At 44.3% G+C, this 57,671-nt stretch carries 48 protein-coding genes and 8 tRNA genes; 17 read left to right on the forward strand and 39 right to left on the reverse strand.

Going from position 1 to position 57,671, the window contains the following annotated elements; genetic code table 11:
- Positions 1-57: 57 nt before the first annotated feature.
- On the forward strand, positions 58-1,359 hold the full coding sequence (locus GW12_RS03050) for an MFS transporter (protein ID WP_034583241.1): 1,302 nt from the start codon (positions 58-60) through the stop codon (positions 1,357-1,359).
- Between the two features lie 59 nt (positions 1,360-1,418).
- On the opposite strand, the gene GW12_RS03055 is transcribed toward GW12_RS03050, so the two are convergent.
- From GW12_RS03055 to GW12_RS03065, 3 genes are all read right to left on the reverse strand, one after another.
- Positions 1,419-1,916 (reverse strand): DUF2505 family protein, encoded by a 498-nt coding sequence (locus GW12_RS03055; protein ID WP_034583243.1) that lies wholly within the window; start codon positions 1,914-1,916, stop codon positions 1,419-1,421.
- A gap of 145 nt (positions 1,917-2,061) precedes the next feature.
- Positions 2,062-2,334 (reverse strand): hypothetical protein, encoded by a 273-nt coding sequence (locus GW12_RS03060; RefSeq protein WP_034583246.1) that lies wholly within the window; start codon positions 2,332-2,334, stop codon positions 2,062-2,064.
- Between the two features lie 131 nt (positions 2,335-2,465).
- Entirely contained in the window at positions 2,466-2,951 is a 486-nt protein-coding gene (locus GW12_RS03065; protein ID WP_034583249.1) for a hypothetical protein, read from the reverse strand.
- Positions 2,952-3,366: 415 nt separating this feature from the next.
- On the opposite strand from GW12_RS03065, the gene GW12_RS03070 reads away from it, so the two are divergent.
- On the forward strand, positions 3,367-3,819 hold the full coding sequence (locus tag GW12_RS03070; RefSeq protein ID WP_034583364.1) for a GNAT family N-acetyltransferase: 453 nt from the start codon (positions 3,367-3,369) through the stop codon (positions 3,817-3,819).
- 197 nt (positions 3,820-4,016) lie between these two features.
- Here the strand turns inward: GW12_RS03070 and GW12_RS03075 are convergent, their stop codons facing one another.
- The 4 genes from GW12_RS03075 to GW12_RS03090 form a co-directional block, all read right to left on the reverse strand.
- On the reverse strand, positions 4,017-4,355 hold the full coding sequence (locus GW12_RS03075; protein ID WP_034583251.1) for an FKBP-type peptidyl-prolyl cis-trans isomerase: 339 nt from the start codon (positions 4,353-4,355) through the stop codon (positions 4,017-4,019).
- Between the two features lie 88 nt (positions 4,356-4,443).
- Positions 4,444-5,067 (reverse strand): MgtC/SapB family protein, encoded by a 624-nt coding sequence (locus GW12_RS03080; protein ID WP_034583253.1) that lies wholly within the window; start codon positions 5,065-5,067, stop codon positions 4,444-4,446.
- Positions 5,068-5,155: 88 nt separating this feature from the next.
- The gene (locus tag GW12_RS03085; protein ID WP_034583254.1) at positions 5,156-5,686 is read right to left on the reverse strand and encodes a YaeQ family protein; all 531 of its coding nucleotides are present in this window, start codon (positions 5,684-5,686) and stop codon (positions 5,156-5,158) included.
- Positions 5,687-5,766: 80 nt separating this feature from the next.
- On the reverse strand, positions 5,767-6,789 hold the full coding sequence (locus GW12_RS03090; protein ID WP_034583257.1) for a GTP-binding protein: 1,023 nt from the start codon (positions 6,787-6,789) through the stop codon (positions 5,767-5,769).
- A gap of 396 nt (positions 6,790-7,185) precedes the next feature.
- Here GW12_RS03090 and GW12_RS03095 point away from each other — a divergent pair, with 396 nt between their 5' ends.
- A complete protein-coding gene (locus GW12_RS03095) occupies positions 7,186-7,425 on the forward strand; it encodes a hypothetical protein (protein ID WP_034583259.1) in 240 nt (79 codons plus the stop codon).
- Between the two features lie 366 nt (positions 7,426-7,791).
- Positions 7,792-9,396 (forward strand): bifunctional 3-(3-hydroxy-phenyl)propionate/3-hydroxycinnamic acid hydroxylase, encoded by a 1,605-nt coding sequence (locus GW12_RS03100; protein WP_034583262.1) that lies wholly within the window; start codon positions 7,792-7,794, stop codon positions 9,394-9,396.
- 52 nt (positions 9,397-9,448) lie between these two features.
- On the opposite strand, the gene GW12_RS03105 is transcribed toward GW12_RS03100, so the two are convergent.
- The 7 genes from GW12_RS03105 to GW12_RS03130 all read right to left on the reverse strand — a co-directional run bounded on the left by GW12_RS03105 (position 9,449) and on the right by GW12_RS03130 (position 15,346).
- On the reverse strand, positions 9,449-10,063 hold the full coding sequence (locus tag GW12_RS03105; RefSeq protein ID WP_034583366.1) for a glutathione S-transferase family protein: 615 nt from the start codon (positions 10,061-10,063) through the stop codon (positions 9,449-9,451).
- A 132-nt stretch (positions 10,064-10,195) separates the two neighbouring features.
- The gene (locus GW12_RS03110) at positions 10,196-11,089 is read right to left on the reverse strand and encodes a LysR substrate-binding domain-containing protein (RefSeq protein WP_034583265.1); all 894 of its coding nucleotides are present in this window, start codon (positions 11,087-11,089) and stop codon (positions 10,196-10,198) included.
- 11 nt (positions 11,090-11,100) lie between these two features.
- Complete coding sequence (locus tag GW12_RS03115; protein ID WP_034583268.1) at positions 11,101-12,288, reverse strand: MFS transporter; 1,188 nt, start codon at positions 12,286-12,288, stop codon at positions 11,101-11,103.
- Between the two features lie 26 nt (positions 12,289-12,314).
- Entirely contained in the window at positions 12,315-12,884 is a 570-nt protein-coding gene (locus tag GW12_RS03120; protein ID WP_034583270.1) for a TetR/AcrR family transcriptional regulator, read from the reverse strand.
- A gap of 125 nt (positions 12,885-13,009) precedes the next feature.
- Positions 13,010-13,531 carry an acyl-CoA thioesterase gene (locus GW12_RS03125; RefSeq protein WP_034583369.1) on the reverse strand — a complete coding sequence of 174 codons (522 nt, stop codon included), beginning with the start codon at positions 13,529-13,531 and terminating at the stop codon, positions 13,010-13,012.
- Positions 13,532-13,819: 288 nt separating this feature from the next.
- The gene (locus GW12_RS15835) at positions 13,820-13,996 is read right to left on the reverse strand and encodes a hypothetical protein (RefSeq protein ID WP_171077654.1); all 177 of its coding nucleotides are present in this window, start codon (positions 13,994-13,996) and stop codon (positions 13,820-13,822) included.
- A gap of 348 nt (positions 13,997-14,344) precedes the next feature.
- Positions 14,345-15,346 carry a patatin-like phospholipase family protein gene (locus GW12_RS03130; RefSeq protein WP_034583272.1) on the reverse strand — a complete coding sequence of 334 codons (1,002 nt, stop codon included), beginning with the start codon at positions 15,344-15,346 and terminating at the stop codon, positions 14,345-14,347.
- A 120-nt stretch (positions 15,347-15,466) separates the two neighbouring features.
- Here GW12_RS03130 and chrA point away from each other — a divergent pair, with 120 nt between their 5' ends.
- Entirely contained in the window at positions 15,467-16,675 is a 1,209-nt protein-coding gene (gene chrA / locus GW12_RS03135) for a chromate efflux transporter (RefSeq protein WP_034583275.1), read from the forward strand.
- Positions 16,676-16,737: 62 nt separating this feature from the next.
- Here chrA and GW12_RS03140 read toward each other — a convergent pair whose 3' ends face one another.
- Positions 16,738-18,219 (reverse strand): sodium:alanine symporter family protein, encoded by a 1,482-nt coding sequence (locus GW12_RS03140; protein WP_034583277.1) that lies wholly within the window; start codon positions 18,217-18,219, stop codon positions 16,738-16,740.
- 52 nt (positions 18,220-18,271) lie between these two features.
- Positions 18,272-19,510 carry a sodium/glutamate symporter gene (gene gltS / locus GW12_RS03145; RefSeq protein ID WP_034583280.1) on the reverse strand — a complete coding sequence of 413 codons (1,239 nt, stop codon included), beginning with the start codon at positions 19,508-19,510 and terminating at the stop codon, positions 18,272-18,274.
- 876 nt (positions 19,511-20,386) lie between these two features.
- Between gltS and GW12_RS03155 the strand changes: the two genes are divergently transcribed.
- Positions 20,387-21,097 carry a nitroreductase gene (locus tag GW12_RS03155; RefSeq protein WP_034583284.1) on the forward strand — a complete coding sequence of 237 codons (711 nt, stop codon included), beginning with the start codon at positions 20,387-20,389 and terminating at the stop codon, positions 21,095-21,097.
- A 38-nt stretch (positions 21,098-21,135) separates the two neighbouring features.
- Here the strand turns inward: GW12_RS03155 and GW12_RS03160 are convergent, their stop codons facing one another.
- Positions 21,136-22,344, reverse strand: a complete 1,209-nt coding sequence (locus GW12_RS03160) for a multidrug effflux MFS transporter (RefSeq protein WP_034583287.1) — start codon at positions 22,342-22,344, stop codon at positions 21,136-21,138.
- A 151-nt stretch (positions 22,345-22,495) separates the two neighbouring features.
- On the opposite strand from GW12_RS03160, the gene yccS reads away from it, so the two are divergent.
- The 4 genes from yccS to GW12_RS03180 all read left to right on the forward strand — a co-directional run bounded on the left by yccS (position 22,496) and on the right by GW12_RS03180 (position 29,076).
- Positions 22,496-24,670 carry a YccS family putative transporter gene (gene yccS, locus GW12_RS03165; protein WP_034583290.1) on the forward strand — a complete coding sequence of 725 codons (2,175 nt, stop codon included), beginning with the start codon at positions 22,496-22,498 and terminating at the stop codon, positions 24,668-24,670.
- Between the two features lie 85 nt (positions 24,671-24,755).
- On the forward strand, positions 24,756-25,316 hold the full coding sequence (locus GW12_RS03170; RefSeq protein ID WP_034583292.1) for an SdpI family protein: 561 nt from the start codon (positions 24,756-24,758) through the stop codon (positions 25,314-25,316).
- Between the two features lie 179 nt (positions 25,317-25,495).
- Positions 25,496-28,189 carry a sulfite reductase flavoprotein subunit alpha gene (locus GW12_RS03175; RefSeq protein WP_034583295.1) on the forward strand — a complete coding sequence of 898 codons (2,694 nt, stop codon included), beginning with the start codon at positions 25,496-25,498 and terminating at the stop codon, positions 28,187-28,189.
- A 104-nt stretch (positions 28,190-28,293) separates the two neighbouring features.
- Positions 28,294-29,076: a YdcF family protein gene (locus GW12_RS03180; protein ID WP_034583297.1), complete on the forward strand. Its 783-nt coding sequence runs from the start codon at positions 28,294-28,296 to the stop codon at positions 29,074-29,076.
- 17 nt (positions 29,077-29,093) lie between these two features.
- Here GW12_RS03180 and GW12_RS03185 read toward each other — a convergent pair whose 3' ends face one another.
- From GW12_RS03185 to GW12_RS03235, 11 genes are all read right to left on the reverse strand, one after another.
- Complete coding sequence (locus GW12_RS03185; RefSeq protein WP_034583299.1) at positions 29,094-29,555, reverse strand: DUF2750 domain-containing protein; 462 nt, start codon at positions 29,553-29,555, stop codon at positions 29,094-29,096.
- A 73-nt stretch (positions 29,556-29,628) separates the two neighbouring features.
- A tRNA-Val gene (locus GW12_RS03190) sits at positions 29,629-29,704 on the reverse strand.
- 86 nt (positions 29,705-29,790) lie between these two features.
- A tRNA-Asp gene (locus tag GW12_RS03195) sits at positions 29,791-29,867 on the reverse strand.
- A gap of 23 nt (positions 29,868-29,890) precedes the next feature.
- Positions 29,891-29,966 (reverse strand) — tRNA-Val (locus tag GW12_RS03200).
- Between the two features lie 31 nt (positions 29,967-29,997).
- A tRNA-Asp gene (locus GW12_RS03205) sits at positions 29,998-30,074 on the reverse strand.
- 13 nt (positions 30,075-30,087) lie between these two features.
- Positions 30,088-30,163: transfer RNA gene (locus GW12_RS03210), tRNA-Val, on the reverse strand.
- 21 nt (positions 30,164-30,184) lie between these two features.
- Positions 30,185-30,261, reverse strand: a tRNA-Asp gene (locus GW12_RS03215).
- A 49-nt stretch (positions 30,262-30,310) separates the two neighbouring features.
- A tRNA-Asp gene (locus tag GW12_RS03220) sits at positions 30,311-30,387 on the reverse strand.
- 30 nt (positions 30,388-30,417) lie between these two features.
- Positions 30,418-30,493, reverse strand: a tRNA-Val gene (locus tag GW12_RS03225).
- Positions 30,494-30,998: 505 nt separating this feature from the next.
- Complete coding sequence (gene elsL, locus GW12_RS03230) at positions 30,999-31,505, reverse strand: cell wall-recycling L,D-carboxypeptidase ElsL (RefSeq protein ID WP_034583302.1); 507 nt, start codon at positions 31,503-31,505, stop codon at positions 30,999-31,001.
- A gap of 3 nt (positions 31,506-31,508) precedes the next feature.
- On the reverse strand, positions 31,509-31,907 hold the full coding sequence (locus GW12_RS03235; protein ID WP_034583304.1) for a YbaN family protein: 399 nt from the start codon (positions 31,905-31,907) through the stop codon (positions 31,509-31,511).
- A gap of 88 nt (positions 31,908-31,995) precedes the next feature.
- On the opposite strand from GW12_RS03235, the gene GW12_RS03240 reads away from it, so the two are divergent.
- The 3 genes from GW12_RS03240 (at position 31,996) to dapE (ending at position 34,390) form a co-directional block, all read left to right on the forward strand.
- Entirely contained in the window at positions 31,996-32,844 is an 849-nt protein-coding gene (locus GW12_RS03240) for a DUF1853 family protein (RefSeq protein ID WP_034583307.1), read from the forward strand.
- A 136-nt stretch (positions 32,845-32,980) separates the two neighbouring features.
- Positions 32,981-33,130, forward strand: coding sequence for an entericidin A/B family lipoprotein (locus tag GW12_RS03245; RefSeq protein ID WP_034583309.1), 150 nt, complete (start codon positions 32,981-32,983; stop codon positions 33,128-33,130).
- Between the two features lie 123 nt (positions 33,131-33,253).
- On the forward strand, positions 33,254-34,390 hold the full coding sequence (gene dapE, locus GW12_RS03250; RefSeq protein WP_034583312.1) for a succinyl-diaminopimelate desuccinylase: 1,137 nt from the start codon (positions 33,254-33,256) through the stop codon (positions 34,388-34,390).
- A 51-nt stretch (positions 34,391-34,441) separates the two neighbouring features.
- Here the strand turns inward: dapE and GW12_RS03255 are convergent, their stop codons facing one another.
- The 6 genes from GW12_RS03255 to pilG form a co-directional block, all read right to left on the reverse strand.
- Positions 34,442-34,915 carry a hypothetical protein gene (locus tag GW12_RS03255; RefSeq protein ID WP_034583315.1) on the reverse strand — a complete coding sequence of 158 codons (474 nt, stop codon included), beginning with the start codon at positions 34,913-34,915 and terminating at the stop codon, positions 34,442-34,444.
- Positions 34,916-34,918: 3 nt separating this feature from the next.
- On the reverse strand, positions 34,919-39,415 hold the full coding sequence (locus tag GW12_RS03260) for an Hpt domain-containing protein (RefSeq protein ID WP_034583318.1): 4,497 nt from the start codon (positions 39,413-39,415) through the stop codon (positions 34,919-34,921).
- A gap of 165 nt (positions 39,416-39,580) precedes the next feature.
- On the reverse strand, positions 39,581-41,653 hold the full coding sequence (locus GW12_RS03265) for a methyl-accepting chemotaxis protein (protein WP_034583321.1): 2,073 nt from the start codon (positions 41,651-41,653) through the stop codon (positions 39,581-39,583).
- Positions 41,654-41,698: 45 nt separating this feature from the next.
- A complete protein-coding gene (locus tag GW12_RS03270; RefSeq protein ID WP_034583323.1) occupies positions 41,699-42,235 on the reverse strand; it encodes a chemotaxis protein CheW in 537 nt (178 codons plus the stop codon).
- Positions 42,236-42,241: 6 nt separating this feature from the next.
- Positions 42,242-42,610 carry a response regulator gene (locus tag GW12_RS03275; protein WP_034583325.1) on the reverse strand — a complete coding sequence of 123 codons (369 nt, stop codon included), beginning with the start codon at positions 42,608-42,610 and terminating at the stop codon, positions 42,242-42,244.
- A gap of 30 nt (positions 42,611-42,640) precedes the next feature.
- The gene (pilG, locus tag GW12_RS03280) at positions 42,641-43,024 is read right to left on the reverse strand and encodes a twitching motility response regulator PilG (protein WP_034583327.1); all 384 of its coding nucleotides are present in this window, start codon (positions 43,022-43,024) and stop codon (positions 42,641-42,643) included.
- 319 nt (positions 43,025-43,343) lie between these two features.
- Here pilG and GW12_RS03285 point away from each other — a divergent pair, with 319 nt between their 5' ends.
- The 4 genes from GW12_RS03285 to GW12_RS03300 all read left to right on the forward strand — a co-directional run bounded on the left by GW12_RS03285 (position 43,344) and on the right by GW12_RS03300 (position 50,126).
- Positions 43,344-44,000, forward strand: coding sequence for a hypothetical protein (locus GW12_RS03285; RefSeq protein ID WP_034583329.1), 657 nt, complete (start codon positions 43,344-43,346; stop codon positions 43,998-44,000).
- A 51-nt stretch (positions 44,001-44,051) separates the two neighbouring features.
- Positions 44,052-45,185, forward strand: coding sequence for an efflux RND transporter periplasmic adaptor subunit (locus GW12_RS03290; protein ID WP_034583331.1), 1,134 nt, complete (start codon positions 44,052-44,054; stop codon positions 45,183-45,185).
- A 20-nt stretch (positions 45,186-45,205) separates the two neighbouring features.
- Positions 45,206-48,313, forward strand: a complete 3,108-nt coding sequence (locus tag GW12_RS03295; protein WP_034583333.1) for an efflux RND transporter permease subunit — start codon at positions 45,206-45,208, stop codon at positions 48,311-48,313.
- Positions 48,314-48,407: 94 nt separating this feature from the next.
- The gene (locus tag GW12_RS03300) at positions 48,408-50,126 is read left to right on the forward strand and encodes a proline--tRNA ligase (RefSeq protein WP_034583335.1); all 1,719 of its coding nucleotides are present in this window, start codon (positions 48,408-48,410) and stop codon (positions 50,124-50,126) included.
- A 52-nt stretch (positions 50,127-50,178) separates the two neighbouring features.
- On the opposite strand, the gene GW12_RS03305 is transcribed toward GW12_RS03300, so the two are convergent.
- From GW12_RS03305 to dcd, 5 genes are all read right to left on the reverse strand, one after another.
- Positions 50,179-51,561 carry a hypothetical protein gene (locus tag GW12_RS03305; RefSeq protein WP_034583336.1) on the reverse strand — a complete coding sequence of 461 codons (1,383 nt, stop codon included), beginning with the start codon at positions 51,559-51,561 and terminating at the stop codon, positions 50,179-50,181.
- A gap of 19 nt (positions 51,562-51,580) precedes the next feature.
- Positions 51,581-53,932 (reverse strand): DUF6160 family protein, encoded by a 2,352-nt coding sequence (locus GW12_RS03310; RefSeq protein ID WP_034583339.1) that lies wholly within the window; start codon positions 53,930-53,932, stop codon positions 51,581-51,583.
- Positions 53,933-53,969: 37 nt separating this feature from the next.
- Complete coding sequence (locus tag GW12_RS03315) at positions 53,970-54,692, reverse strand: hypothetical protein (protein WP_034583342.1); 723 nt, start codon at positions 54,690-54,692, stop codon at positions 53,970-53,972.
- Between the two features lie 12 nt (positions 54,693-54,704).
- Complete coding sequence (locus tag GW12_RS03320) at positions 54,705-56,579, reverse strand: hypothetical protein (protein ID WP_034583371.1); 1,875 nt, start codon at positions 56,577-56,579, stop codon at positions 54,705-54,707.
- A gap of 234 nt (positions 56,580-56,813) precedes the next feature.
- Complete coding sequence (gene dcd, locus GW12_RS03325) at positions 56,814-57,383, reverse strand: dCTP deaminase (RefSeq protein WP_034583345.1); 570 nt, start codon at positions 57,381-57,383, stop codon at positions 56,814-56,816.
- Between the last annotated feature and the right edge of the window lie 288 nt (positions 57,384-57,671).

The raw sequence follows: 57,671 nt of genomic DNA on the forward strand, positions 1-57,671 counted from the left end.
TGGGATTTGAATCTGCGAAATCAATCATATACCAACTCTATAGATAAGGTTTTCAGCATGGATGGACATCCACGCCTAACACGGGCAGACAAACGTACACTTGGGCTTTCTTCACTCGGTGGTGCACTAGAATTTTATGATTTCGTCATCTACGTGTTTTACGCCAAACTGATTTCAGAACTATTTTTCCCAAGTGGCTTAAGTCCCTTTTGGGCGATGCTGAATACCTACGGGATTTTCGCTGCCGGTTATTTCTTCCGTCCACTCGGTGGTGTAGTGATGGCCCATTTTGGTGACCTAATTGGACGTAAGCGCCTGTTCAGCCTATCCATTCTGCTGATGGCTTTACCGACCCTGATGATCGGTGTGATGCCGACCTTTGAAAGTATTGGCTATGCCGCACCGCTGTTACTGCTATTAATGCGTGTGGTTCAAGGTATTGCGATTGGTGGTGAAATTCCAGCAGCCTGGACTTTCGTTTCCGAGCATGTCCCGGAACGTCGGATCGGGATTGCCAATGGTGTGCTCACCGCAGGTCTGTCGCTGGGCATTCTGCTGGGTTCGCTGATGTCACTGTTTATTTCCCTGCAATTCTCCGAAACTGAAATCAAGGATTGGGCGTGGCGTATTCCGTTCGTATTGGGCGGGATTTTCGGTTTTGTCGCACTATATCTACGTAGTTACCTGAAAGAAACGCCAGTGTTTAAGGCTATGCAGGCGAAGAAAGAACTAGCCAAAGACCTGCCGGTAAAACAGGTTCTGGCACAGCACAAAACTGGTGTCGCGATTGGCATGCTGTTTACCTGGTTCCTGACCGGCTGTGTCGTGGTACTGATTCTGGCGATGCCAAACCTGCTGGTGGGTGCCTTTGGTTTTGAACGTGCCGATGCTTTCAAGATGCAAAGTGCGGCAATCGTGATGCAAATGACTGGTTGTATCCTGGCTGGTATCTTGGCTGACCGCTTTGGTGCAGGCCGTGTCATTCTGTTTGGTTCAATCGTGGTGGCAGCAATGGCTGCGATTTTCTATAACAGCCTGGGACATGTGGCACCATCGACCGTGTTTATGCTGTATATGCTGCTGGGCTTAAGCTCTGGTACTGTTGGCATGGTATCTTACAGCATGGTAAAAATGTTCCCGGCTCAGATCCGCTTTACGGGTATTTCTTTCTCTTACAACCTGGCGTATGCGATTGCTGGCGGGATTACCCTGCCACTGGTGCAGTGGCTCAGCCTGTATAGCAATATCGGCGCAATGTACTATGTCTGGACAGTCTGTCTGGTGACCCTGTTTACTGCATTTGTCTATACCAGCAAGTTTGAAAAAGTTCCGGAACCGGTCAAGGTTGTTACAGAATAAGAATGCAAAAAGAGCCCAAATCGGGCTCTTTTGTTTTGGATGATGAATAAGAATTCAACTTAAGCAGTCAGGCTTTTACGGATTTCATCTTCAATAATGCCAATTTCGATCTGGCTGAATTTACGGATTTCACCTTCTGCATGTTTTTCCAGCATGCCGCCAATGAGTGGTACTTTCACTTTCACCGTCCAGTCCAGCTGAAACTCGATCTGACGATCATCGCCTTTCACTACACGCTGGCACTTTGCTTCGATCGGCAGATTGGCACCGAGTTCTACTGTAGAAGTGAGTTGGTCTAAATTGCTGATGTCGGTACGATGCAAGCGGAACGCATCTTTCAGCATTTTCTTGGCGATCTCTGGAATATTTACATCCAGGTTATAAGCGCGTTTTAGGGTATAGATTTCACCCTGCTTTTCAGAAACCAAGATTTCCATATTTTGTGCCGGAATGCGGCGACAGACTGCTTCATGCATATTGATGTCATTGGCTAGACGCTTGAACTCATCAATGGATACACCCTGGATGTTTGCGTTGACAGTAAATTGATGTGCCATTCTTTTTTCCTTTTATTGTTGGCGTTTACTTTCGGCTTAGTAAATAAGCCAGGATCAATAAGAAATGTGATTATACAAGCAACATTAAACTGATTTCTCGACCCCATGTCATTATTCTGTTTATAAAGATTTCCAGGCGAAAGAGTCAATCCACTATTTTTAAATGGACTTCGGTTTGAATTCCCTTATTAATGATCAGCTTGGCATTGGCATAACAAATGACAGCTTCAAACTGTTCCGCACCATCGTCCAGCCCGGAGGTATACCACTCGGTGCCCTGCGGAAACTCATCCAGCCATGAAGATTTATAAAAGTCAGAAACGGAATCGAACTGCAGATAGTGCTCAGGATGAGTTTCGATTTGACGCGCTAACTGGATAAAACGCTCCAACTGTGCCTGACGGAAGTCAATTAACATGATCTTCACCCTTTATTGATCATCACAAATCTCCAGCTAGTTTAGCGATCTATCCAGATCAAGGGAAAGTTCGGATCAAATTTATAAAAGTTAAGAGTAAGTGATTGATCAAATAAAATAGAGAAACTGACTTAAGCACAATCCGCCTGTTTCACATCTAAACGGTATTCACGTTTATGTTCCTGCCCATGACGGTCGACATGGGTATAGAAAATGCCGTAACGCCCGACATAATATTCCAGCGACTGATCGTAAAAATTCCAATAAATCGACCACTCACCCAAATCCATTTTCCGGATTAGGGTATTGGTTTGCATCGGCATTTTACTCAGCCATTTCTGTTGTAGCTGTTCAGCCTGCTGACGATCCATCAATTGTACCGGCGCCTTGAAAAACAGTTGTGCCACGTCATCAAACAGCTGCAGTTCATAGGCATCCACCAAAATTTCCCGTGGCTGACGCTGTTCAGGATTTGCCTGCTCAAACGCATCCTGCTGAGATTTGAATTTTTTATGCCAATGCTGCAGCTGATCTCGAGCCTTATCCATTTTAAAGAACACGATCCACGCGGCATAAATAGCAATTAAAAAACAGATAAAAAGCAATAATTTGACCATAATCTGGGCCTCTTATCCTGAGTTATTTTTATTGTAAATCAACTGAAAGACAAATGAATATTCACTGATCCATTTACAAACCTTAACATAGGGGTGAATAAACAACCAATTTAAGTCATTTCAAGATATTTCAAGTTATTCTTAAATGATTGCTACAAGCTACCCGATTCAGCTTTGGTTTTTTATTTAAAAATGGGACGTCTAATGAGTCCATATATAAATGATCAAGCCTTTCTTCACAATCCTGCCTGTCTGACAATCTGGAAAAGTCTCACAAAGGTTTTACAGAAGTACCGCAGAATCACTATAGATGAGCAAAAACCGGTCATAACAATACAATCTCGGTCTTTTATTCATTGTTCACCTATTGCTAAATAAAAAATCCAGATTATTAAGTTTATTTTTACTATAGATGATGATTCGTGAAGGAAAAGTTCAGGATATTCCGCAAATCTTGCAGGTGATCCATGACAGTATTCAGTCGTGTGTCCTAGATCACCAGCGTGAGGAAAGCCGTATCCAGACCTGGCTGGAAGCCTTTACGCATGCCAGCTTGATTGTGGAAATGCTGTATAACGACTGCTGGGTCTGTACCGTGCATGACAAAGTGGTGGGATTTTTAATGGTCAGCGATCAGGGCGAAATCCGCATGCATTATGTGGTCAGCAGTATGCAGCGTTTAGGCTATGGTACACAGCTGTTTAATCATATGCTAGACGCGATTGCTCATAAAAATATTAGTCATTTAGAAATTGAAAGTACTCAAACTGCGCTGCCTTTTTACACCAAACTTGGATTCCAGATGCCGATTAACAGTTCACTCAATACATCAACTTTACATCTGTATAAAACCCTGTCTCATAGCTGATTTTTATTAAGAAATATTATCCAATCCAGTTGTTGCAATCATAGTTTTGGATAATTCCTTTCTTCGATTTTCTCCGCGTAACTAGGCTAATCAAACCATTACTTATGGGTGATAAATGACAATTAAAAAGCAGGATAACAAAAAACCATCCTGCTTTTATTGAACTAGTTCTGATCAATTCAAAAACTTAGAATGACTTAATCACGTGTTTTCACATCATAGAGTTCGATTTCAAAAATCAGGTTTGAATTCGCCGGGATAATATTCCCCATTTTACGTTCGCCATAAGCCAAGTGAGCAGGTACGATCAGTTTACGTTTACCGCCCACTTTCATACCCATAATGCCCTGATCCCAGCCTTTAATTACGCGGCCAGTGCCGATCACTGTTTCAAAGTACTGACCACGATCTAACGATGAGTCAAATTTGGTCCCGTCTTCCAACCAGCCTGTGTAGTGGGTAGTAATCAGCGCACCTTTTACTGCTTCTTTACCTTCACCAACTTTTAAATCGATAATTTCTAATTCTTTCACCATGGTTTTTACCTAAACTGAGCACCAAATTTTCATGGCTTAGTATAACCGCATTTGCTTGCGTGCTTACGAGTTTAAAGTAAACAGGCGTTTAAAAGCTGAGTTCCTGAATATTGGGATCATTTAATAAATAATTGGTCAGCTTTTTATGATTTTCTGCCGTCCCGATTAAAATCCAGCGCCCACTGATGCGATGCTCGGTCTTATGCTGCACACTGCGTATCACCTTCATGTCATAGGTCTTAAACAGATATTCATAATGATCCAGGGTTTTGCGCTGATAGGGGCAAATAATCCTATACGCCCGCGCCTGGCTTAGGTTTTCGATTCCATCCTGGACATAAACCAGAAAAATCAGCACGATGAGCACGATCAAGGTCGCGAACATACTGAGCAGTTCATACCCTGCCCCTACAGCCATACCCAGTGCAGCGGTCATCCAGATGGTGGTAGCAGTAGTAATCCCGGAAATCCGGTTTTCATCTTTAAAGATCACCCCGGCACCGACAAAACCAAGACCGGTCAGAATATTGGCAGCAATCCGGTCAGGACTATCGATGCCGATTTTTAAAGACATGATGGTAAACAGACAGGAACTGAGGCTGACCATAATCATGGTTCTTAAGCCCGCAGATTTGCTCCGGTATTCACGCTCTGCACCAATAATGGCACCAATCGCGAGAGCAATCAGCAAACGATAGATATCCGGATGCATATACCTTTTCCCGTAATTTATTCTTATATGTTAGGTATACGCAATTTTTAAAGCAGGCTGCAAGCCTAGACCTACAACCTGAAGATTTTTATTGTAAACGTTCCCACTCAATCACAGCCTGCCCCTTGTCACCGATCAAGGTCCATTCACCATCCATGATGTTGAGTTGCAACTGCATGGTACGTTCACATAACTGTTGCACTGCTTCAGTAGTGGCCGGAGAGATTTTCCAGACTTCCACATTGGATAAGGTTTTCAGCTTGCTACTGCGTTTGTACCATTCATCGACTGACGTACCATAAGCCACTACTGCGACCTTTTTACAACGTGCACTGGCCTTTTTCACCTTGTCTTCATCCGGACAACCGACTTCAATCCACTGAATCAGTTGGCCGGTCAGATCTTTTTCCCACAGCGCGGGCTCATCAGTTTCAAACAGGTCTTTGGTAAATTCCAGCGCTTCGCCAGCATAACGGGCAAATGCCAGAATACGCACCATCAAACGTTCAATGGTTTCAGAGGGGTGCAGAGCCATAGTCAGCTGATGATCCTCATAACGATGGATATCCATATCGGCAATGTTCAGATCAGCCTTATAAATTGTTGCTTTAAGCGCCATAAATCAATCCTCAAATTTGGCGCCTAGCATATAAGATTTGAATGATTTTTGCTGAACTGATTAAGCCCAATATCCATCATTTATGGCGAAGTTTTAGCTGCAGCATCGATTCGGCAATTCATTAAGACTGTTTCAAATGCCAGCCAGTCCCGCTGTTCAGCTGGATAAATTATCTCGATGCGGTTATCAATACCTTCGTCTGCGGTCTGGTAGTTAAACTGCTCCGGATTGAAGTTAAAACTTTTCCAACCCTGATTGGTGTTAAAAATCCCTTTAATCCTCAGCCAGTTGTGCTGCTCACATAGCAGATCGAGCAGCTTATAAAAATCAAACTGCCAGCGTTTTGGCAATTTCCAGCCTGCAACCGCATAGCCTTGCGCCGATTCCACATAATGATAAGGCAGCTGCTGGATTTTCGCGGGTTGCTCACCTACACGTTGCTGACGTTGTTGTAACAATAAAGGCTGAATCTGCCGTGCTGAACCCACATAGTCCTGTTGCAGCTGCTCAATATCGACCTGCCCCTGTGAACTCATAAGCCAAGTCTGCTGATAGACCTGATATTCCTGTTGCAATTCTTTCAGGCTTTGCTGATCGGCATCCGTCATCAGGTCGGTATGTGATACCACCACAATATGGGCTGCTTTTAACTGATCGGCATATAGATTCTGTGTAGTCCATTCTCTGTCATGCAGACGTGAACCATCAATCACAGTGACTAATGCCTGCATTTTTAAATGTGGCTGCCAATGTGGTTCTGTGAGCTGTTCCAATAACTGGGCTGGATGACCTAATCCTGTCGGCTCGATAAACAGCCGATCCGGTTTGGCTTCGGACAATAGTCTGGACAAGGCAATCTGCATCGGTAACTGACTGCTACAGCACAGACAACCACCCAGCAACTCCTTCACGGCATAGCCCTGATCCTGTGGTAACAGTTCCTGATCCACGCCAATCTGACCAAACTCATTCATTAATACTGCCCAGGTTTCACCTTCCGGCTTTTGGCTAAGCAAATGTTTAAGCAAAGTGGTTTTTCCCGCACCTAAAAAGCCAGAAATAATATGCACAGGTAAGGCAGAAGCCGAAGGAATCAGTTTCAAGAAGAACTCACAGGAGACAAAAAATTCAGGAATGCACCTATTATAACCCAGAGCATTTTTATTACCGAAGTGAATAGAAAAAGCCACTTTTAAATTAATTGGGTTTTAGTTTTTATGGTGGATTTCTTAAATGAATGATAGTTAAACGCTTACAACTGCTTATTTTTTATTCATTTTTGAAATATTTTTAAATATTTATTTAATCTTCTATTCAGTAACTTAACCAAATGAAAACATAACTTTGGCTTTTGTATACATGTGTATGCGTTCCGCTATAGCTTTTGTGAAATCAATTGCAGCCCAGATTTTCACCACCTAGCATAGGCTCCTGTTCTGTTGATGTGATGGTCAACAGAATCTACTAGTACTTAAAGAAAATATATAAGGATGCCAAATATGAATTTCTCACAAATTTTACTTGCTTCTACCTTTGCCGCAGCTACAGCAACCAGCTTCGCTGCTACTAAAACAGACAAAACCACAACTACTGAGGAAGAAAAAGTCATTGTCAGCACTCAGGAGCAGCCTGATACGACTGAGATCAAAGCACCTGTTGCTTCAGGTACTGCCGAGCAGCCGACTTCTGAAACTGCTGCAGAACCAACTACTTCTAGCACTACTAAGTCTGCACAGTAATTCTACAACCTGATGATTTATCAACCGGTACCCTTTTAACCGGGTACACGCATTTTCAGATGTCAAACGCCAGAGAGAGATCTCGCGAGACATTTGGGAATGATCAAAATGGCTGTATGCACATCTGCATGCAGCCATTTTTCTATTCAAATTTCCGTTTCATCATAATCAAATATGATCATTGAATCATTGCAAACTATCAGAAAAATTTAATTAAATATTTATTTATCAAAATCTTATAAATTTAACTATTTTTCTTATCATGTATTTTAGCTATATAGTCCCGACTATGGCCTAGCTTGTTTAGACTTAGGATTTAGCCCTAAATAGCATCCAATTCGTGGATGGATTCAAGGGAACCTTGCGATGAGCAATGCAAATTACACAACAGAAGTCGCCATTTTAGGTGCTGGTCCGGTTGGCCTAACCATTGCCAACTACTTGAGCAAACAGGGCGTTCAGGTCACTGTAGTGGAACAGCTAGACAGTCTGATTGATTATCCTCGTGCCATTGGTATTGATGATGAATCGCTGCGTACCATTCAATCCTTAGGTCTGGTGGATCAGGTTTTACCGCACACGACACCTAACCATGCTATGCGCTTCCTCACACCAAAAGGTCGCTGTTTCGCTGATATTCAACCGATGACCCGTGAATTCGGTTTCTCTCGCCGTAATGCATTCATTCAGCCACAGGTCGACAATGTTCTGCTGCAGGGCTTAAAACAATATAAGAAAACTCAGGTACTGTTCTCACGCCATCTAACACACTTCAGCCAAGATGCTGACGGTGTGACGTTAAACGTTCAGACCAAAGACAGTGATTCAGAGATCATCCGTGCACAGTACCTGATTGCCTGTGACGGAGGTAATTCTTATGTACGCCGTACGCTAAATATTCCATTTGAAGGAAAAACTGCACCGAACCAGTGGATCGTGATTGATATCGATAATGATCCGTTGGCGACCCCACATATTTACCTGTGCTGTGACCCGGTACGTCCTTATGTATCGGCTGCGCTGCCACACGGTATCCGCCGTTTCGAGTTTATGGTGATGCCAGGCGAAACACAGGAAGAACTAAGCAAACCAGAAAATATTGCCAAACTGCTATCGAAAGTCCTGCCAAATACCGATGGCATCGAAGTGATCCGTCAGCGTGTTTATACGCATAACGCGCGTATTGCGGATAAATTCCGTATCGACCGTATCCTGCTGGCAGGTGACGCCGCGCACATCATGCCAGTATGGCAAGGTCAGGGCTACAACAGCGGTATGCGCGATGCCTTTAACCTAGCCTGGAAAATGGCACTCGTAGTACAAGGTAAAGCCGGTCCAGAACTGCTGGATTCTTATCAGGTTGAACGTAAAGACCATGCCAAAGCGATGATCGACTTGTCTGTAATGGCGGGCCACGTCCTGGCTCCACCGAAAAAATGGCATGGTATCGTGCGTGACGGTATCTCATCTGTGCTGAACTACATCAAGCCAATCAAGCAGTATCTGCTGGAAATGCGCTTTAAGCCAATGCCGAAGTACAACGATGGCGCCCTACTGCCAAGTGCTGAAAAGACTTCTCCAGTTGGCAAGATGTTTATCCAGCCACAAGTAAAACTGGAATCTGGCGAAACTGTACTGCTTGATGAAGTGATTGGTAATGATTTCGCAATCATCGCTTGGGGCGTCGATCCGAAATGGGGTCTTAGCGAACAGTCGATCCAGCAATGGAAGAAACTGGGCGTAAAATTCATCCAGGTGATTCCTGCGGTGCAACTGGATAATCCACAACGTAAGAAATATGACGATGTGATTACCATCGGTGATATCGGCACTGAAATCCGCACTTGGTTCGGTCAAACAAAAGAATCTATTACAATTCTGCGTCCAGACCGTTTTGTGGCTTCGCTGGCGATTCCACAATCAATCGATAGCACTAGCCAGGCACTATTTCGTAAACTACACGCGAAGTAATTCAATGTTATTAAAAAACCACGCTAGAGCGTGGTTTTTTAATTGTTGAAAATTAAGTCCGATAAGGCTGAAACCATGCAATATCTTTCAGTGAATCTCGCTTGGCCAAAGTCTGTAAAAAAGGCGTGAATTCCGCATAATCCGGCAGGATTTTCGCGTTGATAGCAAAGATCAGGCAATAGGCCACATACAGGTCAGCTGCGGTACATTGTTCACCAAGCAAATAAGGACTAGCTTGCAGTATCCCCTGTTTCAGAAAACGATGTACAGATGCTTCATTGCCAAAGCTCAGGCTACGGCGTTGCTGTTCAATACGCTCCGCTGGAATTTGCAGATTGCTGATATCAATATATTCGGTCAAAGGCCCATGACAGAACAAAATCCATTTCAGATAAGCACCACGTTTCGGATCATCCAGATCAGGTGCTAGACCTTTGTCCCGGAATTTATCCGCCAGATAAATATAGATCGCTGCCATTTCTGAAATCACAATGCCCCGATCGACCAGACAGGGCACCTTGCCCATCGGATTGATCTGTTCATAATTTGGCTGATGCATGTCTGGATAAGCCATTTCAACCTGCTGAATTTGGTCTTCAATACCGAGTTCTTGAATCAGCGGAAATAAAGTCAGGCCACGGGATTGTGGATTGTTATATAAGGTCATCATAAGAGTGAACCTTTTGTAATTGCCACTCTCTGACTATAGCGCGATTTGTGAATTGGTCGCGTTAAGATGTGCTACTAATCATTTCACTATTTTTATTTTATGATTGGACTTCCCTGCCCAGTGCCCGGATTAAAATAAATCCGGACAGAATTTTTCTTTAAGGACTTTCAGAATCAGGTTAATCACCTGATGTTTCTGATCTTTACGGTAGCTGGCATACAGGCCAATCATCGGTAATGGTTCAATGGTTTTCTTGACCACAATATTTTCACCGAGCAATGGAATCACATAAGACGGCACCAGACTCCAGCCTACGCCCATGCCGACCAGATTGACATTCAACAGGATATTGGTGGAATGCTGTACCACATTCACGCGAATCCCAGATTTTTTCAGAAAATCATGAATGACCGAATACAGTTGTGGTGATGCCTGTTCATCACTGATCACAAAGTCACGACCTTCGAAGCTCTTGATACTGAGTGCCGGCCCATTCACCACCTTGGAATCACGCGGCACAATCAGGGTCAACGGCTCATCAAAAATCTTGATCGACTCAAATTCTTCCGAAGGATCCGGATAACGTGTAAAGGCAATGTCCAGCATACCTTGACGCAGCCAGGAAAACTGTTCCGCATCGGTCAGGCTATGAAACAGCGCTTTCAGGTCCGGAAAATGCGCCCGGATATTCGGCATGATATACGGGAAAATTTTCATTTCAGCTACCGGGACAAAACCAATATCCAGCTGTTTTTTCTCCACCTCAGCAACCTGACGTGCGAGATGTATGCCACGCTCGGCATGTTCCAGACTGAGCAGCGCTTCTTTTAAAAAGACTTTACCTGCTTCGGTCAGTTCGACCCTACGGTTGGAGCGTTCCAGCAGTTTCACCCCGACTTCACGTTCCAGATCCTTGATCTGCTGACTGAGTGAAGGTTGAACAGTATTCAGCTTTTCTGCAGCACGGGTAAAGTTCAGCTCGCTTGCGACCGTACAGAAATATCGTAAATGTCTCAGTTCCATAATTTTTAATCCTATACAGAAGCTTTTTTTGCTCTTTTCTTCGCCACAGTCTGTCGATAAATCAATAAGGTTAGCATCACAATGATGGCACAAATGATGTAGGTGGTTTCATAGCCCCAATATGCAATCAGGATGCCCATCACCACGGAACCCACTGCTAAGCCTAGGTCAAATAAAGTAAAGAATGTGGAAATCGCATGGCCCATACGCTGTTTTTCCACTGACTGAATTGCCAGTGTCTGCAGACATGGGAATAATGATCCGTAACCAATCCCAATAAAGATGGCTGACAGCCACAGCATCCACTGATCATCCACAAACGTGATCATCACCAGACCAATAGCAAAGAACAGGAAAGATGGATAGATCACCGCATCCGGGCCTTTGCGGTCATAGAATTTACCCACCCATGGGCGCACCACCAGCATGGATACCGCAAACACGATAAAGAACAGGCTGACGTAAGCCAATAAATCTTTGGTCTCGGCATATACGGTAATAAAGCTGGTAATGCTGGAATAAGCAAATGCGGTGAGCAAGGCAATAAAGCTCACTGCCAGCACCTTGGTTTCGACAATATCTTGCAAAGTTAAAGAAGATTTTGTCTCTACTTGATGTGGTTTTGGCAAATCACGAATATTCAGAATCAGACTAAAAATCAAACCTAAACTGATCAGCACGGCCAGAATGCCAAACAAAATCTGGAAGCTGGTGAACTGAATAGTGGTTAAGGCAATCAGCGGCCCAAACACCACCCCCAGATTGGTCGACATGACAAAATAGCCCATGCCCTCGCCCTTGCGTTCATTTGGAATAAAGTCATTGGCCACCGGCACTGTGACGGTAGTCAGGATACTAAACCAGATGCCATGCAGAAAACGTACGATCAACAGTGAGCTCATGCTATCAATCAGCAGATAACTAAACGCGAATAAGGCAAACAGCAAGCCTGCACCACGCATCGCCACTTTTTGCCCGATTTTTTCAATAATCAGACCGGTAAACGGACGGATTGCAATGGAAGAGACCAGAAATAGCGTCAGTGCCAGACCGGCTTGCTTCACTGTTCCACCCAGTTCATTGGTGATATAGATCGGCAAAATCGCGATCTGGGCAAAATAATAGGTAAATAAAAACAGGTTATTCAGTACGCACAGGATAAATGAGCGATTCCATAAATTTTGTGTCATGGCAGACATACAAACCTACTATTTGCAGAACAAATTCAATGTGATGCCTGCATACGTACAGGCTGAAGGACAAGTGAAACCAAGGCACGGATATAGGCATCATCCGGCATACGGTTAAAGAAAATAATCTTGTAATGGATCGGGCCGTAGAGCGTGTCCAGCATCAGGTCAAAAGGATAATCGCTACGGATTTCTCCCCGTTCAATCGACTGCTGCAGCAAGGCATGCATCTGTTCACGGCGTGGCAACAGAAAATCATGAAAGAAGTTTCCAGCCAGTTCACGATGATTGGCCATCACCACCAGTAATGCCCGTCCTACCGGATGGTTCAATGCCTGTGCCAGACGGGTCAGCTGCTGAATCAGGTTATCTTCCAGGGTTTTGGCTAAATCCAGATCAAAAATCGAAGCGGTATGCGCCCGGAAAGTATCCAGCACCAGCTCAGACTTGTGCTTCCACCAACGGTAAATGGTGGACTTGCCTACCCCGGCCCTTGCCGCAATATCTTCAATGGTCAGCTGGTAATACTCATATTCACTGAGCGCTTCTATTACAGCCTGAAAAATGCAGTCCTGGCGCCGTGAGGTTTTTTCATCCTGCGTCATGGTTTAAATTCGAAACGATACGTATCGTTTCATTTTAGGTGATTTATACCGTAATCACCAGTCCAAAAATGGATATTAAATAAAAAAGGCCTCCATTATGGGAGGCCTTTTAAATCTAAGAAATCTTAGTTATATGCTGTTTTCTTGTAGATGCTGCAAGAAGGATGATGATTTTCCTGCAAACGGGCAATTTTACGCTGTTCTGCAGCTTCAAAACGGCAACGTTTCCAGTCATTGTCCAGATTCAGTGGTGGAATTTCTTTCGGCTTGCCATTTTCATCGACAGCAACCATGGTGAAGTAACAGCTGTTGGTATGACGCACGGTACGCTTCTGAATATTCTGTGCCTCAACGCGAATGCCAATTTCCATCGAAGTACGACCCACGTGGTTCACACTTGCCAGGAAAGTAACCAGCTCACCTACATGAATCGGTTCTTTAAAAGTGACTTTATCTACGGATAGTGTGACGACATAACTACCTGAGTAACGGCTCGCACAGGCATACGCTACCTGATCCAGCAGTTTCAGAATGGTACCACCATGCACATTTCCTGAAAAATTTGCCATGTCTGGTGTCATAAGAACGGTCATCGTTAACTCTGACTGGTCATCTGAAATTGCTGCAAGTTGGTCTAATGGGGCCATCGCTTTCTCTGAACTTTTTTGAATGACAATGATATAGCGCATTATTATAGCGATTTTACCGGCAAGAAAATGTTCAATTCGGCAAAAATTACATCATAATTACTTATATCTAAAATAATTTCATACAGAAAATAATATAGTACGAATCCTGAGAAGCTCTGCTGGAACAGGATTAAATGAAATACAGATTTATAGAATATTGTTTTCTTAATTAAATTGCACAGCTGATTAAATAATCAATCAGACCCTATCTTTAAAATAAAACCGGGTCTGATTTTAAATAAGTACTTACTCAGTAATGAGTTTTAGCATTTCTCTTGCCACATTCTGATAAGTCAGTACCTGTTCGCCACCCAACTGGGTTTCAACGGTATAGGTATTGTCCTGATGAATTTCAGTCACCTTAAACTCGTATTGATCAAATTGTGCCAGCTGGACACGTTGTCCGACTTCTAGTGTATTCATCTACCCACCCTATGCTTCATGTTCATTAGCCGACTTGGCGACATTTTACATGAGTTATTTAGATTTAAAACATTTGATCAACCTAAGTATGTAAATATCTTTTTAAAATTTTTAAAATATAAATAAAGAAATTTAAAACTCAATAAATATTATTAATTTTCAATATATTAAATAAATACCAACTCTTATAAAAACTTTTTATTTATAGCCAATAACGCTTAACTTATAGCTCCAAAAGATAGCCAATACCTATCTTTATTTAGTATTAGTTTTAAGTCATGAATATAAAAAACCTCATCAACAGGAACGCTGCAGATGAGGTTTTCTGATACAAATTTGGCTGCGCTGTTATTTTTCCTGAGCCAAGAGCTGATGAATCTGATTGCCATAACCATAGTTATGCTGCTGGTATACGTGGGCAATGTTATGCAATTTGGCCCGGGCCGCCTGAATCCCAGCTTCCATCGTCATAGCTCGACCACGCACATCAAAAATATGACCTTTTTCACGCAGATCCGGCTGAATCACCACATCCGCATGCTTAAGTTCTTCATTGGCCAGACGTTTCTGCATGATATTAATATTCTGGTTGAACAGGCCCCAGACATTGGTGGTTTCGGTATGAATCGGCTGCGCCAGAATATCGACAGCGATGACGATATCCGCCCCAAGCTCACGTGCTACATCCACCGGCACTGGACTGACCAGACCACCATCGACATATTCCTTACCTTCAATTTGCGCGGGAATAAACATACTTGGTATAGCAACTGAAGCACGTACAGCCTGACCAGTATTGCCATAGTTAAACACGACTTTTTTGCCTTCTTTTAAGTCAGTCGCCACCACAAACATCGGTATTTTCATGTCCTGTAAGGGCACATTATCCACCTGCAGATTGACATAGTTTTCGACTTTTTTCCCGTCAAAGAAGCCTTTACGATCCAGTCTGAAATCACGTACATCATTGGCTTTCATGGTCAGGGCAATATTACGCAGTTCAATCGCAGGTTTGCCACTGGCATAAATCGAACCGACGATACTCCCTGCGCTAGTCCCGACAATCAGATCCGGTTTGATACCAGCTTCTTCGAGTACTTCAATCGCCCCGATATGCGCATAACCACGTGCGCCACCACTGCCCAGTACCAATGCCACCACCGGACGATTTTCAGCTTCCTTGATCTTCTGGAAATCAATATTATTTGGGCGTGCCTGTGCCGGCATGTGCAATGCCTGTTGAGGAGAACTGACAGAATGGACTGCCATAGTGCGTTGATCCGGCACGGTCTGACAGCCAGCCAGGCCCAGTAATCCCAGCATAATCAAACTTAAGCTGACCTTCTGCATATAGCACATATCCTCATATCAATTGCAGCATAGTGTATAAACACCATCTTAAATTAACTGTTGAATTTCGTAAAATTACTCTACAGTCTGAGTGACGTTTTGATCCGAATTATACCCCACATGCAGCCACCCTCACTTTTGCAGATTTTTCTGACTTTTCTCCAGCTCGGATGTACCTCCTTTGGTGGGCCGGCGGCGCATTTGGTATTTTTTCATCGCAAAATGGTTCAACAACTGCACTGGATCAATGATATCCAGTACCAACAACTGATCGCGCTCGCGCAATTACTTCCCGGTCCCAGCAGCAGTCAGGTTGGTATAGGCTTAGGCTATATGCAGCGTGGCTATCTGGGTGCTCTCATGGCCTGGCTGGGTTTTACCCTCCCTTCCGCGATTTTAATGGCTTTAGTTGCGGTATTAGGTCAACGCTATTTTTATGTATTGAATTCGCATAGCTTTCATGTCATTCAGCTGATTGTCTTTGCAGTGGTGAGTTGGGCCTTCTGGCAGATGCTGCGTAGCTTCTGTAAATCTGGGTGGCAGTTTGCATTGATGGTAGCTTCTGCCCTGTTTCTAACTTTAGTACCCCTAAGTTTTAACCAGATTCTGGCCATTGTATTGGCAGGCTTGCTCAGTATTGCCATCTCCAAATATAGCAATAAAATTACTGTCACTTCAGGACAAAGTGTCACCACAGATTTGCCACATCCCAAAGTTCAAAAAAAGCAAGCAATCTGTTGGGGAATCGCCTTTGTATTGCCTTTTATTGTAGTCCCGGCACTCGTACATGCATTGGGCTGGAGCAAACTGCATTTCTTTACCGATTTTTATCAAACTGGTTCACTAGTCTTTGGTGGTGGTCATGTGATTTTGCCTTTACTCCGTCAGGATTTTGTCAGTAGCGGCATGGTCAGTGCACAGGCCTTTGACTTGGGCTATGCTTTTGCCCAGCTGATGCCGGGGCCACTATTTAATTTTGCCACTTATATCGGCACTTTACTGGACTGGACCGATCAGCTCTGGCTAAATGCCTTGCTGGCGACCGTTGCCATTTTCCTGCCATCTTTCTTTTTAATGTTTGCTACCCTGCCTTACTGGTCCTGGTTAATGCAGCAGGCTCTAATCCGTCAAGCGGTGATGGGTATTAATGCCGCTGTGGTTGGGCTGTTGCTCTATCTGGTGTTTGAACTGGGGCATAGCTATCTAACCCGATGGGAAGATATTACTTTTGTCATTCTCATGATTGTTCTACTACGCTCCAAAATTCCGCTATGGTTTAGCCTGATTGCAGGGTTTGCGCTATACACTAGTTATCTTAGCTTTTTCTGATTTAGCTACTAATAATTGAAAATAAAAAGCCCCGAACGAATCGAGGCTTTTGATTTAAGGTCTTACCAGATATCAGATTTAACCTTGTCCTTAAACTTCGGATGATGATCCAGCTTAAACACAGGTTCCTTGATGCCCTGTTTCAGCTGACCGGTATAATCTTTCAGTAACATCAGTACAAAAGGCATCAGTAACAGAATAGCGATCAGGTTGATACTGGCCATAATGCCCATGAACAGATCGGCCATGTTCCAGATCAGCGGCACACTAGCAATCGAACCGAAGTACACCATAAACAGCACCAGCAGACGGAAGATCAACATCATTTTCGGCTGGTTGTTAATGAACTGCACATTACCTTCCGCATAAGCGTAGTTCCCGATAATCGAAGAATAGGCAAACAGGAATAGAATCAAGGCCAGGAAGTCATCGCCCCAAGAACCAATCTGACTTTCTAGCGCCATCTGGGTCAGAGTAACCCCTTCAAAGCCAGCATTTTCATACAGACCAGAGACCAGAATCACAATCGCGGTACATGAACACACCACAAAGGTATCCACAAAGACACCTAACATTTGTACCAGCCCTTGGTTTACTGGATGCTTCACATCTGAGGCTGCTGCAGCATTCGGCGCCGAGCCCATCCCCGCTTCATTCGAGAATAAGCCACGCTTGATGCCCATCATCATGGCCATGGAAATCATGGCACCAAAGAAACCACCCGCGGCTGCTTCAAAAGCAAAAGCCTTGGTGAAGATCAACTGGAAAATAGTCGGCAATACATCGTAGTTAATGATGGCAATATATAAAGCGACGATTAAGTAAAGTAACGCCATGATCGGCACTACACGTTCTGCCACTTTGGCAATCCGCTTGATCCCACCAAAGATAATACTGGCTGTAATCAACACGAGTACTAAGCCTAACCAGGAAATCTCCAAACCAAAGCCACCTAAAGGCAGGGTCAGATTGGCTTGATCCCAGCCCCAGGCATGTGAAGTGGCACCAATAATCGCATTGGCCTGTACAGCATTAAACACAAAGCCATAAGTCAGAATCAGGGCGACGGCGAAGACAATGCCTAGCCATTTCTGTTTCAGACCTTGGGTAATGTAATACGCTGGACCACCACGGAACTGCTTGTTCTGGGTATCACGTACCTTAAACAGCTGCGCCAGCGAGGATTCCACAAAAGCCGAACTCATGCCGAGGAATGCAGTAAACCACATCCAGAACACCGCACCCGGGCCACCGATCGCAATCGCAATTGCCACACCAGCAACATTACCGACACCGACACGGCTGGCCAGTCCAGTCACAAAGGCCTGGAACGGGGTAATACCATGTCCATGCTTGTCATCACCGCCGGTACGGCTAACTTTCATCACTTTCACGCTTTGCGAGAACAGGCGAACCTGCACCGCACCGGTCACCAGGGTATACAGCACCCCCACCGAGACCAGAAAGACCACCAGGAAATCCCAAAGCGGACCATTTAAGGCATTGACCCAGCCTAGCAGGGTTTCATTGAGCTGTTCGTTCATGATTTATCCTCTATCCGCCCTAGTTTTATTCTTAATGTTTCGTATAAGTTCCTTATACGACGAATTTCAGGATGACCTGAATCACCGTTGCATTGATCAGATCGACGAAGAATGCACCACACAGCGGCACAATCAGGAAGGCCTTATGCGATGCGCCATACATATTGGTAATCGCCTGCATGTTGGCAACAGCCGTTGGTGTTGCTCCCATACCAAAACCACAATGACCGGCTGCCAGTACAGCAGCATCATAGTTTCGGCCCATAACACGAAACGTCACGAAGGCAGCATATAAAGCCATGGTAATGGTCTGTGCACCGAGGATCACCATCAATGGGCCTGCAAGGTCAACCAGTTGCCATAATTTCAGGGATAACAATGCCATCGCCAGATAAAGTGACAGCGATGCGTTACCAAACACGTCAATGGCACGGTCAAAAATCTGTACCCGGAATACGCCTTCAATGATGTTCCGCAGAATCACACCGCCGGCTAAAGCCCAGACAAAGGTTGGCAGTTCAAACGCAGTACCCTTGCTATAACCAGTCATAAACTCGGCAAAGGCCAGACAGGCTGCAAATAAACCCAGTGTGGTAATCGCATTATCAGCCGTAATCAGACGGACACGGTGTGGATATTCAAACGGGATATATTCGGTAGAACTGATATCCAGTGGTGTATTGTCACGCTTTTCCACCTGTGCATCAGTACGTGGTGTTGCCAGTGCATAACGGTTAATCAGCAGTTTCGCCAATGGACCACCAATCAAACCACCAATAATCAGACCAAAGGTCGCACTCGCCATACCGATGACCAATGCTCCCTCAATCCCATGTTCATTTTCCAGAATGGTACCCCAGGCACCCGCAGTCCCATGACCACCCGTCAGGGTAACTGAACCGGCAATCAAACCAATCAGTGGATCAATTCCGAGTACTGTGGCCAGGGAAATACCGACAATGTCCTGCACTATGATGAACAGGGAAATTGCCACCAGAAAGATCACTAGCCCGATCCCGCCTTCACGTAACTTGGCAAAGTTGGCACTCAAACCAATTGAGGCAAAGAACACCAGCATGAAACTGGTTTGTAGTTCCGCGCTGGTGGTAATGCTATAACCCCACAGATTATGTACAAACAGGGAAATAATCGCAGCAACCAGACCACCCGCCACCGGCTCAGGAATGTTATAGCGTTTTAAAAAATCGATTTTATTCACCAGGTATCGCCCGAGCAGCAATACGATTACTGCGGCAATCAAGGTATAAAATGCGTCAAAAGTAAAATCCATAATGATTTGCCTAAGATGATTCTGAATTTTTGTTGTTCTAAAAGTAATTTTATGGCTGGGTTGAGCCGTTCCGCTTTCCTCACTCTCTACTCAGAAAGTCTGAAAGACAACAGCTTTTAGAAGAACAAAACAATTCAGCACCTGATTCAAATTCGTCAATGCAATACCTGCATTCGACCCGATCGTTATCCTTTTAAAGTTGTTTTGAAAATGGGGATCCATTTTGTCGAGCACATCCTTCATCGTTAAAAGAAGTTCCGCTCGCTGCATGGATCCATTACAAAACTGGATATTTCCAAGTTTTCTTCGCTGAACAGGTTTAAAATGACAGCTCGATCTATATCGAATCTGTCCACTATTCATACAGCAAATGAACATTTAGATGAAAAGTCGGACATTATGCTGTGTCTTGATTGTCCGTATCATTGTTTTTTATTAACAATTGTTTAACCTTTCATGAAAAATATTTATCATTTGCTTTTTTTTTAATCCGCAAGCCTCTTTTAAAATTTTTAACAATTCCTTATAGATACCGTATAAATCATCGAGAATCATTGAAGCTTCGATTAATTTTATTAGGATTATTGTAGTTCGCCACAATTTCATAATTGAAGCACCTGAACATTTTGTTCAAATCAACCCTTAGATTTATAAATAAAAATTATTTTAAATAGCTAAAAGCTTAGTTATTAAGTCGTAAAAATTATTACTCTCTTCAAAATCTGCTGCAAAATTCAGTTTCTCAATCTTATGCTTTTACTTTACCCGCCACCCAAAAGCTTTTATAACAGGACAAACATGAAACGTATCTTTATATAAACCCAAATCAATCGTTCAATTTATATTCAAATAATTACTCAGGAAGCGCTTTTTATCATGGATCAAGCCACCATTATCGCTGCAGTCGACCAGACCATTAGTTCCCGCCATTCGGTTCGTGCCTTTCTGGATACTCCGGTGGAACCAGAAACTATTAAAGAAATTTTACGTGTTGCCAGCCGGGCACCGTCCGGAACCAATACCCAGCCCTGGAAAGTGTATGTGGTCACCGGCACAAAACGTGATGAGCTGGTGCAGCGTGTCTGTCAGGCGCAGATGGAGATTTACCAGAATCCAGCCCTGGCTGAACAATATAAGGAAACTTTTTCCTATTATCCGCAGCAGTGGTTCTCACCTTATATTGACCGTCGCCGGGAAAATGGCTGGGGCTTATATGGTTTGCTGAATATCCAGAAAGGTGAAAAAGAGAAAATGGCACGTCAGCAGATGCGTAACTTCCAGCTGTTTGATGCGCCAGTCGGACTATTCTTTACCGTGCATAAGGATCTCGGCATTGGCTCAAAAATGGATATTTCCATGATGATGCAGAATGTCATGATCGCCGCTAAAGCTCGTGGACTGGATACCTGCCCACAGGCCGCCTGGAACCATTTTCATAGCATCGTCCTGGATGTCATTGGCGCACCAGCTGAAGAAGAACTGGTCTGTGGCATGGCACTCGGTTATGCCGATCCGGAACATATTGTGAATACTTTTATTACCCCACGTGTTCCAGTCGAGGAATTTACAATTTTTGTAGATGAGTAAAGCTTTCTTGTAAATCCAGAATAAATACCGTCACCCAATTAATCTACTTTGAGTGGCGGCAGCTGCAGTCGGTAAATGGTATTTGCTGCCACACCCACAAAGATCAGCATCACCAGTGCCATATTTAGCAAGGCATTCCACAACATAAAGTTCAGCAGTAACCCACCGAGCAACCCGCAGGCAAACTGCATACTGCCCATAATCGCACTCGCTGTTCCGGCACGAGCCCCTTGCTCCGACATGGCAATCGCCATCGCGTTCGGTCCGGTAAAACCTATCGATGCCACCACCATAAACATTCCCAGAATAACAAGTAGCAGTGACTCAGCACCCAGCACACCTAGAACCAGCAAGCCAATTACCCCAGTTAGCTGTAGCGTGGTTCCGATTCTTAAACGACTCAGGATATTAAAACGATGTGCCAGCCGTTTGTTCATTGTAGAGAACAGCATGATACCGATGGCATTACCACCAAAGATATAGGCAAACTGCTGTTCAGACAGATGAAAATGATCCATCAGAATCGCCGAAGATGAAGTGATATAGCAGAACAGCACCGCACTGGAAAAACAACCAGCGATCATCGGCTTGCGGAAACTTTCATCTTCAAAAATGGTCTGATAAAGACTGAGCACTTGCTTAAAACTCAACTGCAGGCGGCGTTCCGGTTCCAGTGTTTCCTTAAAGAAGAAATGCACACAAGCCAGAATCACCAGACCAAATAGCATCAGCAGTACAAAGATCATATGCCATTCAAACAGCACCAACACCCAGGCACCCAGACTCGGCGCGATAATCGGGGCAATGGTACTGACGATCATCATGCTGGCAAAGGCCTGTGCTGCCGAATTCATATCCAGACGGTCACGTATCGCTGCCCGGGCGATGACCACTCCGACACAGCCACCTAATGCTTGTAATACCCGAGCAACAATCAGGCTCCATTCATTGGGTGCCAGCGCACACAGCAAACCTGCAACTACATACAGACTCAGGCCAAAATAAAGCGGTGGCTTACGTCCGATGCGGTCACTTACCGGGCCATAAACCAGCTGACCTATAGCCAGTCCAAGGAAATAAGCGGGCAGACTGTTCGCTACCTGTTGCGTGGTCGTCCCAAAGTCACGTGCCATTTGCGGCAAGGCAGACAGATACATATCAATGGAAAGTGGACCGAGTGCCGTTAGGGATGCCAGCAGAATAATCCAGGACATGGCGTAATTTTTATTGGCCGTGGTTGTCGTCATAAAGATATTTAGAATTTAAATGCGCAGTGTGCAGACAAGTTTACACAGGGCATAGTATGATTTGTAACGCAATTATATTTATTTTTTATTGCGATATTTTCATCACCTTATTGAGTTTCTGACTAAAGAAAACGGTATAGAAGGACGAATCTTGAAACCCTGGCTCTCTCGTCTCGCCCGAATCACCAGTAATACGACTTTTATGTATAACCTGCGTATGGTCATCGCCTTTGCGGGCACGGCTTTTGTGCCCTATCTGATGGGTCAGCAGCTGATGACCATTCCCCTAACCTTGGGTGTAGTGGCCGCGGGCTTAAGTGATATTGATGACCGCTTCTCGGTGCGGATTCTGAACCTGTTCTATACCTATATCGGTTTCTTTGTCACCGCCGCTGCAGTTTACCTGCTGTTTCCTTATCCGGTACTGTTTGCGTTGGCACTGATCGTGTCCTGTATCGGCCTGATCCTGCTCGGTTCGCTAGGACGGCGTTACGCTACCATTTCCTATGGCTGTCTGGTGATCTCAGTTTATTCAATGCTAGGGGTTGAGCTGTTTGATGGCTGGTACACCCAGGCCGGCCTGCTGGTGATTGGTGCCATGTGGTATGGGCTACTGTCCACCATCAGCTTTCTGCTGTTCCCGGCCCGTCTGGCTCAGGACAATCTGGCCAAATGCTATTCTTCTCTTGGTGATTTTCTTTATGCCAAATCGAACCTGTTTGATGTCGACATGACCCCAAGCAGCTACCAGCACAGCATGATTGAACTGTCCCTGGAAAATGGCAAGCTGGTCTCAATTTTCAATGACATGAAAACCACGCTGCTGACCCGTTTGAAAGGTGACCGTGGCCAGCGCGATACTCGTCGTAGCCTGCAATATTATTTTATTGCCCAGGACATTCATGAACGGGCGGATTCAGCGCATATTGATTACCAGAAACTAGCCAAGATTTTTGAACATAGCGATATCCTATTCCGCTTCCAGCGCATTCTGTCGATTCAGGGCAAGGCCTGTAAGGATCTGAGTGAAAGTATTCTACAGCGTAAGACTTACCAGCATAACAAGCGCTTTAAACATGCCTTTAAGAACTTGCGTCATTCGCTGGATAAACTACGCCAGGAGCAGCAATACGATGAAGTCTGGATCAGTGCACTGTTTTCTCTGTACCAAAACCTGAAATCGATTGATGCGCAGCTGCGCAACCTGGAAACTGAACGGCATATCAAGTTCGACAAAGCCAAACAGGCGGAAAACCAGCTCAAAGATGATGACCTGAAAGGCTGGGAAGATATCAAGATCCGCTTCAAGCAACATTTAACTCCAGAATCGGTACTGTTCCGTCATGCAGTGCGCCTGTCAATCGTGTTACTGATTTCCTATATTTTTGTGCAACTGACCCATATCCAGTACGGTTACTGGATTCTGCTGACTGCCCTGTTCGTCAGCCAGCCAAACTTTAATGCCACCAAGCGTCGTTTGCGTCTGCGGATTGTCGGGACTTTAGTCGGAATCTTGCTCGGTTATGCGATTCTGTATTTCATCCCATCCGTAGAAGGCCAGTTATTGCTGCTGATTCTCAGTGGTGTGCTATTCTTCGATCTGCGCAGTAAACAGTATGCACAGGCCACCGCCTTTATTACCATTCTGGCGCTAATCAACTTTAACCTGGATGGTATGGGCTTTGCCGCTGCCATGCCACGGATGATTGATACGCTGATTGGCTGTGCCGTGGCCTGGTTTGGGGTGAGCTTCATCTTCCCGGACTGGAAATTCCGTCGGCTGCCACGCAACATTCAACGTTCGCTAGGTGCACAAATCGATTACCTCACCGAAGTCATTGAACAGTATAAATCTGGTCGTAATAATGGCCTGCGTTATCGCGTGGTGCGCCGTGCAGCGCATAATACCGATGCCGAAGTCGCCTCCCTGATTTCAACTCTGGCAACCGAACCCGATGTCGATCCGGTACTAAAAAGTCAAGCTTTTGAATTTTTATGCCTCAACCATACCCTGCTCAGTTATATTGCTGCTCTTGGTGCACATCGCGACAAGATTGAAGATCAGGAAATCCTGAATCTGTTCGACCAGGCTCTGGAGGACATTCGTGGTGCATTATTGGCGGATGAAGTGCCTGATCTCAGTGCACAAAACATGATCCAGAATATCCGCCAGCGTTTGTCGCACCAGCAAGAGGAAGATCACAAATCGCTGATCATTTTGCAGCAGCTGTCTCTGATGTTCAGTATCTTGAATCAACTCAGTCAGTTAAAGCAAAGTTTGAGTCATGAACGCGATGAAGATGCCACCGAATTGGCTTCCTTATAATTTGACTGATTTTGGAACAATATACTCACTGATTTGGTACAAATAATGCTAAACTTTTTGCAGTTTTAAATTTGTAAATTTCACTATGACCGCGAAAAATTTATACGCCTATACCCTACAGCCTGTGAACTATGAAATTTCAGAAGAAGAGCAGCGCCATGCGCAGCTGCTGATCTGGCGTAGCACCAATAAAATCGGCACCAAAGCTTGGGCTATTATGGGAGTCGTTTTAGCCCTTTCTATCCTGGGTATTATCCTGCTAAAAAACTACTCCACCGTATTCTGCTGGATTGCGATTGTCTGTGTGGTTCTATACTTCCTGATCCGCAAGTTTGGACTGGAATGGTATGTCAAACGCAAGATGAATGAATTTCCGGTTCAGGAAATCAAAGGCATTCGCCTGGGTGTACAACCTCACGGTATCGTAATGCGCCAGAAAATGGGCCTGCAAGAAGGTGTCGGTGCGATTGGCTGGAAAGACATTTACGAATGGTACAATGCTCCAGAATTCCTGTTGCTGAACTTTAAGGTCAAAGGCCAGCAAGGTGCCTATATCCTGCCTAAACGGATGGACAGCAAGAACTTCTCCTTCGAAACCATTCGCAAGCATCTACGTGAAGAAGTAGGCGCGCCTAAAGAGCTTTAAGCCAAACCTTCTACTCAAAAACCTCCTGCTTCGGCATGGAGGTTTTTTTATATTCTAAATATGGTATGAGCCACAAATGATAATGAGAATAAATATTATCTACAAAATTCATTTTTCCTGTACAATCTCCCCCTATAATCAACGCATTTTTTAATTAACCCCTCGACCACATAACGACCATGTTTAAAAAAACCTTTTTCCAGATCCACTGGTTTCTTGGGATTACTGCCGGTCTGATCCTGTCCCTGATGGGAGTAACAGGTGCGATCTATTCCTACGAACAACCTATCCTGAAATGGATCAATAGCGACAGCTATACCGTACAGGCACAACCGGGACCAAAACTGACGCCGGCCGAACTGTATCAGCACTTTAAGCAACAGGACCCTGCATTGCAGATCAACAGTGTCAGTATTGATGCCAATCCGACAGGCTCGAGTACCATCAATATCGCCAAGGAAGGTGAACGTCGTGGCTATAACATGCTGGTCAACCCTTACACTGCAGAAATTTTACCTGAAATCAAGGGACGTAAATTCTTCAAATTTGTAGAGCAGTTACACCGTAACCTGACCCTAGGTCCAATCGGCAAGCAGCTAACCGGTGCCTGTGCGCTGATGCTGATTTTCTTTGTGCTGTCTGGTCTGTACCTCCGCTGGCCAAAACGCCACTCCATCAAACAATGGTTCGCGTTTAAGCCTCAACTCAAAGGTCGTAACTTTATCTGGGATCTACATGCCGTTGCCGGCACCTGGGTGGCGATTTTCTACCTGATTCTGGCGTGTACCGGTCTAACCTGGTCTTATGACTGGTGGCGCAGTGGCATGTATAAAGTCATGGGTGTAGAACGACCAAAACCAGAAATGCAGCAAGGCCCGGGTGGTCGTGGCAGTGAAGGTCAAGGCCGTGGCGAAGCACGCGGTGAACAGCATCGTGGTGAGGGCCAACGTGGTCCACGCGCTGAAGGCGAACAGGCACGTGGCGATATGCAGGCTGAGCGCCGCGAAGGTCGTGGTGAAGGTGAGCGTGGTCCGCGTGGCGATGGCCGTGAGCAAGGTGTTGATGAAGCTGTTCTGCTGACTGCATTAAATAAGAGCTGGAGCGGTTTCCAGAATGAATTTAATGACAAATATTCATCGGTCACCTTTAACCTGCCGAAAAAGGCCGATGGTGAACTGAAGCTAAGCTTTACCGATGTTAAAGTTCAGCATGAACGTGCGCGTAATAATGCAACCTATAACTATCAAAATGCAGCCTTCACTTCAGTGGAACTGTATGAAGACAAGAAACTGAATGAAAAAATCATGAGCAGCATGTTACCGGTACACCGTGGCAGCTTCTTTGGTCCGGTTTACCAGTTCCTGGTCATGCTCGCGTCCCTGACCATGCCGCTGTTCTTTGTCACAGGCTGGTTACTGTATCTGAAACGTCGTAAACAGAAGAAACTGACGCTTGCAGCCCGTCAAGGCACTGCAGCCGTTGATCTGGATCCAAATGCCAAACCGTGGCTGATTGCTTATGCCACTCAAACTGGTGTTTCTGAACAGCTGGCTTGGCGTACAGCCACTGCCCTGCAACAGGCACGCCAACCTGCTACAGTAAAACCAGTACAGCAACTGACGCTGACAGACCTGCAACAGGCGGAACAGGTGCTGTTTGTCGCGAGCACCTATGGTACCGGTGAAGCACCGGATCTGGCTTCTTCGTTTGAGAAGAAAATTCTGTCTAAAAAGGCTGACCTGAAACATCTGAGCTATGCGGTATTGGCTTTGGGTTCCAAGGAATATCCGGAAACCTTCTGTCACTTTGGGCATCGTATCGATGAATGGCTAAAAAATAATGGTGCCAAACGTCTGTTTAAGATCATTGAAGTAGACAATGCCAATAATGCGGATATCCAGCAATGGAATATGGCATTAGCCGATGTGACCCATCTTGATCTGCAAGGCATGGGCATTGAGAAAACCTTTGACCAATGGACCTTGGTGAAACGAGAACTGCTCAATCCGGGCAGCCAAGGGGCTCCTGCCTTTAATCTGGAACTGAAGCCGCAGCATGAAGCCAATTGGCAAGCGGGTGATATTGCTGAAATCCAGCCGGGTAATAGTGCAGAACGGATCCAGAATTTCCTGGCACAGCAGAAGCTTGAAGCTGGTCAATTGGTGCCAGGAACTCAGCAAACCATTGAACAGGCGCTGTGGAATCGCGACCTGACGGTTACAGTAAAACCATTTAATGGACTGGATGATTTACTGGAACAGTTACCTGCCCTGCCAACACGTGAATATTCGATTGCCAGCATTCCAAGCCAGCAGTTCCTGCGTCTGGTCGTGCGTCAGCAACGTAATGCTGCAGGTGAGTTAGGGCTAGGTTCAGGCTGGTTGACTAAGCATGCAGCATTGAATGTGCCAGTTGCACTGCGTATCCGTAGCAATGACGCCTTCCACCTGATTGCCGATAACCGCCCAATCATCTGTATTGGCAATGGCACCGGTATTGCTGGCCTGATGAGTCTGCTGCATGCCCGTAACCGTCAGAACTATAATGACAACTGGCTGATCTTTGGTGAACGTCAGCGTGGGCATGACTTTTTCTTCCATGAGACCCTGGAAGCCTGGCTGAATATGGGCACCCTGAAACGTCTAGATCTAGCATTCTCGCGTGATCAGGAGGAAAAAGTCTATGTACATCACAAGCTGCGTGAAGCTGCGGATGAACTGAAAGCCTGGCTCGACAAAGGTGCCGTGATTTATGTCTGCGGTAGCCTGAATGGGATGGCTAGCGATGTCGATCAAGCCCTGATTGAAATCCTGGGCGAAGCCACTGTCGATCAGTTACGTCATGAGGGTCGTTATCGTCGCGACGTATATTAATTTATTCAATGCATTAAAAACCGGGCCAAGTTGCCCGGTTTTTTTTCTTGTCTATTCTTCCGAAATATCTACAATCAACCTAAATAAAAATGACAGAATGCTCCATGCCAGGTTTTTATAAGCGTCTGATTAGCACCCTTACTGGACTATTACTGATTGCCGATAGCATGTGGCTGCTGGCACATGACAAGATTCATCTGGGCATTTTACTGCCACTTGTGATCGGGATTATGCTGATCTTGTATGCCCTATTCTTTTATCATTTTCAACAATGGCAACAAAAAACCAGATTTCGCAGTAATTTATGGAAACTCATGTGGGCTGGATTTTTAACATGGGTCGCTAGTGTTGTAATTTTCTTTGGTTTTATTGCCAGCAATATCAATAGCGACAATATCCAACAGCCCACTAAAGCCATTCTGGTCCTAGGTAGTGGTATCGAAAATGGCAAGCCCTCACCGATCTTACAAAAACGTCTGGATGCTGCAGCTCATTATGCACAACACCATCCAAAACCATTGATCATTATGACTGGTGGTTTAGGTTTTCAGGAAAAATATACTGAAGCTGAAGTGATGCAGGCTTATTTCAAGAAAACGTATCCTACAATTTACAATCCAATTGCATTGGAAGCTCAAAGTACCAGTACCGAACTAAACCTACGGAATTCGAAAACAATTCTGAAACAGCATCAAATCCAGCTCAGTGATCCCATTACCATTGTCACCAGCGATTTCCATAGCATCCGCGCGCGAGCCATTGCCCAGCATCAAGGCTATAGCAATGTCATTAATATCAGTGCAGAAACTCCACTGTATATCCGCTATAACGCCTGGCTACGTGAATATTTTGCCTTTCTCAGCGGTTGGCTATTGAATGAATATTAATTTTCCAAATCAATTAATTAATGAATACGGATATGGCGCGGTAATGGAATCTCGCCAGTTCTAAATAATTCCGGCTTCTGCACATAAATCTGATACAGATAATTTTTGATATCCAGCAGCATTTTCTCTGGCGCTACCAGAATATTCTGCCCTTCTGGGGTCAGATCTAAGGATAAAATGGTACTTTCTTCACGTAAGAAAGGAATGACTTTTTCAATAAAGTCCTTAAAGCTGATTTCCTGAACTTCATAATTGGCCCAGTTATCTTTAATGACCAGTTTGGCTAGCCCCTTACTTTGCCAAGTAGCAAATGCTTTTTGACCAGTCGGCGTTGCACACAGTGCCCAGCCATCCTGATACAAGGCATAAATGCCGCCCTGTGCCACAATGGCTTCAATAAATTGTTTATAGGCTTGTGAAGGATCGTAAGGGGTATTTTGAGTTTTAGTGGCTGCCTTGCGCTGATATGGATTTCTCATAGCCATGAAATCTTATAAATTATTATAATCTATGAATTCTATGAAAAAAGGCGTTTAAAGGCAAGAAGGAATATGGTGGGCGCTGACGGGATCGAACCGCCGACATTCTGCTTGTAAGGCAGACGCTCTACCAACTGAGCTAAGCGCCCTGAGGAATAAAACAACACTGTTGTTTTTATGACGCAAGAAAGAAACTTGCTTTGAAGACACATTTTCCACATCAGGGAATGAAAAATGGCGCAGCGGACGGGACTCGAACCCGCGACCCCCGGCGTGACAGGCCGGTATTCTAACCAACTGAACTACCGCTGCATCGCGTATATCTTGAGAAGATATGGTGGGCGCTGACGGGATCGAACCGCCGACATTCTGCTTGTAAGGCAGACGCTCTACCAACTGAGCTAAGCGCCCTTAAAGGGTCAAACTGTTTTGATTCTTAGGATGGCGCAGCGGACGGGACTCGAACCCGCGACCCCCGGCGTGACAGGCCGGTATTCTAACCAACTGAACTACCGCTGCATCACAAAAAATCTGGTGGGCGCTGACGGGATCGAACCGCCGACATTCTGCTTGTAAGGCAGACGCTCTACCAACTGAGCTAAGCGCCCTCAAAAGGTCTATCATGTAAATGGCGCAGCGGACGGGACTCGAACCCGCGACCCCCGGCGTGACAGGCCGGTATTCTAACCAACTGAACTACCGCTGCACTTACACAATGTCGCTATTGTGGCAAACGATGGATCGAGAACTTTAAGTGGCGCAGCGGACGGGACTCGAACCCGCGACCCCCGGCGTGACAGGCCGGTATTCTAACCAACTGAACTACCGCTGCACTGAAAGTGTCTCAACTTTGAAAGAAGTTTGGTGGGCGCTGACGGGATCGAACCGCCGACATTCTGCTTGTAAGGCAGACGCTCTACCAACTGAGCTAAGCGCCCTTTCAAATCGACTTCATCGCTTGATGAGGTGCATTATAGAGAATCTTCTCAGCGTGTCAAACGCTTTTCCAAATGTTTTCCACTTTTTAAGTGCGAGTGATTAAAAAATAGGTGGATCACCCAAAAAAACAACACTTTTTGTTTATTTTTTAGGTTCATACCGAAAATTTTAAAATCTCGACATATATAGCTGCAGTATTTCAGATCGTTTAGATCGCACAGGGATTAATCCAGCTGATCTTCGAGCGACCATTTCGCCGAAATAGTATACAAAGCTTTGCCAACGGGCACGTTGTGATCATGTAAAAAATCATTTACGAAAGATATGTATGGAGGGAATTGCTGTATTTTCTTCAATACTTATCGAACACTTCGCATTTTTTGAAGATCAATTGCAGAAGGTGTAATTGTTCCTTCCCCGATTGAAACGTGAATAATGCAATAAAAAGCCCCCCCCTCACCTGTTCATGATAAAGTGGCTTTGAAGCATAGAATATAGGAATGATTATTTTGCTAAAGGCTGTTCCGAAATATAGACCAGTGCATTTTCATCCACCAGTTCAAACAGCTCAACCAGGTCTATATTCCGCATGCGAATACAGCCGTGTGACTCCGGAATCCCCATCGGCTCAGTATCTGGCGTACCATGGATATAGATGTAACGTTTGTAGGTGTCGCAGCCTTCACCACAGTTAAAACCTTCCTCCAGACCACTCAGCCATAAAATCCGGGTCAGAATCCAATCCCGGTTAGGAAACTGTTGAGCCAGTTCTTCCGAATAGACTTCGCCTGTCGCCTGACGTGCGATAAAAACACTATTTAATGGCGTATCTGCACCAATCTTTTCTGCAACCTTATGCCAACCACGCGGGGTCTTGCCGCTATTTTCCTGCTCGCCTATACCATTTTTACCAGTCGAAACCGGATAAGATTTACCGAAGCGAGGTAAATAAAGTTGTTGCGCAGCCAGATCAACCAGAATATCCGCTTGTTCCAGATTCCATTGTGACATCAATTATTCCCTTTCAGATGGTACGTGTTGCTGCTCAGTGCCTATGACAGGTTCCGGACGACACCACAACCAGATCGCCACGATTAGCATGGTGACATCGGTAAAAATCTTGACCGCTAATGGCGCAGTGGTAAACAGCATGATGATGCTACTAATAAACATCATGATACTGGCAATCCATTTGGCTTTACGCGGTACCGTACCATTGGCACGCCAGTCTCTTAAAGTCGGACCGTATTTGGGATGATTCAGCAGCCAGGCATCCATTTGTGGCCAGCCTTTAGACGCTGCCCAGGCGGCGAGAATCAGGAAAACTGTTGTTGGCATGCCAGGCAAAACCGCACCTATAAAGCCCAGGATCACAAAAATGACCACCAGACTTCGCCAAAACAAGATTTTCATACCACAACCCTAGCCACAGAATTAGGGTAGTATAAAGTGTTTTCTACACTTATCCGTTATATTTCTGCATATTTACTTGGGACATTTCATGCCAGCATCCGGCCAAAAACAGGATTTCTTTGAACCATGGCAACAGTATCAGCATCCACTGGTACGCCAGCTGGCCTTTGCAGTAGGTAGTCCGAACATTCTGTGTAAAATCCCTGCAGACCTGGACCTTAAGCATCATTTTGACCTGCATGATGATCAGGTCTGGCAGCAACATTTGCAGAATTACCATCCTCGACTGCTGCAATTGGACCAAAACCCACAAAAGCTTGAGAATTTTGTCGGCCAACTGAAAAGCACCCGCCTGGGACTACGTTTTGAGATGCTAATTTGGTTCTGGCTACTGGATGATGCTTACCATCCTTATACTTTGCTCGGTCACAGCATCCAGAAAATTGATGGTCCACGAACGTTAGGAGAACTGGATTTCCTGTTACTCAACCAGAGCACCCATCAAGTTGAGCACTGGGAGATTGCCCTGAAATATTATCTGGCTGAAGCTGATTTTAGTCTGCCACATTGGTATGGCCTTAATCGTAGTGACACCTTGTATCGCAAACTTAATCATTTTACCCAGCAACAGTTCCAGTTTCAGGAAGCGGCGGGCTATTCGATTGATCAACGTTACTGCATATTAAAAGGTCAATTATATTTACCGACTCAATACCATGCACTTCTTCCTGACTGGGTGAATCTGGGACGGCGTTTGGGCAGTTGGGGTTACCAGATTCCACCGAAAGAAAAAGGCTTCTATCGCCTGCAACGGCATGAATGGATCTATCCGAATCAGAACGTGAACGGTGATTATCCACATTGGTGGACTAATGGCTTATATAAATCGGCTCTTAATGGCGAGTTCTATATGTTTCGGGTTCCGGTACTGATTTAATGATTACGGAAAAATTTGATAACTAATACATTAATTTACTTAAGCACTATCAAAACCACATATTTTTTCAACGGTATATTTTTTAATCTAAGTCCCACATCATAATAATTTTATTATTGATAATACGGAGATGATGATGAAAACAATTCTAGTAACTTCTTTGGCATTGGCATTTGTACTGACCGGCTGTAATACCGTAAAAGGTGTTGGTAAAGACGTATCTAAAGCTGGTGAAGCAGTGACCGGTACAGCAGAAAAAACCTCTGACGAAATCCGCCGCAACTAATTCAGCATTTTGCATAAAAAACCCTGCACTTATCAGGGTTTTTTTATGCCTAAGATTCACAAGTTACCGCATCTTCGCCTATCATAGGGCCCACAATATTCCCGATTGATGAATGAATCTCATATGACTTCTTCCGCAACTCTCGATTTAAGCCTGCAACTGCTCCGCCAGCCTTCCGTTACTCCAGTCGATCATGATTGCCAGAACATCATGGCAGAACGCCTGAAAAAAGTGGGCTTCAACATCGAAAACATGCGTTTTGAAGATGTCGACAATATCTGGGCACGTAAAGGTACTGAAGGCCCAGTATTCTGCTTTGCCGGCCATACTGACGTCGTGCCAACCGGTAATCTGGATGCCTGGAATTCAGACCCATTTGCCCCTGAAATTCGTGATGGCAAACTCTATGGCCGTGGCAGCGCGGATATGAAAACCGCACTGGCAGCGATGGTAGTTGCAACTGAACGCTTTGTCGAAAAATGCCCAAACCACAAAGGTTCGATTGCTTATCTGATCACCTCGGATGAAGAAGGTCCATCGATTAATGGTACTGTAAAAGTCATCGAGACTTTAGAAGCGCGTAATGAGAAAATTACCTGGTGTCTGGTCGGTGAACCATCCAGTACCAACAAGCTAGGTGATGTGGTTAAAAATGGCCGTCGTGGCTCGCTGAATGCAAACCTCACAGTAAAAGGCAAACAAGGCCATGTGGCTTACCCTCACCTTGCCGTAAATCCAATTCATGTTGCCTCTAAAGCTATTGCTGAGCTATGTGACACAGTTTGGGATAATGGTAATGAATACTTCCCTGCGACCTCTTTCCAGATTTCCAATATCAATGCCGGTACTGGTGCTACTAACGTGGTACCAGGTACGATGAATTTACTGTGTAACTGGCGTTATTCTACTGAAGTAACAGCTGAAGAACTTAAAGCACGTACCTTAGAAATTTTAGATCGTCACGGTCTGGATTATGAAATCAACTGGACTCTGTCTGGCCTGCCATTCCTGACCCCAGTGGGCGAACTGGTGAATGCTGCTAGAAATGCGATCCGTGATGTCACCGGCACTGAAACTGAGCTATCCACTTCGGGGGGTACTTCAGATGGCCGCTTTATTGCCCCTACAGGTGCACAGGTACTGGAACTCGGTGTCCTTAATGCCACCATCCACCAGATCAATGAACATGTCGATATTGCCGATCTGGAGCCATTGGCTGAGATTTATGAAAAAATTCTGATTAACCTGTTGGCAAACTGATTCAAACTTATTTAAGCAAAATAAAAAAAGGAACTCCATCGAGTTCCTTTTTTACGTCTGGAAAATACTTATACTGATAGCTGACTGGATATGTGCCATATTTGGAATATGAAAACGCTGCTCCCCCATACGTACATACTGGAAAATCGCAGGATCAGTGACTTCCTGATCATCATCGACGATTTCTGAAATACGTAAACGAATGGTCTTCGGCATTTCATTGCACATCAGGGCAAAACGCTGGCTGACTTCATCGCCTTCAATTACCAAGGCTACACCATTGTTACGGCCTGGATCATTTACAGCATATACCGGCAGCTTGGCTTCATGCCAATCCACCGTTTTTACCTGCGTGCTACTGTCCAATGCAGACAGAACAATATTCTGTGGCAACAGCATCGGATCTTTGCCGTAACAGTCAATAATATAGGCATCGATAAACCCCGTAGAAACTGTAATCAGGTGTTGCAGTTCCTGCTGACTGATCTTGTCTGCCGCGACGCTACTTAAAGTGTTTTGACTCATGCATTACCCCTGTTGAGCAGCGATTAGTTCTTGAATATTGGCAAGCAGTTCAGCTTCCTGGAACGGTTTACCCATATAATGGGTGACGCCCAAGCTGAAGGCACGTTCACGATGCTTCTCGCCAGTACGTGATGTAATCATGATAATTGGCAAGTTGCGGTGAATATCGTGGTGGCGTACCAGATTGGTCACTTCGAAACCATCCATGCGTGGCATCTCGATATCCAGCAGCATCAGATCCGGACGAACATTTTCCAGCTGCTCAATTGCATCCACACCATCTTTGGCGGTTACCACATCGTAACCCTGACGTTCGAGCAGACGCGAAGTGACCTTACGCACGGTTACGGAGTCATCGACGATCATCACCAGACGGCGGGCATTACCACGACGTGACAGATCCTGCTGATCGGATACCTGTTTGATGCGTTGTGTTGCCTGTGCCTGACGGGCAACATTCTGACCGTCGAGAATCAGGCAGACACTACCATCGCCGAGAATTGTTGCACCGGCAACTACCCCAATATTGGCAAACTGCTGGCCAATTGGTTTCACCACAATCTGTGCACGTGAACCGACTAACTGGTCTACCAGCAAGGCAATACTCTGACCATTGTTGCCTTTGATCAGCAACACTGGCAGTGAGTTCGCGATGTTATTCAGACGTGGCACTGGCTGATTGACAACAAACTCAGACAGATAACGCAGTTTGTAGTTCACGCCATCAATCTTGAAGTAGTCATCTTTACTGTTGAAGTAAGTTTCCAGAGTGGTTGGTGCAATACGCACGATACGGTCGATCTGTGCCAGAGAAATTGCATACTGCTGATCGCCAGCTTTCACCATCAGGGCATCGCTGACTGCTACTGTAGTCGGTACGCGAATGGTAAAGGTCGTGCCTTTACCCAGTTCAGATTTCACTGAAACATGACCACCGAGCGCCTTGATCTCGCTTTGTACCACGTCCAGTCCCACACCACGACCAGAAATCTGGGTGACCTCTTTCGCAGTACTGAAGCCTGGATGGAAGATGAACTGCAACAGCTCTTCCTGATCCACCTGCTGCTCTTCTTTCAGCAAGCCTTTCGCAATGGCTTTGGCACGGATCGCTTCTGAGTCAATCCCTTTACCATCATCACTAAAGGAGATGAGTACATCAGTACCCTGACGGCTGATGTTCAGTACAATCGAACCCACTTCCGACTTGTTCAGCGCAATACGCTCTGCGGTATCTTCCAGACCATGGTCGATCGCGTTACGCAGCATGTGCTCAAACGGACTGACCAGACGTTCCAGAATATTACGATCCAGTTCACCTTCTGTATTCTGAACAATCAGTTCGGCCGGACGGTTCAAGGTGGTCGAAGTCTGACGAACGATACGTTGCAGACGAGGCAACATACGGTCGAATGGTACCAGACGGGTACGCATCAAGCTTTCCTGAATTTCAGCTTGAATACGTGACTGTTGCAGTAACAGGCCTTCGGTATCACGGATTTTTTCCGCCAGCGTTGACTTGAAGTCGATTAAATCCGATGCAGATTCAGCCAGCGATTTCGACAGCTGGTTCAGAGAGGAATACTGGTCCATCTCCAATGGGTCGAAGTCGGTATAGCGCGAGTTTTCAGCACCGTGCTTGGCAATAATCTGGGTTTCCAGCTCGCCTTCCATTCGGCGTAACTGATCGGCCAGACGCTTGATCGCCAGTTCCATCTCGTTCAGGGTATTGCCGAGCTGCCCCAGATCCATCTCGATACGCGAACGGTTAATCGAATTCTCACCCGACAGATCGATCATCTTCTCAACCAGATCAGCCGAGATACGGATCATTTCGTTGCTGTTGTCAGAAGCCGCTGTTTCTGCCCACTCACCCATCATATTAGGTGGTTCAGTACCATCACCCTGAACAAATTCAAAGCCAGTAGTAATATCAAGACTTTCAGTTTTGGTCAGACGTTCCGGCAACTGTGCAGTGACATCGACAAACTCAATTGCATCTAACGCAGTCTTGATCTGTTCAAAACCACTGTAATCATGCTTGAAGATTGCCTGAGCCAGCCATTTCCAGGTCTGCTGTAACAGGCTGTCGTAGGCATTGGAGTTGAAATGATGAACCGCGAACTGTTCGAAAGTGGTTTCCAGACCATAGGCAATAGTTGCGATGGTTTCGTCGCCTGCCATACGCGCCCCACCTTTAATACTGTGGGCCGCACGTTGTAATTGGAGCAGCAAGCTACGGTCACTACGCTGGTCGAACCATTGTTCCAGCAGCTTCTCAGCATTTCCTAGAATCTCTTCAGATTCTTCGCGGAACGTCTCTGCAACAATCGCTTTCAGTTCGTCTTCTTCTGAAACAGGTTCAACTGATGCTGCAGCTACTTCTTCAACAACTGTTTCTTCAACCGGATCTAACAGAATTTCCGGTTCAGAAATTTCTGCTACAGACTCAGTGCTTTCAGCTTCAACAGCAATCTCTTCACTATCTTCTTCCGATTCTGCTTCCACAGCAACCACAGGTTCAACCACTGCAGTATCGACTGCTGTAGTCGCTGTTGCTGTACCCGCAGCCAGTGCCTGGATGTTTTGCAGGATATTAATGGTTTCTGTCGCTGGATAATCAATCAGTTCATCACGGATGGTCTGGATACGGTCAGAAACACTATCCTGTACCAGTCGCACAATCTGGATCAGTGCTGGTGATACCGCAATCTGCTGACGAATCACGCGTTCATAGATGCTTTCCAGTTCATGCGCAATCGAACCGATATTGGTTGCTGCAATCATGTTTGCACCACCTTTGAGGGTGTGCAGATAACGCATCAGGTTATTCAGTGATTCGGTATTTTCTGGTTCACGTGCCCAGGTATTCAGGTCTTCGTCAATTCCTGCTAGCAGCTCATCGGCTTCTTCCAGGAAGATATCCAGCAGATCTGCATCGAAGTCACGATTGGAAGCATCATATTCGCTCTGTTGACGGTCCAGATCCATACATTGACTGATGGCAGCAAAGTCAACACTACCTGTAGCTACAGGAGCAGCCTCAGGTGCTTCTACCACTGTTTCAGGCGCTGCTTCTGGCTCGAATTCTTCAATCTCTTGCTGTACAAAGGCAGACAGATCCGCCAACAGTTTTTCAACTTCTGCGCTGAGAATCACGCGTTGACCTGCAGCCAGGGTATCGAACAGGTGGATAAATTCCTGATGCGCCTGTGCGAACAGCTCAAAGGCATAATCGCTTTGCAGCAACACTGGTCGATGAATCAGTGCATCATAAGCCGCTTTTAACTGTGAGGCGAATTCATGAATACCCACAGCTGCACGGTTATCCGTATGCGCCACCAGTTCAGCTGCCTGCTGGCTTAAGGCTTCAATATAAGCTGGATATTCTTCAACGGCACGGCGGTCAAATTCAAACTCGGCATCCAGCAACTGGTCGATATTCAGTTCAACCAGACGGGATACCAAACCTTGCGACTGCACCGCATCATGATCTTCGGTAGTGATAAAGCCGTAGTCATTCCAGGCTGCATCAAAAGTTGCAGAAATCGCATCCAGTTGTTCAGTTTTGCCCTGACGCAACAGGTGCAGATAATCACCCACAAATTCAGAATATTGCTGCAACAAGGCAATTTCTTTGGAAGTCGATGCAATTTCGTCTTGAACCAGTGTTTTAAACAGGTTTTCAACCTTAGAGCTGGCATCAAAAATCTGGTCAATCTGCGCCATAGATGAACTGCCACGCAGGGTATGCAGCGCACGAATCAGACTGTTGTAATCCTGCTTGGCAATATTTTCATGCTTCAGGAAGTCATAAATCGTTGCCAGATGCTCTTCAGCTTCTTCAATAAAGATCGCAACCGTTTCTTCCAGATCGCTACGTTCCTCTGCAACGGTTTCAACAGTCTCTATTGCTTCTTCAGCCGTAACCTCATTTACAGGAGTTTCAACGTTAGGCGTTTCTTCTGTTGTATCTGCAAGTTCAAGACCAGAGTATTGGCCTTCTGCCGTCAGTGTATCTGCCAGCTGTAATAATTCTTCTAATTCTGGTTCTGGGGTCTGCTGCTGTTGCAGTTGCTGCCCAAGCAATACGATTGGGCGCAGATCCACGGTTAATGGTTGTGTCTGTTTAAAGCATGGATACAACAGGTATTGATAGACATTCAAAGTTGCCTGAGCAAACTTTTGAATAGTTGGTGTCAGTTCAAGTGTGCCTGACAATACCCGGTTGAGGGTATCTTCAACTGTCCAGGCAATTTCACCGGCCTGTTTCGCCCCCACCATACGCCCTGAACCTTTTAAGGTATGGAAATGGCGGCGAATGGTCGTCAGTGTTTCTTTATGATCTGGTGTGGCAAGCCACTGTGGAAATAAAGCGTTTAACTCGACAAAGATTTCTTCAATCTCTTCGACGAAAATTTCTAAAATTTCAGCATCTTGATCAAGATAACTATCTTCAGGAAGCGCTGTCGTTTCAACTAAGTCTTTTAATATTTCTTTCATAGCTAAGGCTTCTTACGTATTTCCGCCAAGAAGGGTGCTCAATCTGTATCGGGATTGTCACGCGAGACCTCACTTTGCAGTCAGGTACATCTTGTCGAGGCTTTATCTGTATGTGGATGTGCCTTCATCTAGACAAAGACACATCCTCCCCCAAAGTTTTCTGACTTATTCTGGAAGTTTAAAGTCAGATACAGATTCACGTAATGCATCCGCCATGTTCGCAAGTTCAGATACCGAACGTGCTGTGTCGAATGTTGCAGTGGTGGTTTGCGAAGTAATTTCCTGTACGACGTTCATCGTAGTTGCAATATGACCTGCAGATGCTGCCTGCAGTTTCGCTGCATCGGAAATGTTCGCAATCAGTTTTGCCAGGTTGTTCGATACGGTCTGAATTTCATCCAGTGCCACACCGGCATCCTTAGACAGGTTCGCACCACGTACAACTTCCGCTGTGGTTTGTTCCATCGAGATTACCGCTTCGTTGGTATCGGTCTGAATGGTTTTTACCAGGCCTTCGATCTGTTTGGTTGCCGATGCTGAACGTTCCGCTAGACGCTGTACCTCATCCGCTACCACGGCGAAACCACGACCTGCTTCACCCGCCATAGACGCCTGAATCGCAGCGTTCAATGCCAGGATGTTGGTTTGGTCGGCAATATCGTTAATCAGGGCAACGATGTTACCAATCTCTTGTGAAGATTCACCCAGACGTTTAATACGTTTAGACGTTTCCTGAATCTGTTCACGAATCGTATCCATACCTTCGATAGAACGGTTTACGACGTCCGCACCATTTGCCGCGATCTGTACCGAACGTTCCGCAACGACTGCAGACTCTTCCGCGTTGGCAGATACCTGGTCAATAGACAGGGCCATTTCGTTAATCGCAGCAGATGCACCGGCAATCTCTTGCGCCTGGTGTTCAGATGCTTCAGCCAACTGGTTGGTAATGCTCTGTGTGGTCGCAGTATATTGCGCCACTTCTTGAGACGTTTCAGTAATACGCGATACTAGGTCACGTAACTGGTCAATCGCAAAGTTAATCGAGTCAGCAATCGCACCGGTGAAGTCTTCAGATACGGTCGCGTATGAACGCAGGTCACCGTCCGCCAAGTCCGCGATTTCATCCAGTAAACGTAGAATCGCATTCTGGTTACGGTCATATTCTTCTTGCAGACGGGTTACACGTTGTTTATCCGATGCACCACGCAGTGACAGCAGTTTAAATACACAAACCAGGAAGCCGGTTAATAACAGGATTAACAGAATCGCAGGAACAGTGGTTTTCAGACCAGTACTGCCAGACAGCTGGTTCAAGTTATCTAACAGTTTGTCAGATTGACCGAAGATTGAAGCAGACGCCTGACGTACCTTCACGATTTGTGCAGAGTTTTTCAGGATAGTCGAAGCTGCTGATTGCAGTACATCATCATATTCAGCCTTGATGCCTTCTAATGATTCACGTAGTGCTGGATCAGTGATTTTCAGTACGCCCAGTTCTGCTGAACCGTTTAACTGTGCATTCAGGTAAGAACCGAAGGTTTCGGTATCGGCACTGAAGTCGTCCGCAGATTCACGAGAACCATCATTACCTGACAGTACCAAGCTGATCGAACGCAAGATACGTTCTGCGATGAACACCTGGTTTTTCGCAATAACCACCTGGTTAGAAGGCATGTCCTGACGCGCCATCTGGTCAACCATCAGGTTGTATTCCGCCTGAATTCCAGGAATCGCTTCACCAATCGCAATGTTGGTGTCATATAACTGGTTAATGATTTTTTGTTGAGACGCAATCAGGTCAATACTTTCAGAGATTTCAGACCATTGCTTGTCTACAGTTTGTAGTGCTTCATTATTGGAATGAATGCTTTTGACTGTTTCCAGGTTCTCAGCAAATGCCTTTTGAGAATCGGTCAGGTTTTTCATTGCTTCAGGAGTACCGGAAGCCGTCGCTTCAGTCGCCTGACGAGAAATGGTTTGAGAAAGCAGACGCAATTCACCAAGACTACGTGTTAATTCGTTACCACGTGGCACACTATAGAAAAGGTACAATAAGGTGATGGTTGCTGCTAACAGACAGCCAATTGCCCCATAAATTAAAGGTTTAGACTTTTCACTATCCCCAAATACACGTGACCATTGATCTGCTTGTGATTGAATCTTTGCTAAAAAGGCATTACCGCCTTTGCGGTCATTACCCTCACCTGTATTTTTCTTTTTAAGCTTAAAGCCCATACAGCCTCTCCCCGAATTTACGCCCGGCTTCTTACGTGCGACAAATTAATTTATAAATTTTATAGATGCATTCATATATTTTGGATTCTGCAACAACCGACTGAACAGGAATACATGCCATCGCTGGTTATGCTGATGGAAATAGCCCTGGCAATACTCTTGCAGGTGCTGATCCAGTTCAGTGTTTTTAGAAAAGAAACTTTTCTTGTTAAAGTGTTGAATCCCCAAAACCTGATCTACTACCAGGCCGACATACTGTTCATTATGGTTAATACATAAAACTTTTTGAGTTGGCGAGTACTGGCTTCTATGTCCAGACATGTATTGAGCCAAATCCGATACTGCAAGCAGCCTGCCTCGAATATTTGCCAGCCCAAGCACCCAAGGCTGGGTATTTGGGACTGGTGTATATGTTGGCGGATATATGACTTCTGATACTTCCCCAAGTGGAGCAACAAAATATTGCCCCATCATCTCAAAAGCTATGCCTGACCATCGGTTCGCTTCATTTTCATTGGAAACGTAGTTTTTATTACCCCGTTTAGCAATGCGAAGCAGTTCGATAAATCCGTTCGCTGCCATAGCGTTTTATCCTGCATTGAGGTGGTGTTTGATCACATCAATTAACTGGTTTTCATCTACAGGTTTGGTCAGATAATCTGCAGCACCCTGACGTTTACCCCATACACGGTCAGTTGCCTGATCCTTGGTACTTACAATTACGATAGGGATATGTTTTGTAGTGGCCCCACGTGCAATCTGGCGAGTTGCCTGGAAGCCATTCACCCCTGGCATCACCACATCCATCAGCACCAGATCCGGCAATTCTGCCTGTGCCATGGTCACCCCATCTGCCCCGTTGGATGCTTCAATTACTTCAAAACCGTTTTTAGTTAAAATTTCACGAAAGCGGAATGTTTCTGTCGGTGAATCATCAACAATTAGAATACGTGCCATGCTCATTATCCCCAAAAAAATTCAAATATATTACGCGCTGATGTGGTTGCGGATTGCGTTCAGCAACTCATCTTTGCTGAATGGCTTAGTAAGATACTCATCTGAACCTACTACACGGCCTTTAGCCTGGTCGAACAAACCATCTTTACTTGATAGCATAATAACAGGAATGTTCTGGTAGTTTTGCGAGTTTTTAATCAAGGCACAAGTCTGGTAACCGTCTAGGCGCGGCATCATGATGTCTACAAAAACGATATCGGGATTTGCCTCTGCAATTTTGGACAGTGCTTCAAAGCCATCCACTGCAGTAACGACTTCACACCCCTCACGCTGAAGAAGAGTTTCCGCTGTACGACGAATGGTTTTTGAATCATCAATGACCATAACTTTTAGATTTTGGAATTTATCGTCCATTTCTTAACCCTTCCCATTTTAAAAACCATAAGCAACGCGACTTATAGTGGAAATTTATATATGTGTCGATTATTTTTAACATACCTGTCTGGGCATTATCAACGAGCATTTTCTACCCAAGTAGGCAAAAAGATCAGTTTTTAACAACGATTTCACACTTTCCTTGCTTCAATGATTTTTTTTTGACTTGCTATTTAGAGGTGAATAGTTTTTTATTGGAGTAATTAGGCATAATATATCAGTATTATTATTGTAAAATAAGTAATTTAGTCAACTTTAAATCTCATTTATTAGTCAACTGTCATTTGTGGAGCCAAACATGCGCCAGCTTGGGGAAAAACCTGCTTCTTTGGATCAAGTAAAATCCATCTTCAAGAAGACGGCGATCTTGACCACACTCCTGTTACAAGCGGCATTGACAACCACAGTTGCAGCCTCCAATACTGCGCCTGGCAAAGCCAAATGGTACCGTTACTATGATAGTAAGGGCGTGCCTACTATTAGTACCAATGTGACCCCTAATCATATTCGTTATGGCTATGAAGCCTTGGATGCCAACATGCAGGTCATCCAGCGTGCCAAGCCTTATAATGTCGAAGCAGATATTCGTCAGGCACCTAAACGCGCCGCTCAAGTAAAACAACAGGTTGAAGACCAGAAGTTAAAACGCGCCTACAATAACAGCCAAACCGCGATCCAGAAAAAGAATGAAACCCTGTCCCAGCTGAAAAAGCAGATCGAATTCCAGCAAGAACAGATGAAGCAATTACAAAAAGACCGGGTGAGCTTTGTCCGTCAGGAACGTGAATATCTGCGTAAGGGTCAGACTGTGCCAGCGCATTTAAAAACCACCCTGGCCAATAATGAAAAAAATCTGCACGCACAAAAAGAAAATATTCAATCTTTACAAACTCGCTATCGAAACAAGGAAGCAGAATACGACAGAATTATCCAGCGTTTAAAAGCGCTTGAATAATTAAGCATTTCCTGCAGCTGCTTCAGTGGACAGCGCGATATAAGGACCCTTATGCACTCCGCACCGTATATTTTGACCAAGAAAAATTCTAAAACCTGTCATTCCACTTTTGCACTAAGTCTGCTCTGTTTGAGTCTGCTATTAAGTGCTTGCAATAATAAAGAAGCTGAGCCTACTCCACCACAAACGTCCCAGACTATTGAGCTGATCCAGCAAGACTTGGTTGCGGTTAAAACTGGCAATGCAGTTCAGCGCACCGCCTTTACCGGCACCATCCGTGCGGTGAATCAAAGCAGTATTCAGGCACAAGTCACCGCAACTGCGACCAGTGTCAATGCACAAGTCGGTCAGCGTGTTCAAAAAGGTCAAATCTTGGTACGACTGAATAATCAGGACAATGCTGCCCGTCTGGCGCAGGCACAGGCCAACCGCGCTTCTGCCCAAGCACAGGCTAATCAGGCCCATCTAATGATGGAGCGTAAACAACGTTTGCTCAATCAGGGCTTTATTTCCCAAGCAGAATATGAACAGAGCCGGGTCGACTATCAGACCCAGCTGGAAAATGTCCGTGCGCAACAGGCCAATGTCGATATTGCGCAAAAAGCGGATCGTGATGGGATTATCACCAGCCCAATTAGTGGCGTAATTACCCAACGTCAAGTTGAACCAGGACAAACCGTCACTGCCGGACAAACCCTGTTTGAAATCGTGGATCCAGATCAACTGGAAATCCAGGCCAAAATACCAAGCGAAATGCAGGCGGATTTAAAAGTTGGCAGTAAAATCGAATACCATATTCAAGGCAACCCGAATCTGCTCACTGCAGTAATTAGCCGGATTTCACCGATTGCTGATCAAGCCAGTCGACAGATCGAGTTTTTTGCTCGTCCAAATGAAACCATTACTTCTCTAAGTATCGGCTCTTTTGTCGATGGTGAAATCCTCAATTCACGCCAAATAGCTGGGCAACTGATTCCACTAGATACCATCCGCGATATTCAAAACAAGCCTTATGTCTGGGTGATTCGACAAAACAAAATTATGAAGCTGAATATTGAAGTTCTGGATCAGCGCTATAACGACAACCTTGCCGTGGTTCGCGGATTAGAGTCTGGAGATCAGGTCAGCCGAATTACCTTTACGGATGCTGATATCCATAAAACGGTCAGTGTCAGCCAAAACTAAATTATTAAGGGAATAATAAGATGTGGTTGACGCGTATTAGTGTGAAATATCCGGTACTCACCATCATGATGATGCTGTGCCTGATGGTCCTTGGATTGGCGTCCTGGCAACGCATGGGTGTGGAAGAATTCCCGGATGTGGATTTCCCTTTTGTGGTGATCTATACCAACTATCCGGGTGCTTCTCCTGAAACGGTGGAATCAGAAATCACTAAAAAGCTGGAAGACCAGATCAATACCATTTCCGGTTTAAAGCAGGTGATTTCCCAGTCCAGTGAAGGTCTGTCGATGATCACCGCCGAATTCAATCTGGATGTTCCTTCTACTACCGCTGCACAGGATGTCCGCGACAAGATTGCATCCGTCACTGCCGAATTCCGCGATGAAATTCAGGAACCGGTGGTAGAGCGCTATGACCCATCTGCCAATGCCGTGATGTCGATTGTATTTGAATCCAATAATATGGATTTAAAATCCCTAAGTTCTTATCTGGATCAGCGCATCGTACCGCAACTGCGCACGGTACCCGGTGTTGGTACCGTGAATCTGCTCGGCGATGCACAGCGCCAGATCCGGATTCAGGTGGAACCGCAAAAACTGCAGGCCTTTGGCGTTGGCGTGGACAGTGTCATCAACACATTAAAATCTGAAAATATCGAAGTGCCGGGCGGTACATTAAAGTCCGGAAATTCAGAGCTGGTGGTTGAGATCAACTCCAAAGTACTGCATCCCCTTGCCTTTGGCGACCTGGTGATTGCCAATAAAAATGGTGCCCCGATTTTCCTGAAACAGGTGGCAAACATTGAGGACAGTCAGGCCGAACTGGAAACAGGTGCATTCCTGAATGGTAAAACTGCCGTTGCCGTGGATATTCTGCGTAGCTCTGATTCCAACGTGATTGAAGTGGTTGACCAGACTTACAAAACATTAGAAAGCATCAAAGCCCAGTTACCGCAAGGTACTACTTTGAAAGTTGTGGTGGATTCCTCTAAAAGTATCCGCGGTACGATTGGTGATGTCGCGCGTACTATTATTGAAGGTGCAATACTTGCTGTCGTCATCGTTTTGTTATTCTTGGGTTCCTTCCGCTCTACCATTATTACTGGTCTGACGCTGCCAATTTCTCTGCTCGGCACCCTAACCTTTATCTGGGCGTTTGGCTTTACCATCAACATGATGACCTTACTAGCCCTCTCGCTATGTATTGGTCTGCTGATTGATGATGCCATTGTCGTTCGGGAAAACATCGTACGACATAGTGATATGGGCAAGGATCATGTCACGGCAGCACTGGATGGCACCAAAGAAATTGGTCTAGCTGTATTAGCAACGACATTAACCATTGTGGCGGTATTCCTACCGGTAGCGTTTATGGGCGGAATTATTGGCCGGTTCTTCTACCAGTTCGGTGTTGCTGTAAGTACCGCAGTCCTGATCTCGATGTTTGTCAGTTTCACTCTGGATCCAATGCTATCTGCGCACTGGGCGGAACGTAAAAAAGATCCTAATAAAAAACAGAATCCGCTGAAACGCTTTTTTAACTGGGTTTCCAACAAACTGGACAATCTAAGCCATATTTATGAAAAGCTGCTCAAGCTGGCATTACGTTTTAGATTCATCACCATTCTGATCGCAGTGGCTTCACTGTTTGGCGCCCTAGGACTGTCCAAACTGATCGGGACCGAATTTGTGCCAGTTCCAGACAAAGGCGAAATCCGAATTAAGTTTGAAACCCCAGTCGATGCATCTCTGGAATATTCACAGGCTAAACTGAAACAGGTGGATGAAATCATCCGCAAGCATCCAGATGTACATGCAACTTATGGTGTGATCAACGGCGTCACCGACCGGGGCAAAAACCATGTCAGTCTGCGCGTTACGGTCACCCCGCGTACTGAACGGGAAAAGACATTAACAGACCTGAACAATGAATTCCGTGACCGTCTGAAGTCGGTTGGCGGTATTACCATTACTTCAGTCGCCTCTGCTGATGAAACCGTGTCGGGGGGTCAAAAGCCTATTATGATCTCGATCAAAGGTCCTGATCTGGATGAGCTGCAAAAAATCTCCGACCGTTTTATGCAGCAAATGGCGAAAATTGAAGGTATTGTCGATCTGGAATCTTCACTGAAAGAACCTAAACCAACCCTCAATATTCAAGTGAATCGTGTACTCGCCAGCGACCTAGGTCTATCTGTGAACCAGATTGCCAATGTCGTTCGCCCACTAATTGCGGGTGATGATGTCACCACTTGGCAAGATGAAAAAGGTGAAACCTATGATGTCAATCTTCGTTTGACTGAAGACAAACGTACTTTGCCAAATGATCTACAGAACCTGTATCTCAACTCAAACAAGACCGATGTCAATGGCCAACCGATCATGGTGCCTTTATCCAGCGTGGCGAAATTCGAAGAGAAGCTTGGTGCGTCACAAATTAACCGCCGCGATCTGGCGCGTGAAGTACTGGTCGAAGCCAATACTGCTGGTCGTCCTGCTGGTGATATCGGTCAAGACATTAGCAAATTGCAAGAAGAATTTGACTTGCCACCGGGTTATAGCTTCGATACCCAAGGTGCCAATGCCGATATGGCTGAATCTGCAGGGTATGCATTAACCGCAATCACTTTGTCGATTGTGTTTATCTATATCGTGCTCGGTTCACAGTTCAACAGCTTTATTCACCCGGCAGCCATTATGGCATCCCTGCCTTTATCTCTGATCGGGGTATTCCTGGCCCTGTTCCTGTTTAATTCCACCATGAACCTGTTTTCGATCATCGGGATTATCATGCTAATGGGCCTTGTCACTAAAAATGCGATCCTGCTGATTGACTTTATCAAGAAGGCCATGGATCGAGGTGAAGATCGTTATGAAGCCATTATTGCTTCTGGTAAAACCCGTTTGCGTCCAATCCTGATGACCACGAGTGCCATGGTAATGGGGATGGTACCGCTGGCTCTTGGACTTGGTGAAGGCGGTGAACAGAGTGCTCCGATGGCACATGCCGTCATCGGCGGGGTCATTACTTCGACTCTGCTGACGCTGGTGGTCGTTCCAGTGATCTTCACCTATTTGGATGACTTTAAGAATTTTATGCTGCGCCAAGCCCGTAAAATCATGTCATAATTCAGACCATGTAACGAGGTGACATTCAAAATGATCACCTCATTTTTTATTGTATAATCTCTGCTTTAACGCTTAATTTTTTAGGACAGTTTCCATGCGCGCGAGTCGCTTTTTATTTGCAACGTTGAGAGAAACCCCGAACGATGCTGAAGTTATTTCACATCAGCTCATGCTTCGTGCCGGTATGATTCGTAAATTGGCTTCAGGTCTCTACACTTGGCTGCCGATGGGCGTTCGCGTATTAAATAAAGTTGAGGCGATCGTTCGTGAAGAAATGAACAATGCGGGTTCACTTGAAGTTTTGATGCCTGTAACTCAGCCTGCATCACTTTGGGAAGAATCTGGCCGTTATGTGCAATATGGTCCTGAACTTTTACGCTTTAAAGACCGACATACCAACGATTTCGTACTAGGTCCAACACATGAAGAAGTCATCACTGATTTGGCACGTAACGAACTAAAAAGTTACAAACAATTGCCTGCAAACTTCTACCAGGTTCAAACCAAATTCCGTGATGAAATCCGTCCGCGTTTTGGTGTGATGCGTTCACGTGAATTCATTATGAAAGATGCTTACTCTTTCCATGCGGATCAGGAATCTCTGCAAGAAACTTACGACAAAATGTACGAAGTGTACTGCAAGATTTTTACCCGCTTAGGCTTAGATTTCCGTCCAGTACAGGCAGATACCGGTTCAATCGGTGGTTCAGGTTCGCACGAATTCCACGTATTAGCGTCTAGTGGTGAAGATGATATCGCCTTCTCAACTGAATCCGATTACGCAGCCAATATTGAAATGGCTGAAGCAATTCTGGTTGGCGAACGCGCTGCACCAACGCAAGAACTGAAAGTGGTGGATACACCCAACCAGAAAACTATTGCTGAAGTATCAGCATTCTTAGGTACTGATGCTAAACAATCCGTAAAAGCATTACTGGTTCAAGGCGTGGCTAAGGAAGCTGGGCAGCCTGCGCCAGTGGTTGCCCTGTTCCTGCGTGGCGACCATGAATTGAATGAAATTAAAGCTGAGAAACATCCTCTGATTGCTGCTCCACTGACATTTGCCACTGAAGCTCAACTTGCTGAACTTGGCTTAACGGCTGGTTTCGTGGGTCCACAAGGTTTGGTTGAAAAAGGCATTACTGTTATTGTGGACCGTGCAGCCTCTGTCCTTTCTGACTTTGTAGCCGGTGCTAACGAAGCAGACAAGCACGCGACTGGCGTCAACTGGGAACGTGATGCGAAGTTTACCGAAGTTTATGACCTGCGTAACGTGGTTGAAGGCGATCCTTCTCCAGATGGTAAAGGCGTACTGCAAATCAAACGCGGTATTGAAGTCGGCCATATCTTCCAGTTAGGTAAAAAATACTCAGAAGCTCTAGGCTGTAAAGTTCTAGGTGAAGATGGTAAGCCGTTCACTGTAACGATGGGCTGTTATGGTATTGGCGTAACACGTGTTGTAGCATCTGCAATTGAACAGAACTACGATGAAAAAGGTATTATCTGGCCTGAGGCGATTGCACCTTTTGAAATTGCAATCGTGCCAATGAATGCACACAAGTCACCACGTACCATGGAAGCTGCTGAGGCACTTTATGCTGAACTAAAAGCTGCTGGTTTCGATGTCTTGCTGGATGACCGTAACGAACGTCCAGGTGTGAAATTCTCGGATATTGAATTAACCGGTATTCCACACCGTATCGTGATTGGTGAGAAAGGTTTAGATGCCGGTACTTTTGAATATAAAGGCCGCCGTGATGCAGTATCCGCAAACCTGTCTAAAGAAGAATTATTGGCAAAAATTGCGAAATAATTTTCTTTAACAATAAAAAATCCCGCGTAGAGCGGGATTTTTTATTGCAGGATTAACAGAATTTATAATTACCAAAGCAGTTCGACGTTACCTTTTGGTTTTTTAAGATTTCATTACTTAAAGTAATGGTTGCAGGATTCGTTACAGTATAATTCCCCAAATCAATTTCCAGTTTTTTTGAAATTGGTACTGATAATAATGAACCAATAGCTTCTAAAGCATTGACTTGAATTCTATTCGCTTCTGTAGTTAAGAATTGTGTGACTAAGGTGGCTACCTGTGGTAATACAGCAGAAATGTCTACCTCCTGTTCAGCCTGCAAATATCCTAATTGGACAGGATTTTTAAATGACAGCCACCATCCTGGTTGAGCAATATCAGCTGTATCAGTATCTGCCCATTTTACAGCCTCTTTTTGCATGGATAAATATCCACCCGTCCCAGTCAAGGGAACATTATGAATCATGCTTAAAGCCTGATTGAAGGTGATATCCATGTTTAAGTCTTTAATAATAGATCCATTAGCCATTTTAAATTTTGCTGAACTTGCAAGCCCTAATATGGCAGGGAACCTCACAAATAGTTGATCATTTTCAAATAAAGAATCACTGATTCCAGCTACACCACTGCCAGCTGCCAATGGTATTTTCTCAATTTTTGATTTAATTCCCTTGACCTCTGCATTCTGCTTTCTTACCCCAGTTACAATAGTCTCAGGCATAGAAAATCCCACTTTCATGCTGGGTACTGTAATCCCTGTATTGTTGGAATTAGTAGAATCACTTGTAAACGTACGGTCATTTAAAAGTGCTCTCAGATAACCCTCGATTTGTTCATTAACAGAATCACCAAACGTGGCTTGCTTTGTCGTAACATCCCCCTGTGTTTGAGCGATTTTCATATAGCCACTAAAACTTTGAATACCATCATTGGGTGTTTTTGTATTATCTGTACCTAAAGTTAATAAACCAATAATACTTTCTGCACCTAATCGAAAACCAACTACTTCTCGAGTTGCAGCTGAATCTCCTTTAATGGCAAATTCTAAAAATGGGTTGGTGATACTTGCACTTGTTGCTGCACGGCTCGAATCAAAAGTTGGGCTTCCAAAAGAAGGATCATTATTATCAGTAATCGTTCCCGTATTTAGACCACTTAATGCAATATTAGAAATATCAATATCACAACCAGCACCTCGATCTCCACCACAACCTAACTGTAACGACTTGACATTAAGGTTAAGCTCCATTAAGGCCTGAATACTCATTTTATGAAAGTTGATTGATTGGTTCTGATCATAACTATTTTGTAAATTCAGTAATGCCTGACCGTCTACTACTGACAATTCCTGCTCAGTTAAAGCGGTCATCGCATGCCCTGCTGTCACCACCCCAAACATGGACATAACCAAAGTTTTTAATATTAATTTTTTCATTGTTCCATCCTTTTCACGATTAACGTGGCGTAATCCCTAAAGTACTGCGTATTGTTCCTCCAGTCAGTGCGATATCCGCAATCTTCTGCATCGGACCACTATTGGTTTGCATCGCAAAATTTACTCTAAATGGGTCTGCAATATTCTTGGAAGGGTTAAAATTAACCTGATTATCCATTACTACAGTATCTTCACTTAACCGGATATTTCCATTCAATCCCACTTCACCTTGCATTTTATTTAAATTAAGTGCTGAAACTTGTAACTTACCTAACTCATCAACATCTTCATTGCTGATACTTAAATAACTGCCTAATACTGTGTCATTTTGAAGCTCTGCAGAACTCAATTGGGAGAATTTAAACTTACCTTCATAGGACAAGAAATTGGTGCGTTCTGAAGCTTGTACGGGGTCTACACCTGGAATAATTAATAATTGACCACTTCCATCAATCATGAAAGCAATATTAGTAAGTACATCATCTCGTTTGGCAAAACTATCGTGCGCGACATAAGTACCACATAAAGCAGCCTCATTTGTGCAGTTATATTTTGAACCTGGTAATTGCCCAATTGCCAACTCTGCATTTGCAGCAAAGACCAATTTCTCTGCAGAAATCAATATTCCTCGGTTTTCATAACCGATGACGCCTTTAGATTCAATGAATGCATCAATATTTCTTAAACCAGCGTAGTAATTTACGGCTTCGCCATGCTTGCCTGTTCCTCCATCAATTAAAATAATTGATGTCGTGCTTGGCAAACCCGTTTTTGCATCGATCCCATAGCCCTCTGTAGATGCCATGATATTGTAACCAATGCCTTGCTTGGTCGAACCATCATAAGAATAGCTAGTTCCCTTTAGCGCAACATTGGCATTTAGGTTATAAACTGGTATCCCAATTCCCCATGAACCACTTGAGGCAGTGAGTTCAGGTAATGAGTTATCTGATATGAAACGTGCTTTAGCAGCGATTGCTTGAAAATCAAAACCACGAATTGCGATCAAAGCAAAATCATCTGGGGTATCACTTAATATTTGTTTTAGGGTATTATCCTCTGCGCCTAAAGTCGTTTTCAATTTATCATTCACGATAAAATCAAGCTCTTTACCCCCCACTGTATTGAGATAAATATTTCCAAAATCAATATAGGCATTTTTACCATGCAATTCGCCTTCATCATCCCGTGTGGTTAATGGTCTTATTTTAGAGAATTCAATTGCATAGCTATCTTTTCCAGTATGGCCTATTTCTAACGTTGTAGGCATCATACTCGCTGGTAAATTAGTATCACTTTCACTTGTGAAATCTGCTGATAAAGCTAAATGCAAACCACCCGCACCGACTAAATTATTATAATTCGCTGCTGTCTGAATTGAGCGAACATAATCCCCATTACTATCTTTATTGCCAATATCAAAATCTGCGATCTTGGTTTGATCTCCAGATAGTGCAAGACGTGCGTTGGTCACTGCACCTGAAGCTCCCATACGAATCAGATTTTTATTTGACTTTTCTATGGTGTAGCCAATAATTCTTTCTTTTTCAATGCCATTCTCAGTATATTGTTCTTTAATCGCATCAGGTGAGTTATAGCGTAAATCAATATTCACTCCAGGATTGGTTGCTGTTCTACCTGTAGCTACTTCAGATGTATCAGTAACACGTCCTAAATTAATATAATGATCTTGATCACCATTTCTACTAGTCAGTACAAGTCCTTCATCAGAGGCTACATACATATAGCCTTGGCCAGCAAAATTGAAGTTAAAATCATTTAGAATAAGGCTATTCCCACCTAATTGATGACTGATCGTGGCATTTTGCAGTCTAAAATCAATGCTCGCCTTCTCATTCTTATTAAAAAGTCCTGCATTTGTTTGCAATACAACACTGAGCGGTGTAGAAGTGCTTAAACCAATTTCACCTAAGGAGTTTGTATCCTGTTGACCTTGTATGCGGATTGAATTATCACCTGGCCCACAAACTGTATCACTACATGTAGTTTTAACAAGGTTTAAATCTGCATTGGCTGTAAACGGTGAAATACTGGCTGCTAATCTTATTCCTGCCCCTTGTTCTGTAGCTCCAACGTCAAATTCAAGCTGGCTTTTTATCGACTGTCCTGGCTTAGCTTCCATATTAAAATTATGTAGGCCTATCCCCATCATCGTATTGCTGTTCGGTTGAGGATCGTACCAATTAATTTGTTCTGCCGTTGCTTTGCTAATTTCATGAGTAATTACAAGACCATCCTGGCCAGTAACACTAGATAAATCCTGTTCTGCAATTTTTTCAAGCGCATAAGCTTGCTGGTGTGCAAGCACAATACAAATGGTCAATGTTTTTAATTTTAATGCTTTTTTCATTATTTATACCCTTATGCAGCCCTGCAAAGCAATAATCTTAACAACGGCTTCCTGCCGCGCCCGAACAGTTATAACTAAATATTTTTAAAGTACCATCCAGATGTAAATTGCCATGTATATTGAGTCCAAGGAAACCTTTTTCTGTGCCTTTATCAAAACTCGGTACTTCTACAGAGGTAGTCGTGATATTACCATTAGCATCAATAACTTTTTGATTATAAGTCTGATAGGTTGGGGTATTGGCATAGCCTTCTAGTTCACCTTCACCCGTTCCCGTTTCAATAGATACGGTGTTGAATCCTAAATTACGAATTTTTAGAGGATAAGCATCTTCAAACCTAATTTGCATGGCTGTCTGTGGTTTACTAGCAGCATTAATTATCGTAGTACCATCTATAGAAAATTTATCGATTTGCAATGTGCCTTGTATACCTTTGAAGACAAGCCACTTTTTATTTCCCTCATCATCTAGATGATTGTTGGGTGCAAAGGCTAAACGACAAAACACTTTATTAGCCCCGCAGGCTTCAGGATCTAAAACATAAAATGCCCGTTCTACATTCCCTAAACTATCTACTTCTGAAATCTTTTGCTTGCTTAAGTCTGTTGCATAGAGATGATTCAGTGATAAAGTCCAACTAAGCTCCGCACCACCCTGACCAGCGATTTTGGTCATTTCTGCACTATCAAGTGTTTCCAATCCAGCATAACTCATTGCAGAGGTCAGACATAATGTTCCTAACAAAATAGACTTCAACATATCCGCACTCCCTTATAGACCTGTTGTTTGAATTTTTAGATGCTGGATTAACACGCCATCAATCGCTACAGAACCCAAGTTTACAGAATTACCTGTTGGACTTTTAAAGACGATGCCAGTTGAATTTGTATCCTGCTTGGCACGCAACAAATTCGTTCCTGGGAGTCGCTCTACCGAACCTATCGAAATACTACTATGGGTTGCACTCCGTCCCTGATAATTAGCACTTAAATCTGTGCTGTGGTTTTTAATTGGCGTTCCACACTGATAAACATTACATGTACTACCTTGTAATTCAGATGAACCTAAACCACCTCCATAATTCTGATAAATTTGGGTATAAATTTCTTTAATATCCGGGATACGGGTCACTTCTAAAATAATGTTATTGCCTTCAGAGCCCACAATAAATGGCTGATACATGTTACCTAATACCAAGTTAATATTTGGACTATACAAATATAAACCTTCAACTGGATTAAATAGTGGTGCTACTGAATTGTTTAACGCTGGTGTTGGGCCTGCACCATCAGAATTATTATCACGTGCAGCTGTGCTAATACGTATACCTTTAGCATTTAAATCAGCACTAGCGCGTGTTAAATTTTCAGGTCGATCATTAGTATTTAAACGAATTAAACTCGCTAAACCTAATGTTTCACTATAGTTTAAATTACTTGACGGTAAGGTTTGAAAGAGTCGAACTTGTGAACCATTTAGACTTAAACCATTGGCGATGAACTGTAAGCGCAAACGTTCACTTTGATCCAGACCTCCAGTAGGTCCACCTGTAATAGGATCCACCGCATTATTTGTATTAAAACCACGAGCAAAAATATCGGCCCAAAAACCAAGTTTAATATTATTATCCGCTTCTGTAGGGGTGACTGACATCAAGGGTGCTTCAATCGCAATGTAGCCAACGTCTTTTTCTGTAATGGTAAACTGTCTCACTTTCTCAGCTGTACCTGCATGGACTAACCATGGGTTATCTGCACTCCCCCAATTAAAGCCCTGGTTACTAAAACGGCTACTTAAATCATTATCACTTTTAGATAATGCTAAACCGTAGATAAAAACATCCGCCTTAGTTTTTAGATTCTTAATATCCGTTGCTGCATTTATTGTTGTTCGAATTTGCTGATTTGTGTGCAATTTTACAGCGTTGAGTGCAAATAGTTCTGCTTTTGTATTGGCACGGTCATCTGCCAAAGTATTCGCCTCAGAAGTTATTCTATTGTTTACTTTAGTATTAATTTGATTAATATAAGTTTGTACATTATTTACATCGTTAGTCGCATCATTTCTTGCTGCCTCTTGCTTACGCGCAGTAGTCCATAACAAATAAGCTATTCCATTATATTTATTATTCATATAATAATTATAGCGCTCTTGAGCTACTGTTCCCGCAACAAAAGTCTTCTCGTAATTTATATAATTTGTTCGTTGTGCTGTGTTAATTTCAGCATAAGCTGTCTGAAACTCAGAATCATAAATACGAGCATATTCTGCATTCTTGGAATTAGTATATGTTGCATTATAGGATGCTTGATATTGTGCATCATAAGCCGGCTGATAAACATTATTAAATGCACGCTCTGAAAGCTGGTCATAATTTTCACCCGTTGGAATAATACGAATAAAACCTGTGTCATATTGTCCCGGGTCTGCTAGACCTCGCGCATAACTTGAACCTGCAGAAAGATCTTTTGGTCCCTGAAATACCATTTTAAAGTTATCTAAAACAAGAGCTACACCCTCTCCTGTCGACTCAGACAAAGAAGTGTCCGACAACTCTTGTAATGCAAAAGTTGCTGGACTCATGCATAGACTGACCAACATAGCCAAGTAACTCGCACGAAATGAATATGTCCGTTGTTGAATCATGTCAAACATCCTTCTTATGCTAAGCACTACTTTTTTATCCTTAAGCTTCCCAGCCGAGTCAGTGCTTTTTTATATGATGCTGTTAGCATCTTTTATAGATATATTTCTGTCATTATGCTTATTTTTATATCGAATTCCAAAATATCGTGACCAAAAAGCCAAAGTTTCCGATGAATGAAATTCTAAAAAAATAAACGGGACTTTAAGTCCCGTTTATTCAATGTATTAGCAATATTATGCTTTTGGCAAGGTCACACCTGTCTGGCCTTGGTATTTACCACCACGGTCTTTATAGGATGTTTCACAAATTTCATCAGATTCAAAGAACAGCATTTGCGCTACACCTTCACCTGCATAAATCCGTGCCGGCAAGTTAGTCGTATTTGAGAATTCCAAAGTCACATGGCCTTCCCACTCAGGCTCTAGCGGCGTTACGTTAACGATGATCCCACAACGCGCATAGGTTGATTTACCCAGACAAACGGTCAGCACATTACGTGGAATGCGGAAGTATTCGACTGTACGCGCCAAGGCAAATGAGTTGGGTGGAATAATGCAAACGTCTGATTCAATATCGATAAAGCTTTTTTCATCAAAGTTTTTCGGATCAACAATCGCTGAATGCACGTTGGTAAATACCTTAAACTCGCGTGCGCAACGAACGTCATAGCCATAGCTCGAAACACCATAGGAAATGAGCTTTTGACCATTTTCATCAAAACGGACCTGGTTTTCTGCATACGGTTCGATCATGCCGTGTTTTTCGCTCATTTCGCGAATCCAGCGATCAGACTTAATTGCCATTGATGTCAATCCAAAATATTAAAATCAGTAATTGCGACGTACTTTAACTGAATTTTACCTTAATGAAAATAAGCTGCACCTTGATGGCTATATTTCATTCAGAATCTTGAAATGACGTTCCCGGTGATGCTTTTATTAAAGAGCTAATTAGGCATATTTCAATGATAAGTCCAAGCTATGTATCCTGCTTATTTTCTTCAACATATTGATAACGTAAATTTTTGAAAAAAATGCTATTAAAGGTATTCAGGCAAAATAATTGCTGATAGATTGTACCAGAACAACAAT

It is taken from the genome of Acinetobacter sp. HR7, assembly GCF_000773685.1.
GTDB lineage: Bacteria > Pseudomonadota > Gammaproteobacteria > Pseudomonadales > Moraxellaceae > Acinetobacter > Acinetobacter thermotolerans.

Coding starts and splice junctions, on each gene's coding strand:
- GW12_RS03050 (WP_034583241.1), top strand. CDS start 58: ATGGATGGACATCCACGCCTAACACGGGCAGACAAACGTACACTTGGG.
- GW12_RS03055 (WP_034583243.1), bottom strand. CDS start 1,916: ATGGCACATCAATTTACTGTCAACGCAAACATCCAGGGTGTATCCATT.
- GW12_RS03060 (WP_034583246.1), bottom strand. CDS start 2,334: ATGTTAATTGACTTCCGTCAGGCACAGTTGGAGCGTTTTATCCAGTTA.
- GW12_RS03065 (WP_034583249.1), bottom strand. CDS start 2,951: ATGGTCAAATTATTGCTTTTTATCTGTTTTTTAATTGCTATTTATGCC.
- GW12_RS03070 (WP_034583364.1), top strand. CDS start 3,367: ATGATTCGTGAAGGAAAAGTTCAGGATATTCCGCAAATCTTGCAGGTG.
- GW12_RS03075 (WP_034583251.1), bottom strand. CDS start 4,355: ATGGTGAAAGAATTAGAAATTATCGATTTAAAAGTTGGTGAAGGTAAA.
- GW12_RS03080 (WP_034583253.1), bottom strand. CDS start 5,067: ATGCATCCGGATATCTATCGTTTGCTGATTGCTCTCGCGATTGGTGCC.
- GW12_RS03085 (WP_034583254.1), bottom strand. CDS start 5,686: ATGGCGCTTAAAGCAACAATTTATAAGGCTGATCTGAACATTGCCGAT.
- GW12_RS03095 (WP_034583259.1), top strand. CDS start 7,186: ATGAATTTCTCACAAATTTTACTTGCTTCTACCTTTGCCGCAGCTACA.
- GW12_RS03100 (WP_034583262.1), top strand. CDS start 7,792: ATGAGCAATGCAAATTACACAACAGAAGTCGCCATTTTAGGTGCTGGT.
- GW12_RS03105 (WP_034583366.1), bottom strand. CDS start 10,063: ATGACCTTATATAACAATCCACAATCCCGTGGCCTGACTTTATTTCCG.
- GW12_RS03110 (WP_034583265.1), bottom strand. CDS start 11,089: ATGGAACTGAGACATTTACGATATTTCTGTACGGTCGCAAGCGAGCTG.
- GW12_RS03115 (WP_034583268.1), bottom strand. CDS start 12,288: ATGTCTGCCATGACACAAAATTTATGGAATCGCTCATTTATCCTGTGC.
- GW12_RS03120 (WP_034583270.1), bottom strand. CDS start 12,884: ATGACGCAGGATGAAAAAACCTCACGGCGCCAGGACTGCATTTTTCAG.
- GW12_RS03125 (WP_034583369.1), bottom strand. CDS start 13,531: ATGGCCCCATTAGACCAACTTGCAGCAATTTCAGATGACCAGTCAGAG.
- GW12_RS15835 (WP_171077654.1), bottom strand. CDS start 13,996: ATGAATACACTAGAAGTCGGACAACGTGTCCAGCTGGCACAATTTGAT.
- GW12_RS03130 (WP_034583272.1), bottom strand. CDS start 15,346: ATGCAGAAGGTCAGCTTAAGTTTGATTATGCTGGGATTACTGGGCCTG.
- chrA (WP_034583275.1), top strand. CDS start 15,467: ATGCAGCCACCCTCACTTTTGCAGATTTTTCTGACTTTTCTCCAGCTC.
- GW12_RS03140 (WP_034583277.1), bottom strand. CDS start 18,219: ATGAACGAACAGCTCAATGAAACCCTGCTAGGCTGGGTCAATGCCTTA.
- gltS (WP_034583280.1), bottom strand. CDS start 19,510: ATGGATTTTACTTTTGACGCATTTTATACCTTGATTGCCGCAGTAATC.
- GW12_RS03155 (WP_034583284.1), top strand. CDS start 20,387: ATGGATCAAGCCACCATTATCGCTGCAGTCGACCAGACCATTAGTTCC.
- GW12_RS03160 (WP_034583287.1), bottom strand. CDS start 22,344: ATGACGACAACCACGGCCAATAAAAATTACGCCATGTCCTGGATTATT.
- GW12_RS03170 (WP_034583292.1), top strand. CDS start 24,756: ATGACCGCGAAAAATTTATACGCCTATACCCTACAGCCTGTGAACTAT.
- GW12_RS03175 (WP_034583295.1), top strand. CDS start 25,496: ATGTTTAAAAAAACCTTTTTCCAGATCCACTGGTTTCTTGGGATTACT.
- GW12_RS03180 (WP_034583297.1), top strand. CDS start 28,294: ATGCCAGGTTTTTATAAGCGTCTGATTAGCACCCTTACTGGACTATTA.
- GW12_RS03185 (WP_034583299.1), bottom strand. CDS start 29,555: ATGAGAAATCCATATCAGCGCAAGGCAGCCACTAAAACTCAAAATACC.
- elsL (WP_034583302.1), bottom strand. CDS start 31,505: ATGTCACAATGGAATCTGGAACAAGCGGATATTCTGGTTGATCTGGCT.
- GW12_RS03235 (WP_034583304.1), bottom strand. CDS start 31,907: ATGAAAATCTTGTTTTGGCGAAGTCTGGTGGTCATTTTTGTGATCCTG.
- GW12_RS03240 (WP_034583307.1), top strand. CDS start 31,996: ATGCCAGCATCCGGCCAAAAACAGGATTTCTTTGAACCATGGCAACAG.
- GW12_RS03245 (WP_034583309.1), top strand. CDS start 32,981: ATGAAAACAATTCTAGTAACTTCTTTGGCATTGGCATTTGTACTGACC.
- dapE (WP_034583312.1), top strand. CDS start 33,254: ATGACTTCTTCCGCAACTCTCGATTTAAGCCTGCAACTGCTCCGCCAG.
- GW12_RS03255 (WP_034583315.1), bottom strand. CDS start 34,915: ATGAGTCAAAACACTTTAAGTAGCGTCGCGGCAGACAAGATCAGTCAG.
- GW12_RS03260 (WP_034583318.1), bottom strand. CDS start 39,415: ATGAAAGAAATATTAAAAGACTTAGTTGAAACGACAGCGCTTCCTGAA.
- GW12_RS03265 (WP_034583321.1), bottom strand. CDS start 41,653: ATGGGCTTTAAGCTTAAAAAGAAAAATACAGGTGAGGGTAATGACCGC.
- GW12_RS03270 (WP_034583323.1), bottom strand. CDS start 42,235: ATGGCAGCGAACGGATTTATCGAACTGCTTCGCATTGCTAAACGGGGT.
- GW12_RS03275 (WP_034583325.1), bottom strand. CDS start 42,610: ATGGCACGTATTCTAATTGTTGATGATTCACCGACAGAAACATTCCGC.
- pilG (WP_034583327.1), bottom strand. CDS start 43,024: ATGGACGATAAATTCCAAAATCTAAAAGTTATGGTCATTGATGATTCA.
- GW12_RS03285 (WP_034583329.1), top strand. CDS start 43,344: ATGCGCCAGCTTGGGGAAAAACCTGCTTCTTTGGATCAAGTAAAATCC.
- GW12_RS03290 (WP_034583331.1), top strand. CDS start 44,052: ATGCACTCCGCACCGTATATTTTGACCAAGAAAAATTCTAAAACCTGT.
- GW12_RS03295 (WP_034583333.1), top strand. CDS start 45,206: ATGTGGTTGACGCGTATTAGTGTGAAATATCCGGTACTCACCATCATG.
- GW12_RS03300 (WP_034583335.1), top strand. CDS start 48,408: ATGCGCGCGAGTCGCTTTTTATTTGCAACGTTGAGAGAAACCCCGAAC.
- GW12_RS03305 (WP_034583336.1), bottom strand. CDS start 51,561: ATGAAAAAATTAATATTAAAAACTTTGGTTATGTCCATGTTTGGGGTG.
- GW12_RS03310 (WP_034583339.1), bottom strand. CDS start 53,932: ATGAAAAAAGCATTAAAATTAAAAACATTGACCATTTGTATTGTGCTT.
- GW12_RS03315 (WP_034583342.1), bottom strand. CDS start 54,692: ATGTTGAAGTCTATTTTGTTAGGAACATTATGTCTGACCTCTGCAATG.
- GW12_RS03320 (WP_034583371.1), bottom strand. CDS start 56,579: ATGATTCAACAACGGACATATTCATTTCGTGCGAGTTACTTGGCTATG.
- dcd (WP_034583345.1), bottom strand. CDS start 57,383: ATGGCAATTAAGTCTGATCGCTGGATTCGCGAAATGAGCGAAAAACAC.